The following is a 52,623-nucleotide window of genomic DNA, read 5'->3' as shown; positions in this document are numbered from 1 at the left end:
GACGAACCGCGGCGGCTGGAACGTGCCATCGCCATTGCTCAACGCCACATACACCCCGGCGTCACCGAACCCCACGATGTCCGCCCGACCGTCGCCGGTCACATCGGCCAGGAACCGCGGGTGTCTGTCGACCCGCCAACCGCCCGCCTCGAAACCGAAGTCAGCGATCACCGGCACCGGGGTGAACGCGAACGTACCGTCGCCGTTGCTACGCGCCACGTACACCCCGGCATCGCCGAACCCGACGACGTCCGCGCGACCGTCACCGGTGATGTCAGCGAGAAGTCGTGGGTGTTTCTCCACCCGCCAACCACCGGCCTCGAAGCCGAAGTCGGCGATCACCGGCACCGGGGTGAACGCGAAGCTGCCGTCGCCGTTGCTGCGCGCCAGGTAGACACCGGCGTCACCGAAGCCCACGATGTCCGCGCGGCCGCTACCGGTGACATCGGCCAGCAACCGCGGATGCTTCTCCACCCGCCAGCCCTGGTCGTATCCGAAGTCCGCCAACACGAAATGGGGATCCGCGAACGAGCCACCGGAGGTGCTCACCGCCGTCCACACCCCGGCATCGCCGAAACCCACGATATCCCCGCGCCGGTCAGCGGTGAGATCGGCGAGCAGGCGGGGATGCTTCTCGACCCGCCACCGTCCCGGGGTATCCCAGTCGGTGCGCTCCTTGACGTCGCGGATGTTTCGGGCGCGCAGGAGCACGGCCAGGTTGTTGGGCAGCGTTCCGGTCTGCGGGGAGCTGAAGTTGCCGAAGAAGCGGATGAAGACACAGTCCCCGGACTGTCCCGGGTCGTCGCCGGGCATGTTGAGCACGATCGGACGGAACCCGCGGATGCCAAAGCCGCTGCTCGCGTTCCAGATGGTGCTGCCGCGGCGTAGTGCGGGGCCGGGAATCATCTGCCGGTCCGCCGAGCTGCTGATGTCCGGCAGGTTGCCGGGAGCGGCCTCGTACAGGGCAAGCGTCTGTCCCAGACCGCCGCCCACGAAATCGCCGTTCGTGTCCCAGCGCGGCGTGAACACGAGCATCGACGTCGGCCGTAGCGGGTCCGCCCAGGAGCAGTCGTTGTCGCCTCCGCCGTAGTTCTGCGGGCGCCACGTCCGCCCACCGTCGGGCGAGGCGAAGCCGTCGTTGTCGCCGGTGTTCAGCGAGATGACCGGACCCGCTCCCGGCAGCGCCACTCCGGCCATGTTCACCACGGAGAGCGTGGTGATGCTGCCGGCGGCGTGGAAGTTCCTGCCGCCGTCGGTGCTGCGGGATATGCCACCGTCACTCGCCATCCAGACGGTGCCTGCGGTCGGCACGTAGACCCCGTCCTCGAACGTGGCCGCGAAGTCCGGGGAGAGAAAGATGCCGTGGAGGTCCACGTGCACATGGTGACCCTCGTCAAGTTCGTGCCAATCCGAGGCGGACGCCGGATCGAGCGGCCCCACGAACGCCTTCGGGCGTTGCGGCCCGTAGAACAGGGCGTTGCCGCGGCCCGGCTGCGTGGCGGCGACGAACACGTTTCCGCTGTCCTGCCCGCCCAGGTTCGGCAGCGGTACCGGTTGCCACTGAGATTCGTTCGTCTGCTCGAACTGTGAGTAGTCGCCGCGCCAAAGTTGGGGCGGAACCAGGTTGGCGTTGCCCGTGGCGAACACTTCGAGTGGCGATCGCGGTGAGACGACCATGACCCGGTCGTTCTGCGAATTGGCCAGGCCCACCGCTCCGCCGATCATGCCCGGGATCCCACCGCGATCCTCGGCCCACGTCATACCGGCGTCGAATGAGACGAATATCTTGCCGCTTGCCAGTGCATAGACGACCCGAGGCTGAGCACTCCCCGCCGGCGTGGTGGCGACCGCTACGTGATTGACCGGTTGGAAACCGCCTTGTGGCGTGGGCATGACGTCCACGAACGTTGCGCCGGCGTCCGTGCTGATGGCCAGCGAGCTACCGCCTGCCGCGTACACCAGGTTGGCTGTCCCCGGCGCCCACACCAGCTGGCCCGCCCCGGGCAGGCGCGCGGCGGACGCATCGCGGGGAAACGCGTGCACCGCAGCCCACGTCGCCCCGCGGTCACTGGAACGCCACACGCCGGCGTCCTGCGATTCGCGGTCACTCTGCATCACTGCGAGGACGGTCACCTCGAATCCGAAGTTCGGCAGGACGAAACGCGGCGCCTCGAACGGACCTCGGCTGGCGACGGCGACGTAGACGCCGGCGTCGCCGAACCCGATGATGTCGGCGCGACCGTCACCGGTGATGTCGGCGAGGAGTCGTGGGTGTTTCTCGACCCGCCAGCGGCCGGCCTGGAAGCCGAAGTCGGCGATCACGGGTTCCGGAGTGAACGAGAACGAGCCGTTGGCGTTGCTGCGCGCCACGTAGACCCCGGCGTCGCCGAAGCCCACGATGTCCGCGCGACCGTCACCGGTGATGTCGGCCAGGAACCGCGGATGCTTCTCCACCCGCCAACCGCCGGCCTCGAAACCGAAGTCGGCGATCACGGGTTCCGGAGTGAACGAGAACGAACCGTTGCCCCTGCTACGCGCCACATAGACCCCGGCGTCGCCGAAGCCCACGATGTCCGCCCGACCCTCACCGGTCACATCGGCCAGGAACCGCGGATGCTTCTCCACCCGCCAACCGCCGGCCTCGAAACCGAAGTCCGCGATCACGGGTTCCGGAGTGAACGAGAACGAACCATTGCCCCTGCTACGCGCCACATAGACCCCGGCGTCGCCGAACCCCACGATGTCCGCCCGACCCTCACCGGTCACATCGGCCAGGAACCGCGGATGCTTCTCCACCCGCCAACCGCCGGCCTCGAAGCCGAAGTCAGCGATCACGGGCACCGGGGTGAACGCGAACGTGCCGTCGCCGTTGCTGCGCGCCACGTACACCCCGGCGTCACCGAAACCCACGATGTCCGCCCGACCCTCACCGGTCACGTCAGCCAGGAACCGCGGATGCTTCTCCACCCGCCAACCCTGGTCGTATCCGAAGTCCGCGAGGACGAACCGCGGCGGCTGAAACGTGCCATCGCCATTGCTCAACGCCACATACACCCCGGCGTCACCGAACCCCACGATGTCCGCCCGACCGTCGCCGGTCACATCGGCCAGGAACCGCGGGTGTCTGTCGACCCGCCAACCACCCGCCTGCGCCCCGAAGTCCGGCAATACCAGTCGCGGCGGTTGGAACGTGCCGTCGGACCTGCTCAGCGCCGTCCATACGCCGGTATCGCCGAAACCTACGATGTCCGCGCGATGGTCGCCGGTGATGTCCGCCAGAAAGCGGGGGTTCCGCTCGACGAACCAGCGGGCAGAATCCGGTCCGACGGCGACCGACGGCACGCAGTAGCCGCCCATCGCGCCAGGCACGCCGAACTGACCCGCGCCAGGCTGTGGTCGCTCGATCTGCGACCACGACTCGCCGCCGTCCTCTGAGACCCAGAGGCCGCTGGAGAAGGACCCGGCGAAGACGAGCTGCCCGTCGTCCGAGCTGTCGACCGAGAGCATCCGCCCGGACGTGAACTGGAACGACGGCCCGAACGACATGTTGGACCGGGTGGGACTGACGTCCTCGATCGTCGCCACGAGCGCCTCCTTCGTGCTGGGTGACAACCTGGATACGGGCGCGTGCATCGTTGACTGCGCGTCGAGCGGATCCGGGACGGAAAGAACGAACCGCGGCGGCTGGTGGTCGGGCGGCGACTGCTTCAGCAAGCGGGCGGTTGACGGTTCACCGAGTTGAGCTGGAAACGGCCCGTCGACTACTCCGCGAGCAGATGCCGGCGCCACTCAAGCCGGGCGGACACGGCGAACGCGACGAACGGCACGAACAGCGCCCCGACGATCAGCCACTCGGCCGCCCCGCTGTGGTTGTCGGGATCGAAACCCAGCGCCTCCAGCCAGTCGTGCCAGAACAGCGTCAGTACGACCAGTGCGCCGGTGAGCGCCGCCAACGCCGACTCGATCCAGAATCGAGCCCGTACCTTTCCATCTGACGACTTCACTGTCCCTCCCCCCGGTCGCGATGACACACGCCTTCGCCGTCACGAACGGCGGAACCCCGACCTCGCTCGGTGGCACTGGCCGCTCGGGGCTACACACTCAGCGTGTTCCTGCGCCGCCAGCGGAGTCAACAACGTTGCGTTGATCCGACTCTGCGCCTCCTCCTGACCACCGAGGAGGCCAGGGACATCAGGCCGCCGTGCGCCTGCTGGCATACCTCCCTTCGGTGCCCGCCCGCCACGCTCCTGCCGCGGTCGGCGTCTCCGCAGGCCTGCCGCTACTTCGCGAAGATCTGCGACTCGTCCCGGAACGCCTTGAACTCCATGGCATTGCCGGCCGGATCGCGGAAGAACATCGTCCACTGCTCTCCCGGCTCGCCGGCGAACCGCAGGTACGGCTCGATCACGAACTCGGCACCGGCGGCGCGGATCCGGTCCGCCAAGGTGTGGAAGTCCTCGATCGACAGGATGAGCCCGAAGTGCGGCACCGGTACGTCGTGCCCGTCGACGGGGTTGCGGCCCGCGTCGGCCTGCCGCGCCGCCGGTACGACGTGGGTCACCACCTGGTGGCCGTAGAAGTTCCAGTCGACCCAGGCATCGGCCGATCGCCCCTCGTCGAGCCCCAGTACGCCGCCGTAGAAGGCGCGGGCCCGCGCCAGGTCGTCAACCGGAATCGCGAGGTGGAACCGGGGACGGGTCGTCATCATCTGCTCCTTCTCGTAACCGGCGGGCCCGTTCGGACCCGCCCCCTGCTCGGAGGGGCATCAGTCACCCTTCCCCTACACATGCGGTGAGGCTGCGCGATCGGTCCGCCAGCATGCACCACGTCAAATTCCCGCTTTCGCCGAGCGCCGCCCGGGAGACCGGGGAAGGTCAGCCACGTCCGCGTCCACCGCTGCGGCCGACAGTCGGTCGTCTGGCGGCTGCGGCGGGGAGATCCAGGTGACCATCACCACCGAGATGATCATTAGGAGGAACCACGACGCGAGCTTGGCCGGCGAAACTGGGTGCCATCCGCCCAGCTGGCTGGGGTAGAGCCAAACATGCGACCAGGTGGCGATGTTCTCCGCGAGCCAGATGAAGAGGGCGACGAGGAAGAAGGCCAGCAGGAGCGGCATGCGCCAACGGAGCCGGAATATGCGGAACTGCATGACACAGCGCCCGAACACGAGCGCAACGACGGCGATGAGCAGCCATCGGATGTCGAGGATGTAGTGGTTGGTGAAGAAGTTGGCATAGATTGCGACGGCCACGGCGGCCGTCGCCCAGCGCCGTGGGTAGCGCACGAAACGCAGGTCGAACAGCCGGTTCACCCGGACCATGTAGGAGCCGACCGCGGCATACATGAAGCCGCTGAAGAGGGGCACCGCACCGAGCCGCAACAGGCCATCGGGTGCGTAGGTCCACGAGCCGACGTGGGTCTTGAACAGCTCCATCGCCGTGCCGACGAGGTGGAACAAGACGACGACGCGCAGTTCGCGCAGGGTCTCCAGGCGTCCGGCCACCATCGCGATCTGGATGGCGACCGCGGCGAGAGTCAGAAAGTCGTTGCGAGCCAATGCCGCGTCTTTCGGGTACCAGAGATGCGCCGCGAAGATGACCACCAGCATCGCCCCACCGAATACGCATGCCCAAGCCTGTTTGAGCCCGAAGACGGCCAACTCGATCAGCCAGCCGACCGGTCCGTGGTGGGGCAGCCATGCCAGAAACGCGCGGAAGCGGGCATCGATCGCGCGTTCGGCCGTGGTCAGGGCACCCGGGCCGGAAGGAGTACGCATCGCTCCGACGCTATAGTGCCGGCCCAGGTGAAGCGGGCACCCCCGGGCGGCGTAGTACCGATTTGCAAACCTCTCGACCAGGAGCACCTGGGAACCGGCTGCCGGCATCTGGGCCCCATACCGGCGCGAGTGCGGCAGTCTCGCCGCCCCGCTGTCCCCTGCGGCGCAGGATTCGCGCTCGTCTGTGCCGGACGTGACGTCGCTGCACGGCCTAGGGTGGGCGCCATGGCAGCCCCTTCTCCCGCCGCCGGCGGCTCCGCGGCCGAGAATCCCCTCACCCTGCTCACGCTGGACGAACTCCGGCAGCGCACCAGCGTGAAGTGGCGCATGCACTCGTCCGACGTGCTCCCCCTCTGGGTCGCGGAGATGGACGTACCCCTCGCTCCTCCGGTGGCCGATGCGCTCCGCCGCGCGATCGACCTCGGTGACACCGGTTACGCGTACGGGAGGGCGTACGCCGAGGCGCTCGGTGACTTCGCCGCCCGACGCTGGGGCTGGCACAGCTTCCGGGTCGACCACGCCACGGTCGTACCCGACGTGATGATGGGCATCGTCGAGGTACTGCGGCTCGTGACCGACCCCGGAGACGCGGTGGTGGTCTGCTCCCCCGTGTACCCGCCCTTCTACGCCTTCGTCAGCCACGCCGGCCGGCAGGTGATCGAGGCCCCACTCGGACCCGATCTGCGGATGGACCCCGCCGCGCTCGACGAGGCCTTCCGCCGGGCCCGGGCCTGCGGCCGCCGGCCGGCGTTCCTGCTGTGCAACCCGCACAACCCGACCGGCGTCGTCCACCGCCGCGACGAGCTCGAGGCAGTCGCCGAACTGGCCCGCCGGCACGGCCTGCGGGTGATCTCCGACGAGATCCACGCCCCGCTGGTGCTCCCCGGCACGCACTTCACCCCGTACCTCACGGTGGTCGGCGCCGAGAATGGGTTCGCCCTGACCTCCGCCTCGAAGGCGTGGAACCTCGCCGGCCTCAAGGCGGCGCTCGCGGTCGCCGGGCCGCAGGCCGCCGCCGACCTCGACCGGATGCCGGAAGAGGTCGGCCACGGGCCCAGCCACCTGGGCGTCATCGCGCACACGGCCGCGTTCCGCGCCGGTGGGCAGTGGCTCGACCTCCTCCTCGACGGCCTCGACGCCAACCGCACGCTGCTGGAGACGCTGCTGACGAAGCACCTCCCGGCCGTCGCGTACCACCGCCCCGAGGGCACCTACCTCGCCTGGCTGGACTGCACGGCGCTGGGCATCCCCACCGAACAGCCGGACGGCGAACCCGGCGTGGCCAGCGAAATCGCCGGGCCCGCGCAGATGTTCCTCGACCGCGCGCGGGTCGCCCTGAGCTCCGGGCACGTCTTCGGCACCGGCGGGGCAGGCTTCGTACGGCTCAACTTCGCCACCTCGCCCGCGATCCTCACCGACGCCGTCACCCGCATGGGCCGGGCAGTCGACGAGCTTCACCCGTCGACGAGCTGACCCCTCGGTCCCAGGCACCGTGCCTCTCGACCCGGCGCTGGATCGACCAGCCGCTGGGCCGGGCATACGGAACGTCAGCTAATGGACCTCAAAGCAGGACCGGAGCAGGAGGTAAGAGGGGTGCGTCCCGCGCGTCTGAACAGGTCGCTTCCTCGAGTCGTGCACGCAGAGGACCTCGCCGGCTACACAGCTGTCCAACTGATGCACGTGATGAAGGCCTTCATGGCGATCCTGGCCCTGCCTCAGTCGGCCGCCGAACACGTCGACGCCCTCGTCGTACCGACCGGTCAGGGCGAGGAGTGGCGTCTCACCCATGCCATTCGCCGCTGGGAGACCAACCCGGATATCAGCTACTTACTAGTGGCAAATGGGAACCCGGCCGAGGAGACGTACCACCAGATCACGCTCCCCTATGTACGCAGGCTCGGCCTCCGCCGACTCGACGGGGTTCACCTACAGACCGAGCCGGCACCCAACACCGGCTTACAAGGCGCGTGGATCGCCAACCAGGTCGAGGCCCTCGGCATCACAAGTCTCGCCCTCGTCGTCTCCCCCTACCACCTGCCCCGCGTCTACCTCACGGTCCTCAAGGCGCTCAGCCGCAGCGGCATCCGCGTCCCCCTCATCCCGGACCCTGTGCCGGTCTCTCCCGACACCCCCGCCCCCGAGACGCAGGCGACTGCCTACGACCTGCTCCCCGGGGAAGCGGAACGCATCCTCACGTACATGGCCAAGGACTGGGTCGCCACTCTCGAGGAGCTGCAGCGGTACCTCCAATGGCTGTGGAGCGACCACAAGCAGCTCCTCACCGGGGCTCGAGCCTGAAACCGAGGCTCGTTCAGCGCCTCGCGGCTCGGCTCGCGCGTGGCTGATCGAGCCGCCACGCACGTCGCCCTCGTGCAGGTCGGCGACGAGCGGCAGTCCGCATTCCTCGGCCGGGCGCGGGGCGCGCTGCTGCCTGCCCTGCTTGAGCTTGGCTGACCGGCGCATGCAGACTGGTGGCATGACGCGAGGCATTGCCCTGGTCCGACGACCCAGCGGCCGGCTGGCCGAGGGGCTGGTCACCCACATCGAGCGCAGCGATGTGGACCTCGCGCTGGCTCGGCGTCAGCACGAGGCGTACCGGGCCGCGCTCACCGAAGCCGGCTGGCAGGTGCGCGAGGTGGCCCCCGCCGATCACTGCCCCGACTCGGTGTTCGTCGAGGACACCGTCGTGGTCTGCGAGGGCCTGGCGGTGATCACCCGGCCGGGCGCGCCGCAGCGCCGCCCGGAGATCCCCGGCACGGAGAAGGTGGTACGCGAGGCCGGGCTGGAGGTCGTGCGCATTGAGGCTCCCGGGACGCTGGACGGCGGCGACGTGCTGCAGGTCGACGGCACCGTGTACGTGGGCCGAGGGGGCCGCACCAACGGTGAGGGCGTGACCCAGCTGCGTAACCACCTGGCGACCCGCGGGCGCCCGGTGATCCCGGTCGCGTTGCGTGAGGTGCTGCATCTCAAGTCGGCCGTGACCGCGCTGCCCGACGGCACCCTCCTCGCGCTGCCGGAACTGCTCGACACGACCGCGCTCAGGCAACCGGTGCGCACGGTCGACGAGGAGGCCGGCTGCCACGTCGTACCGCTCGGGGACGACCTCGTGCTGCTGGCCGCGTCGGCGCCGCGCACCGCGGCGCTCGTGGCGGACCTGGGCTTCACGCCGGTCGTCGTCGACATCAGTGAGTACGAGAAGCTCGAGGGCTGCGTCACCTGTCTGAGCGTGCTGATCCCCCGGGCCTGACCCACCCCCAGCCGGACTCGGTCGGCCGCAGAAGCGGATGACCCGACGGGCCTCGGGACACCAGCGAGCGAATGGGTGCTGAGGCGGCTCAATTCCAGCTGACCGACGAACGAGCCCCGCTGTTTGGTCGCAGGTGAAGCCGGCAACGAGTGCCCCCAACAGGGGCGGGGAAGCCAAAAAGTTTTGTTGGGTTCCTACAAATCGCGCCGCGAAGGGTCGGTGGTTACGACATAGCGTTCACAGCCGGCAGGCGGGAGGGTGATCACTGCCGGAGGCCGAGGTCTCGCGGCGCGTACATCGTGGGTCTGCCGGAGGGGTCGGTCAAGTGTTCAGCCGTATTGCCATCGTCAACCGTGGTGAGGCCGCGATGCGCCTAATCCACGCGGTCCGCGAGCTGGCTGCGGAGACCGGGTCCCGGATTGAGACCGTCGCCCTGTTCACCGACGTCGACCGCACCGCCACGTTCGTGCGTGAGGCGGACATCGCCTACGACCTCGGTCCCGCCTCCGCGCGCCCGTACCTCGACCTGACGGCGCTGGAGCGCGCGCTGGTGGAGACCGGCGCCGACGCCGCGTGGGTCGGTTGGGGCTTCGTCGCGGAGGACCCGGCGTTCGCGGAGTTGTGCGAGAAGGTCGGGGTCACGTTCATCGGGCCGAGCGCGAAGGCCATGCGGCAGCTCGGTGACAAGATCGGCGCGAAGCTGATCGCCGAGGAGGTCGGGGTGCCGGTCGCGCCGTGGAGCCGCGGTGCGGTCGAGACCCTGGACGCCGCCGTGACGGCAGCGGCCGAGGTCGGCTACCCGTTGATGCTGAAGGCGACCGCGGGCGGCGGCGGGCGCGGCATCCGCGTGATCACCAGCGAGGCCGAGCTCGTCGACGCGTACGAGCGCACCAGCCAGGAGGCGGCGCGGGCGTTCGGCAGCGGCGTCGTGTTCCTGGAGCGCCTGGTCACCGGCGCCCGGCACGTCGAGGTTCAGGTGATCGCCGACGGCCAGGGCACCGCGTGGGCGCTCGGTGTCCGCGACTGTTCGGTGCAGCGGCGCAATCAGAAGGTCATCGAGGAGTCGGCGTCGCCGGTGCTCAGCCCGGCGCAGGTCGCCGAGCTCAAGGCATCGGCCGAACGGCTTGCCGTCGCGGTCGGTTATCGCGGCGCGGCGACCGTTGAGTTCCTCTACCACCCTGGCGACCGGCTGTTCGCGTTCCTCGAGGTCAACACCCGCCTGCAGGTCGAGCACCCGATCACCGAGTCGACCACCGGGTTCGACCTGGTCAAGGCGCAGCTGCACGTGGCCTCGGGCGGGCGGCTCGAAGGCGAGCCGCCGGTGGAGCGCGGGCACGCCATCGAGGCCCGGCTGAACGCCGAGGACCCCGACCGCGACTTCGCGCCCTCCCCGGGCCGTATCGCGCGGCTGGACCTGCCCGCCGGGCCGGGCATCCGGGTGGACACCGGCGTCAGCGAGGGTGACACCATCCCCGCCGACTTCGACTCGATGATCGCGAAGATCATCGCCTACGGTCGGGACCGCGACGAGGCGCTCGGCAGGTTGCGCCGGGCGATGGCGAACACCACGGTGATCATCGAGGGCGGCGCGACGAACAAGAGCTTCGTGCTCGATCTGCTCGACCAGCCAGAGGTGATCGACGCCAGCGCGGACACCGGCTGGATCGACCGGGTCCGCGGCGAGGGCAGGCTCGTCGCGCACCGGCACTCCGCCGTCGCGCTGGCGGCCGCCGCCATCGAGGGGTACGAGGAGGAGGAACGCGTCGAGCGGCAGCGGCTGCTGTCGACGGCGTTCGGCGGCCGGCCGCAGGTACAGCACAAGAGCGGCCGACCGCTGGACCTCAAGCTGCGTGGCGTGGGCTACCGCCTGCGCGTGGCGCGGGTCGGCGCGCACCGGTTCCGCGTCGGCATCGAGGCGGGCGGGGGTGTCCACACCGCTGACGTCGAGCTCGACCGGTTCGACCGGCACACCGGGCAGATCGTCGTCGACGGGGTCCGGTACCGCCTGCTGACCGGGACGCACGGGCCGATCCACCTGGTCGAGGTGGACGGCGTGACGCACCGGGTCAGCCGCGACGAGGGCGGTGTCCTCCGCTCTCCCATGCCCGCCCTGGTCGTCGCCACGCCGCTGCAGCTCGGCGCCGAGGTCGAGGCGGGCGCGCCGGTGCTGGTGCTGGAAGCCATGAAGATGGAGACGGTGCTGCGGGCGCCGTTCAAGGCGCGGCTGAAGGAATGCGCCGTCTCGGTTGGCAGCCAGGTGGAGGCCGGCGCGCCGCTGCTGCGGCTGGAGCCGCTCGCCGACGGGGCCGACGAGGCGGCGGACGACCCGTCCGCCGGGTCCGTCGAGCTGGACCTGCCCGCGGCACCCGGGGAGATCCCGGCGCGGAAACGCGCCCGGCGCGGCCAGGAGGACCTGCGCGGCCTGCTGCTCGGTTTCGACGTCGACCCGCACGACGACCGTCGGGTGCTCGACGGCTACCTCGCCGCACGGCGAGCGGCCACCGAGGACGGCCACCGGCCGCTGGCCGAGGAGCTCGAACTCGTCAACGTGTTCGCCGACCTCGCCGAGCTGAGCCGCAACCGGCCCACGGGCGAGGACGGCGGCGGCGACATCCACGTGCACAGCGCCCGCGAGTACTTCCACACCTACCTGCAGAGCCTCGACGTCGAGCGGGCCGGACTGCCGAGTTCGTTCCAGGCCAAGCTCGCCAAGGCGCTCGGGCACTACGGTGTCACCGACCTGGAGCGCTCCCCCGAGCTCGAGGCCGCCGTGTTCCGGATCTTCCTCGCCCAGCAACGCGCGGCCGCGGATGCCACGGTCGTCGCGACGCTGCTGCGCTCGTGGCTGCGGGAGCCGCCGCCGGACGAGGCGCTGCGCGAACCCGCCGGCCTCGCGCTGGAGCGGCTGGTGGCCGCGACGCAGGTCCGCTTCCCCGTGGTAGCCGACCTCGCCCGTGGCGTGGTGTTCGCCTGGTTCGCCCAGCCGCTGCTGCGCCGCAACCGCGCCCGCGTCTACGCCGAGGTCCGCGAGCACCTGCGCCACCTGGACGCGCACCCCTCCGCGCCGGACCGCGCCGCGCGCATCGCGGAGATGGTACGCAGCACCGAGCCGCTGGTTCGGCTGCTCGGCCAGCGGCTCGTCCGCGACCACCTCGACAACGCGGTCATGCTGGAGGTGCTGACCCGGCGGTACTACGGCAACAAGGCGCTCACCAGCGTCCGCACCCGCGAGGCCGCCGGCTGCACGTTCGTGGTCGCCGGGCGCGCGGACTCGAGCGTGGTCTCCGCCGCGGTGAGCTTCGACGCGCTGGGTGGCGCACTGCGCGGGCTCGCCGAGCTGGCCGGCGGCGAAAAGGCCATCGACGCCGACATCTACCTTGCCTGGGAGAACCAGCCGGAGGACTTCGACGCGATGGCGGCCGCGCTGCTCGAGGTCATCAACGCGCACCGGCTGCCGCACCAGGTCCGCAGAGTCACCACCACCGTCGCGGGTCGCGGCGGAGCGGTGATGCACCACCACTTCACCTTCCGCCCGTCGGAGGCGGGAATGACCGAGGAACGGTTGATCCGCGGTCTGCACCCGTACATCGCGCAGCGGATGCAGCTGGAGCGGCTGCACAAGTTCGACCTGACCCGGCTGCCGTCCGCGGACGAGGAGGTCTACCTCTTCCAGTGCGTGGCGCGGGAGAACCGGTCCGACGAGCGCCTGGTCGCGTTCGCACAGGTGCGCGACCTGGCCGGGCTGCGCGAGCACGACGGCCGGCTGGTCGCCCTGCCGACGACCGAGGACACCGTCGCCGCCTGCCTCGACTCGATCCGCCGCGCGCAGTCGCGCCGACCGTCGAAGACGCGCTTCAACACCAACCGGATCGTGATCTACGTCTGGCCGCCGAGCGGCCTCACCCGCGAGGAGATGGAGATGATCGCCGGGCGCGTGCGCCCGACGACCGCGGGCGCCGGCCTGGAGGAGATCCTGTTCATCGCGCGCCAGCGCGATCGCACGACCGGCGAGCTGACCAAGATCGCAGTACGGATCTCGTTCGACGCCACCGGCGGCGCCGAGCTGACCATCGGCGAGCCGCCGGTCGACCCGGTCGAGCCGCTCGACGACTACCGACTGAAAGTGCTGCGCGCGAGCAGCCGCAACACCGTGTACCCGTACGAGCTGACCGGCCTGCTCGGCGAGTTCGTCGAGCACGACCTCGACGACGACCACGCGCTGGTGCCGGTCGACCGGCCGAAGGGGCGCAACTCCGCGGCGATCGTCGCCGGCGTGGTCACCACGCCGACCCCGCGGCACCCGCAGGGCGTCACCCGGGTCGTGCTGCTCGGGGACCCCACGAAGTCGTTGGGTGCCCTGTCGGAGCCGGAGTGCCGCCGCGTGATCGCCGCGCTGGACCTGGCGCAGCGGATGCGGGTGCCGCTGGAGTGGTACGCGCTGTCCGCCGGCGCCCGGATCTCCATGACGTCGGGCACGGAGAACATGGACTGGGTGGCCGCGGCGCTCAAGCGGATCGTGGAGTTCACCCAGGACGGCGGTGAGATCAACATCGTGGTCGCGGGCATCAACGTCGGCGCGCAGCCGTACTGGAACGCCGAGGCGACGATGCTCATGCACACCAAGGGCATCCTGGTGATGACGCCGGACTCGGCGATGGTGCTCACCGGCAAGCAGTCGCTCGACTTCTCCGGTGGCGTGTCCGCCGAGGACAACTTCGGCATCGGCGGCTACGACCGGGTGATGGGCCCGAACGGGCAGGCGCAGTACTGGGCGCCGAACCTGACCGCCGCGCGGGACGTGCTGATGGCGCACTACGATCACACGTACGTCGCGCCCGGCGAGGATGCACCGCGGCGGGCGACCACCACCGACCCGGTCGACCGGGACATCTCCGCCTTCCCGCACGCGGTGGCCGGCAGCGACTTCACCACCGTCGGTGAGATCTTCTCCGCCGCGGCCAACCCGGACCGCAAGAAGCCGTTCGACATCCGGACCGTGATGCGGGCGCTCTCCGACCAGGACCACCCGGTGCTGGAACGCTGGGCCGGCATGGCCGACGCGGAGACCGCGGTGGTGCAGGACGTACACCTCGGCGGCATCCCGGTGTGCCTGCTCGGCATCGAGTCGCGGGCGGTGCCGCGGCGTGGCTTCCCGCCCACCGACGGCCCGGACACCTACACCGCGGGCACCCTGTTCCCGCGGTCGTCGAAGAAGGCCGCGCGGGCGATCAACGCGGCCAGCGGCAACCGGCCACTGGTGGTGCTGGCGAACCTGTCGGGCTTCGACGGCTCGCCCGAGTCGATGCGAAAGCTGCAGCTGGAGTACGGCGCCGAGATCGGCCGCGCGATCGTGAACTTCCGCGGGCCCATCGTGTTCTGCGTGATCTCGCGCTACCACGGCGGTGCGTTCGTGGTGTTCTCGAAGGCGCTCAACCCGAACATGACCGTGCTGGCGCTGGAAGGCTCGTTCGCCTCGGTGCTCGGCGGCGCTCCCGCCGCCGCGGTGGTGTTCTCCGGCGACGTCAACGCCCGCACCGCTGCCGACCCGCGGGTGCGGGAGCTGGAGGCCCGCGTGGCGGCCGCCTCCGGTGCCGACCGTGCCGCGCTGACCGCAGAACTCGACGAGCTCCGCTCGTCGGTCCGCGCGGAGAAGCTCGGCGAGGTGGCTACGGAGTTCGACCGGGTGCACAACATCCAGCGCGCTGTCGAGGTCGGCTCGGTTGATGCTGTCATCCGGGCAGCCGAACTCCGTCCGCGGATCATCGAGGCCATCGAGTCACACCGGGAGCCCGGACGGAAGTGAGTGCCGCGAGGCTGTGCACCTGAACCGCAGCAACACCCGGATCCCGAAGGCGGAGCTGACCGGCGTCTACGGCGCGCTGGTCAAGCGGATGTCCCGCAAGATGCTCGGCGACGTGGCCGAGCCGGTCAGGAGCCGTACAGCTCGCCCTCCCGGGCGCGGCGACGGATCCGGTACGTGGCGAACAGCTGCCCGGCCACCGTGACGGCCCCGAAGCCGGCCAGCCACGGGGTCTCGTCCGGGGCGAATGCCCGGCTGTCCTTGACGAGTCCACCCCACCGGGTGACGGTCAGCGTGTCACCGACCTCGAACGACCCCGACCGCGCCCACAGCTTGACCGGCCGGCCTGTGTCGTCGGGCCGTACGGTCACGGTGAAGGGCCGGCTGTCGCGGACCGCCACCACTTCCGCGCCGGTGGTCGTCCCGTACGCGTCAAGGCAGATCGCCCGCCCGTAGGTGAACAGGGCGAAGAGCAGAACGGCCCCGCCGACGACCAAACCGGGTATCAGGGCGGCATACCGGCCGGGCGGCTTGACCATGATCGGCTCGTGGCGAGGCCCCGACGGAGGCATGGCTCAAGGATGGCAGAGCTCGGCTCTTCTCAGTCGGACGTGCCACCTGCCTGAACGGATTCCTCGCCGGCTCGCATCGCACTCCGTACCTCCTCATTCGCTGGCGTCGGGTCGCAGCCGGTAGCCCGGAGCAGGTCACTCGCAGCGGTGCGTAGCTGGGTTACCACCGCATCTCCGAATTCGCCGACTCCCAGCGCTCGGGCTCGGCCGGTCTTCTGCACGGCCTCACGTATCTTCTGGTGGGTTCTTTCGGTGGCTCGCCCGGCACGGTGCTCACGGCGCAACAGCTCGACCGCATCGGCGAGGTGGCCGACGCCGACGGACAGATCGGCGGGAATCCGCTCGCTGTACTGCAGCGCCATCGCTGATCGGCGGGCCAGCCCTCGGCTGTGTTCGATGACCCGTTCCAGGTACACGGTCGCGCGGGCGAAGCGTTCCACGTCCTGGCGGCGTCGCCATCGGGCCGGAGCCAGGCTGACGACCTCCTCGGCGCCGCTGAGCGCCTGGTGCATCCGGTCGAGTTCGGGTCCTATGCCGCGTAGCGTGTCCAGCGCTCGCACCGCCCGTTGCTGATCGCGGGTCGCCAGCGCGGCGGAGACCTCCCTCAGCTGACCGGCGAGGCATTGGTAGATCGGGGCCGCGTCGCGGTCGAGGATCCGCATCGGGTTGATCGGTAGCAGCAACGCGACCACCACGAGGCCGACGACGGCGCCGACCGTCGCCTCGCCGATGCGCGGCACTTCAAGGTCCTTCTGGGCCGGAGCCAGGGTCGCGAGCAGCACCGCCGTACCGCCGGCCTGTCCGACGGCTGCCCCGCTGCGGCCGAACAGCACGAGCGTGGCCAGGATCGCACATCCGACGATGAAGCCGGTCTGCCAGAAGCCGGTGCCCAACAACTTCAGCAGGACGTCGGTGGTGGCGATACCCAGTCCGACCCCGAGGAGCAGTTCGGCGGTGCGGCGGGCACGTTGGCCGAGCGCGGCGACGATCGTGCCGACTGCGGCGGAGGGCGCGAAGACCGGCGAGGGGTTGCCCAGCACATCGTGGCCGATCGACCAGGCCAGTGCCGCGGCGAGCCCAGCCTGGACGGAGATCACGAGAGCGACCTCAAGCTGATGCAGGCGCAGTCGACCCGCCTGGCCACCTCGACGTCGGATCCTGGCCGCAGTGTCCTTCACGTTCTCGGTCACCCGATCACGCGGCGACCGGTTGACGCCGGGCCGGCGGTCGTCAGCACTCACTGAGCACTCGTACCACGCCCACGGCCCGGAATCCGGTCAACCGTAAAGGCCACCCCGGACCGGAACCCGCAGCTTCCGGGGGGTGTGCCGAGGGTGACCTGGGCCTCGCGTAGCGCGCTACACGTTCATGCCTTACGAGGGGCTGACCAGTCCTGTCTGGTAAGCGATGACGACCAGTTGCGCGCGGTCGCGCGCACCCAGTTTCGCCATCGCATGGCTGACATGGGTGCGCGCGGTGGCCGGGCTGAGAAACAGCTCGGTACCGATCTCGTTGTTGCTCAGGCCCTGTCCGACCAGGCCCAGCACTTCCCGCTCGCGCTGGGTCAGCACCGCGAGCCGATCCTCCGCGGCCTGGGTAGCCGCTCGTTGCGCGGTGAACTGGCCGATGAGGCGTCGGGTGATCCGCGGCGCGAGCAGCGCCTCTCCGGCGGCGACCACCCGGATGGCGTGTAGGAGCTCAGCCGGTCCGGCGTCCTTGAGCAGGAAGCCGCTGGCGCCGGCCTGTAGTGCGTCGAAGACGTACTCGTCGGTGTCGTAGGTGGTGAGGATGAGGACTCGGACCTGCTCCAACCCGTGCGTCTCGGCGATCTCGGTGGTGGCTCGAATCCCGTCCAGCTTTGGCATGCGGATGTCCATGAGGACGACGTCGGGGCGGGTGGCGCGGGCCCGCTCGACGGCCTCGGCGCCGTTGGTGGCTTCTCCCACCACCGTGATGTCGTCCTCGAGGTCCAGCAGGACCTTGAACCCGGATCGCACGAGACCCTCGTCGTCGGCGAGCAGCACCTTGATCGGAGCGTCGGTCAACGGTGACGCGGCCGCGTTCATAGAGGCGACCCGGTCGGCGCAAGGGGCAGCCGGGCCCTGACTTCGAACCCGCCGCCCGGAGTCGGCTTGGCGTCGAGTTCCCCGCCCAGCAGTTGACAACGCTCGCGCATTCCGAGGATCCCGCGACCGGGCCTGGCCGACCCGCCGGTGCTGATCTGATGTTGAGCCGGTAGGTGCGGGTCCGCGGCACCTGGGGCGGCACGGCGGCCCTCGTCGATCACGCGGATCTCCAAGGCGTCGTTCCCTGGGTTCAGCGCTATCGTCACCCGGGTCGGGCCGACGTGGCGGATCACGTTGGTGATCGATTCCTGCAGGATTCGGTAGGCAGCACTCCCCACCGCACTCGGCAGCGCCGTCGCGGGCGCGGTCTCCTCGAGTTTGATGTCAAGTCCGGCTTCGCGTGCCTTCGCGGCGAGTTCGTCGATCTGGCCGAGCCCGGGGTACGGCACGCGCCCGTTGTCGTCGTCACGGAGTACCCCGAGGATGGCCCGCATCTCTCGCAGCGCCCGAGAACTGGTCTGCTCGATGGCCTGCAGCGCCTCGCGTGCCACGTCCGGTCTCTTGTCGAGCACGTGGGCGGTCACACCGGACTGGACGTTGATGATTGCTATGGCGTGAGCAACGGTGTCGTGGACCTCTCGCGCGATCCGGAGCCGTTCGGCGTCGACCCGCGCCCGCGCTTCCTCCTCGCGAGTCCGTTCAGCCAGCTCCGCGCGCTCCTGAGCCTCGGCTGCGATGACCCGTCGGGACCGGACGGACTCGCCGAGGGCCGCGCTCATGACCGACGCACCGATCCGGAAGAACACCCAGCCGATGGCGGCGCGAGGCTCGATGTCGGCCGCGGCGACCAGCCACCCGACGGCGAGCACCGTGGTACCCACGCCAGCTACCACCAGCGACCGGCGCCCGTCACCATAAGCGGCGAGGGTGTACAGGGCGACGAAGAGCCCGAGCCAGCCGGGCCCGTCCGGGAAGTCGAGACCGTAATACACCAGGCTGGCGAGTGCGGCGGTGACGAACACCGGAACCGGCCACCGGCGGCGGACGGCCAGGACCAGGCCACTCACCGCCAGCAGCGCGTATCCGAGGTTTCCGAAGTCGGCGAGCGGGCGCGGCGCCCCCTCGATGGCAACCTTGGCGACCGTGCCCTGCACCTGCATCACGGTGACGAACAGCGCGAGCGCCACGTCTTGCGCCACCACCCGCAAGGGGAACGACACGGCACGTGGTTGCATGCCGTGATCCTACTGTTCTCCCCCACAGACAACGCTCGGCAGAACTGCGCGACCTGCTACGCCGACGGGTGTAGTGAGATACGAGGTCGTCTACGCCCAATTGCGTAGAGCCCGCCATCCGCTGTCAGAGGCGACGGCAGCCTCCCCGGCGCGACGATCGCCGCCATGAGCGATCACCCTCACCCACTTCGAGGAGCGCGCCATGCGTAGATTCTTCGCCGGCCTGGCGGCCCTGCAGATGCTGGCCGTCGTCACGCAGTTCTTCCTGGCTGCCAGCGGTGCTTTCGACACGGCACCTAACGATGAGTCCTTCCAGCCGCACCGCGCGCTGGGCGGCGGAATTGTCCTGATCGCGGTTCTGCTGACCGTCGTCGCCGCGATTGCCCGGATGCCCGGGCGGCTCATCGGGATGAGCGGCCTGGTCGCCGGGCTCGCGGTTGTCCAGTTCGTGATCAAGGGGATCGCCACGGCGCTCGACGGCACCGCCGGCGGGCTCGTCTTCGGCCTGCACGCGGTCAACGGTCTCGCCATCGTGGCAGTGACCGGGACGATCATCCGCCAGGCCAGGCAGCTGTCCAGGCCGGCCATGCAGCTGTCCAAGCCAGCCACGCCCGCGCGACAGGCGCCATGACCACCGGGCTGTGGATCATTCTGGACCACGTCGTCGCGCTGCTGACCATCGCCGCGTGGTTCGCGGCCGGCGTCACACTGGCGCTGCGGCGCACCCGGCCGGCGCTCGCCGTCCTCGTCGCGGCGGTGCTCGTGACGCTTGTCCGGGTGGCCACCGTGGCGATGCTGGCCGGCCGGGGCTGGTGGTTCGTACAGGAGAAGGTGCTCCTGGGGCTGCCGATGCTGGGGGCCGCCGGGGCCGTCGCCGTGCTGGTCGCCGGCCCGCAATTGCTCGCGGCGAGGCGGGGACGAGGCGACGTAACGGCAGGCGGCGTGGTCTCGGTGCTCACCGCGGCTTACGCAGCGCTGGCCGGTCTTGTGGTGACCTTCCTGGTCGGATACCCGCTCACCTTGAGCACGGCCTTGATCACCACCTCGCTGGTGTGCGCCGGCGCGTTGCTGACCGGGCGAGTGGTCGCGCCTGCCGTCGAGGACATCGCTGCTGATGCGGCCGTGGGGCAGGCGCCGGAGGGTCGACGCGCGATCTCGCGCCGACGGTTCATCGGCTGGACCGGTGGCGCGGTCGTGGTGACCGCGGCCGGTGCCGGCACGGGGCTGTCGTTCCTCCCCGCCGAGTCGGTGACCAGGGGAGGCGGCCCCGGACGCTCGTCCCGAGCGGCCGTGTCGGTGGCCGACCTGCGGGGCTCCGGCTCACCGGCAGCGGGTGGCACCGTACGGCGGCACGTGCTCACCGCGAAGAAGGCCACCGTACGGCTCCCTTCCGGACGAGAGATCGACGCGTGGACCTACAACGGCGAGGTCCCGGGCCCGGCGATCACCGCGACCCAGGGTGACCTGATCGAAGTGCGGCTGCGCAACGCCGACATCGAGGACGGCGTGACCCTGCACTGGCACGGCTACGACGTACCGTGCGGCGAGGACGGCGCGCCGGGGGTGACCCAGCTGGCCGTGGCACCCGGTGACGACTTCGTCTACCGATTCCGCGCCGACCAGGTCGGCACCTACTGGTACCACACCCATCACGCGTCCCACGTCGGCGTGCACAAGGGGCTGTACGGGACCCTCGTCGTACAACCGCGCGGCGGACAGCGAGCCGACGAGCAGTCCGCGGCGGAGCAGGTGGACCTGACCCTGCCCGTGCACACCTTCGACGGCACCGTGGTGATCGCCGACAGCGACGGCCGAACCGAACATCCCGCGTCACCCGGTACACCCGTTCGGCTGCGATTGATCAACACTGACTCGGATCCGCACCGGATCGTCCTGGCCGGAACCCCGTTTCGGGTGGCGGCCGTCGACGGCCGAGATCTCAACCAGCCCGGCGAGGTCAGCGACGTCGCACTGCACCTGCCCGCAGGCGGGCGATACGACCTGGTGTTCGTCATGCCGGACACGTCCGTGGCACTCGTTCTCGACGGCGATCGGGACGGCGGACTTCGCCTCCGCCCGCTTGGCGATGTCCCCGGTGAGGCGCGCATCGAGGACACGTCCGACCTGCCGGAGCTCAACCTGCTGCGGTACGGAGCTCCGGCCGCCGCGCCATTCGACACCCGCACCGCCGATCGGCACTTCACCATGGTCCTCGACCGCGGAGTGGCCATGGTGGACGGCCAACCGGCGTACGCGCAGACCGTCAACGGCCGGGGCCATCCCGCCATCCCCGACCAGCTCGTCGCCGAGGGCGACATCGTCCGGTTCACCGTCGTCAACCGAAGTCTGGAAACGCACCCTTGGCACCTGCACGGCCATCCCGTGCTGATCCTGTCGAGGGACGGGACGCCGTCGACCGGCAGTCCGCTGTGGATGGACACATTCGACGTCCGGCCGGGCGAGATATGGGAAGTCGCGTTCCGCGCTACGAATCCCGGGATCTGGATGAACCACTGCCACAACCTGCCCCACGCGCATCAGGGCATGATGCTGCGACTCCGCTACGACGGCGTCACGACGCCATTCGGCGGCTCGCACGGCGGAAGCCCAGGCCACGGCCACTGATTCAGCCCGTTTTCCGGTGCCGGAATGAACAGCGCTGACATGAGAAGAAGTAGACGACTGAGGAGAAATTAATGACAACCGAGACTGCCCGTACGGATGGAGCTCTGGCGGGACTCGCCCGGTTCTGTTACCGGCGCCGTCGCCTGGTCCTTTTGACCTGGATCATCGGCGTCATCGCCGTGGCGTTCGTCGGCTTCAGTTACGGCGCCGCCTCCGACAACGATTACTCCGGTGGAGACTCCGATTCCGCGAAGGCGCAGGCTCTGATTGAGAAGCACTTCCCGGAGCAGCAAGGGGACACGCTCACTCTCGCGATCAAGGCAGAGAGAGGGATCGACGACCCCACCGCCCGGCAAAAAATCGAGAAGGTCATCGCCGAGCTGGACGCCTCACCCATCACCGGACCGGTTACCTCGCCGTATCAGGACGAGGACTTGGTGACGGAGGATCGTCGGACCGCCCGTACGACCATCCCGCTGACCGACAAGGACGTGAAGAAGGCCGAGGTCAAGCCCCTGGTGGACGCGGTCAAGGACGCCTCCGGTGACGGCGTGACGCTGGGGCTGGGCGGCGACAAGGCGGAAAAGGCCGAGACACCGCCGCAGGGTTCGGGCGAGAGCGTGGGCGTTCTGGCGGCTGCGGTGATCCTGTTCATCGCCTTCGGGTCACTGGTGGCGATGGGCCTGCCGATCGTGACCGGGCTGATGGCGGTCCTCGGCGGCATCGCCCTGATGAAGCTCGTGGGGCACGTGGTCCCCTCGCCGGACTTCACCGTGCTCGTCGCCGCGCTGATCGGGCTCGGTGTCGGCATCGACTACGCACTGTTCATCCTGACCCGCTACAAGGACGGCCTGCAGGACGGCGACGAGCCCGAGAGCGCCACGGTCCAGGCCATCACCACCGCCGGTCACGCGGTGCTGTTCGCCGGCACGACCGTCGTGATCGCGCTGCTGGGCCTGGTCGCCATGGGCCAGAAGATGATGACCGGCGTGGCCATCGGCGCGTCGGTGACCGTGCTGGTGACGATGATCGCCGCGGTGACCCTGCTACCGGCGTTCCTGGGCTTCACCGGCCACAAGATCAACTCGCTGCGCCTGCCCCGTCGCACGTCCCGCCGGCGCCGGGCCGACGGTGTCCCGTCCCGGGAGCGCCGTACCCCCGCCGAGCGCTGGGCTGGCGTGGTGCAGCGCAAGCCGCTGGCCGCCGCGATCCTGGCCGGCGCGATCCTGCTGGCGCTGGCCGCCCCCGCGCTGTCGATGCGGCTGAGCCTGCCCGACGCCAGTGTCCAGCCCCACGACAGGAGCAGCTACACGTCGTACGAGATCCTCTCCGAGGGTTTCGGTCCCGGCTACGGCGCACCCCTGATCTTCGCCGCCCAGGTCGACTCCACGAACGCCGATCTGCGTCCCGTCGTCGAAGCGGTCCGCAAGACCGAGGGCATCGCCTACGCTACGCAGCCTCGGATCAGCACGGACGGGCAGGCCGCCATCTTCATGGCCTTCCCCAGGACCGGATACCAGGAGGAGGCGACTGCGGACCTGGTGCACGAGCTCCGCGACGACGTGCTGCCCAAGGCATCCGGCGGCGAAGAAATCTACGTCGGCGGCCCGAACGCCGGCGCGATCGACTTCGCGGAGGACACCAGCTCGCGCCTGCCCCTGATGATCACGGTCGTCATCGCGCTGTCCCTGGTGCTGCTGATCGCACTGGTCCGGTCGGTCACGATCGCGCTGCAGGCCGCCGTGATGAACCTGCTGTCGATCGGAGCTGCCTACGGCGTGCTGGTCGCGATCGTGCAGTGGGGATGGTTCGGCCCGGCTCTCGGTTTCCCCACCGACATGCCGGTCACGACCTGGGTGCCGATGATGATGTTCCCGCTCCTGTTCGGCCTGTCGATGGACTACGAGGTCTTCCTGATCTCGCGGATCAGGGAGGAGTACGAGCGCACCGGCGACACCCGCCGGGCCGTCACTCGCGGGCTGGCGCGGACCGCCAAGGTCATCACGGCCGCGGCCGCCATCATGATCGCCATCTTCACGACCGCCCTGCTCGGCCCCGACGTCTCGGTCAAGCAGATCGGTCTGGGCATGGCCGTCGCCGTGCTCGTCGACGCCACCATCATCCGGATGGTCCTCGTCCCCGCGGTGATGGAACTGTGCGGCAAGGCCAACTGGTGGATGCCCGGACGCCGGGCACGGAAGGCGACCTCGGCTGCACAGGCCGCGGTGGGGGAAGGGGCCAGAGTCTGACCCTTCCTCGAGGGCGCCGTTGCTGCTGGCCGAACGGGCGGTCGAGGTCGATCACCGCACGGTCTCCCGGTGGGTGCAGCCGCGGCGCCCTCCTCATTGCCGGACGGCGCGCATCCACGTCGGGATCGGCCACCATGGCGAACCCTCACCGTCGAAGCAGCCGACGCCACCGTGCGCATGCGCGACCAGGCCGTCCCCGATCCAGCTCCTGAACCGCTGAGCGACCTACCAGTCGTCACGATCAGCCCGAACGGCGATGTCATATCCGGCACGGAATATCGGTCGCTCCGCCGGGACGCTCGAGGCTAGCCTCATCGCCATGTTCGGCACCGTCGGCTCTGTGCGGCCCGCAGGTTTCCACCTGCCGGGCGCCGCCGGCGTGTGCGCATGGCTGGCTGATACCCGAGGCTGACCCTCCTCCCGCTCTGGCAGAACCACGGAGGAGGGTGGCCCGGTGCTCCGGCGCTGCCCTCGCAGGCGCGCCGCGACGTGCGGTTCTGGCGCGGTTTCCGCGGATTGGCACCCGCCCGCGTTCGTCGTCCGCCAGCTCGTTCCCAGTGTGGAGTTTCATCATGGCCAAGAGCCAGTTCGTGCGCGCGAAGCCGCACCTCAACATCGGCACGATGGGTCACGTCGACCACGGCAAGACGACCCTGACGGCCGCCATCACCAAGGTCCTCGCCGACCGCGACCCCGCCGTCAACCGGTTCGTGTCCTTCGACGGCATCGACCGGGCGCCGGAGGAGGTGGCGCGCGGCATCACCATCAACATCGCCCATGTCGAGTACGAGACCGCGACCCGGCACTACGCTCACGTGGACATGCCCGGCCACGCCGACTTCGTGAAGAACATGATCACTGGGGCGGCGCAGGTCGACGGCGCCATCCTGGTCGTCTCCGCGCTTGACGGGGCGATGCCGCAAACCCGCGAGCACGTGCTGCTCGCTCGGCGGGTCGGAGTGCCCTACCTGGTGGTGGCGATGAACAAGGCCGACGCGGTCGAGGACCCGGAACTGCTTGACCTGGTCGAGCTCGAAATCCGGGAGCTGGTGTCCGAGTACGGGTTCCCCGGCGACGAGGTGCCTGTCGTACGGGTGTCGGCGCTGCGGGCCCTCGATGGCGACCCGCGTTGGGTGGCGTCCGTCGTGGAGCTGCTCGACGCTGTCGACCGGTACGTCCCGGTGCCGCCCCGCGAGCTCGGCGAGCCGTTCCTGATGCCGATCGAGAACGTGCTGACGATCTCCGGGCGCGGGACCGTGGTGACCGGCGCGATCGAGCGGGGCACCCTGCGGGTCGGCGACCCGGTGGAGGTGGTCGGCCTCGGCCCGACGCTGTCGACCGTGGCGACGGGGCTGGAGACCTTCGGCAAGTCGCTGGCGACCGCCGAGGCCGGGGACAACGCCGCCGTACTGCTGCGCGGGGTCAAGCGCGACCAGGTGCAGCGGGGTCAGGTGGTGGCGCTGCCGGGCAGCGTCACGCCGCACCAGCGGTTCCGGGCCAGGCTCTACGCGCTGACCACCGCCGAAGGTGGGCGCCATACGCCGTTCTTCGCCAACTACCGGCCGCAGTTCTACTTCCGCACGACGGACGTGGTCGGGTCGGTGGACCTCGGGGACGTGACGATGGTCCTGCCGGGCGACACCGTCGACCTGTCGGTGGAGCTCGGCAAGCCGATCGCGATGGACGTCGGGCTCGGCTTCGCGGTCCGGGAAGGTGGCCGTACGGTGGCCGCCGGCACGGTGACCGAGCTGCTCGACTGAGGTGCGTGGAAGGGCCCCTTGCCAACAAGGGGCCCTTCCCGTACGGCCTGCCCGAAGAGCAGTGGCCGACCCGGTTCCCGCTAATCGGCCGCCGCCAACGTGGCCGTTCGTGCCCGCTAGTGACCGCCCGGGGTTCGTCGCCGGGCTGCTTTTCGTCAAACGCGGCAACTACACGCCGTTCGTCCCGCCGGCCGAGCCGGCGTCGGGCGGCTCCGGAGCAGATGCGACCCTGCTGGAGGCCGTCTTCGGGCAGGCACCCGCCAACTTCGGAATCAGCGGCATCTTCGCCGCGGGTGCGCTGGTGTTCTTCGCGTTTATCGGCTTCGACATCGTGGCCACCGCAGCGGAGGAGACCCGGGTGCCGCAGCGCGACGTGCCGCGCGGGATCCTCGGTTCGCTGGCGATCTGCACCACGCTCTACGTCGCCGTCTCGCTGGTGGTGGTGGGCATGCAGAACTACGCCGAGCTGGACGAAGGCACCACTGGCTGCGGCGTTCCAGGCCGTCGGCCAGCCGTTCATCGCCAACCTGATCACGGTCGGCGCGCTGGCCGGGCTGACCACGGTGGTCATGATCCTGATGCTCGGGCAGAGCCGGGTCGCGTTCGCCATGAGCCGTGACGGGTTGCTGCCGCGCTGGTTGAGCCGAGTGCATCCGCGGTTCGGCACCCCGCACCGGATCACCATCATCGTGGGCCTGGTGGTGGCCGTGCTCGCCGGGTTCATCCCGCTGGAGGAACTTGCCGAGTTGGTCAACATCGGCACCCTGTTCGCGTTCGGCCTCGTCGCGGTCTCCGTGATTCTGTTGCGCCGCACCCGGCCAGATCTGCCACGCGGCTTCCGCGTCCCCTGGGGGCCGGTGATACCGGCTCTCGCGGTGGTCGCCTGCGTCGTACTGATGCTGTTCCTCACCGTCGAGACCTGGGTGCGGTTCGTCGTGTGGATGGCGCTCGGGCTCGTCGTCTACTTCCTCTACGGCCGCCGCCGCAGCCGCCTCGCCGAGGACGAGCAAGAACGCCCGCCGGTGCCCGGCCAGCCGGACCTGAACAGCGGGTTCGGCTCCTCCTCGCCAGCACGGCCGGTCACTCGTGAATGCGGACCTTGCTCAGCCGGCTGACCATCGCCGGGTCGCGGTGGTCGAAGAACTGCGAGTTGCCGGTGTCCAGGGTCGCGATGCGGGCCATCTCCTCCCCGCTCAGCTCGAAGTCGAAGACCTCGATGTTCTCGGCCATTCGCTCGGCGCCGACGGACTTGGGGATGACCACGACGCCGCGCTGGATGAGCCAGCGCAGCACGACCTGCGCGACGGACTTGCCGTGCGCGGCGCCGATCTCGGTCAGCAGCGGGTCGGTGAACAGGTTGTTGCGGCCCTCGGCGAACGGACCCCAGGACTCGAGATTGACGCCGTGCTGGCGCATCAGCTCCTGGTCAGCGGTGCGCTGGAAGAAGGGGTGGGTCTCGATCTGGTTGACGGCCGGGGTTATCTCGTTGTGCTCGATGAGGTCGACCAGCCGGTCGGGGTAGAAGTTGGACACCCCGATCGCCCTGACGCAGCCATCGCAGTTGAGGCGTTGCATCGCGCGCCACGACCCGTAAACGTCGCCGATCGGCTGATGGATGAGGTACAGGTCGAGGTAGTCCAGGCCCAGGCGCTGCAGCGAGGCGTCGAAGGCGCGTTTGGTGCTTTCCTCGCCGGTGTCCTGGATCCACAGCTTGGTGGTGACGAACAGTTCTTCGCGCGGGATGCCGCTGCTGCTGATGGCGCGCCCGACCGCCGCCTCGTTGCCGTAGGCGGCCGCGGTGTCCAGCAGGCGGTAGCCGGCGGCGAGGGCCTCGGTGACCGCCTTCTCGGTCTCCTCGGCCGGGATCTGGTACACGCCGAAGCCGAGGATCGGCATCTGGACGCCGTTGTTCAGGGTCACCTTGGGTACGTCGGTAGGCATGGTGCGACCTTTCGTTGTTGGTACCGCGCTGCCTCGTGGATGCGGCGGGACGGCTCTGCAGCGGTCAGCGGTGGCGCGCGGAGGGCTGCAGCGACGGGCTGATCCAGCCGTTGTCGGCGGGGTTGAGGGTGACGCCGGGCGGAACGATCTCGTCGATGCGGTCCAGCACGTCGTCGGTGAGGACGACGTCGGCGGCGGCGAGTTGGGCGTCGAGGTGCTCCATGGTGCGGGAGCCGATGATCGCCCCGGTGATCGCGGGATGGCGCAGGACGAACGTGATGGCCATCTCGATCAGGCTCAGGCCGGCCTCGTCGGCGAGCTGGGCGAGTTGGTCGGCGGCGTCGAGCTTGCGCTGGTTCTCCGGCAGAGACATGTCGAAGCGGTTGGCGAGCCGCTGCCGGGCCACGGACATCGGGCGGGATTGGTCGGCGTCCTTGCGGTAGCGGCCGGACAGCCAACCGCCGGCGAGCGGGCTGTAGGAGATGACGCCCATGCCGTACCGCTGACAGACGGGCAGCACTTCGTTTTCGATGTTCCGAGTGAGGATCGAGTAGGTCGGCTGTTCGGTGACGAACCGTTCCCGGCCGCGGTCGCGGGCGATGTACTGCGCGTCGACGATCGCCGGGGGCGGGAAGGTGGGGTGGCCGATGTAGCGGACCTTGCCGGAGCGGACCAGGTCGGTGAGCGCGCCGAGAGTCCCGGCGCCGCTGGCCCTCGCCTTGCGGTACCAGGGGTTGTCCGGGCCCTAGGCCGACCGCACGTACAGGTCGTCGCCGACGCGGACCACCCACATCGTCACGTACGGCCGCAGCGTGCCGTCGTTGCGCACCGACGCCAGCTGTGGTTCCTCGGCCTCGCCGACGCGGTCGAGGTCCTCATTGGTCCAGGTCGTCATGGCGCACCCTTTCTCTCGTGTCCCCGGGCGGTCAGCCTCGTTCCCGCCGGGGTCAGGGACGGATGAGCACCTTCAACGCCTGCCGGTCGGCCATCGCCCGGTACCCGTCGGGTACCTCGTCGAGGCCGACGGTGCGGTCGAACACCCGCCCGGGCTCGATCAGGCTGTCGAGGACGTCGGGCAGCAGTTCCTCGATGTACGCGCGGGCGGGGGCCACCCCGCCGGTCATGGTGATGTTGCGCATGACGGTGTCGAAGCCCATCGGCACCTGGGTGTACTGGGCGGCGCCGACCCGGCCGATGGCGCCGCCGTCGCGCACGATGCCGATCGACATGTCGATCGCCTGCTGGGTGCCGACGCATTCCAGCACGGTGTGGGTGCCGTCGCCGCCGGTCAGCTCCCGCACGCGCTCGATGCCTTCCTCGCCGCGTTCGGCGACGACGTCGGTGGCGCCGAACTCCCGGCCGAGGTCTGTGCGGTCCTTGTGGCGGCCCATCAGGATGATCCGCTCGGCGCCAAGCCGCTTGGCGGCCAGCACCGCGCACAGCCCGACGGCACCATCGCCGACCACGGTGACCGTGGTCCGGGGGTTGACGCCGGCGGTGACGGCGGCGTGGTGGCCGGTGCAGAACACATCGGACAGCGTCAGCAGCGACGGCAGCAGCGCCGAGTCCTCCGCCACGGGCAGCTTGACCAGGGTGCCCTGGGCCTGAGGAACGCGGACCGCCTCGCCCTGGCCGCCGTCGACGCCGTGCAGGCCCCACTGGCCGCCGTGCCGACAGGAGGTCTGCAGTCCCTGGCGACAGAAGTCGCAGGTGTTGTCCGCCCAGACGAACGGGGCCACCACCAGGTCACCGGCCTTGAAGCCGGACACGTCGGCGCCGAGTTCCTCGACGACGCCGAGGAACTCGTGCCCCATGCGCCGGCCCTGCCCGCCGGTCGGCATCGACCCGTACGGCCACAGATCGCTGCCGCAGATGCACGAGCGCACCACCCGCACGATCGCGTCCGTCGGGTTCTGCAGCACCGGGTCGGGGACGTTCTCCACCCGTACATCACCAGCGCCGTACATCACGGTGGCTCGCATCAGCCTTCTTCTCCCTTTGGTCGTTCATGTCACCGCGCCCGCCTCGCAGCGAATGAGGGCGTGCGCATCCCGGCCGCGCAGAGGCGCAGCCCGGGAGCAGGTCATGCAGTGCAGTTCGGGTATGTGCGGGTCGGGGTCGTTCGACCGGCCCGCGGTCAGCGTTGTCCGTACTCGTCGTCGGTGACCAGGTCCAGGATTTCCATACAGTCGTGTCCATCCCTTGAGTCGCTGTGATGGCAACTTCCCTCGCGGCGTCCGTTCATTCGGCCGGGCGGACCAGTGGACGCTCCTGCGGCCGCGCCGTCCAGCTGGCGAGCAGGCCGAGTGCCTGCTGGTCGGGCGAGTCGGGCTCGGGGGTGTAGACGTTGATGCGCAACCCCGGATCGCCGGCGAGTTCCAGTGCCTCGTACGGCAGGTTCAACTCACCAACCACGGGATGCCGGAGCCTTTTGATTCCGGTGCGATGGAACTTCACGTCGTGCCGGGCCCAGCGGACCGAGAACTCCTTGCTGCGGGTCGTCAGCTCGCCGATCAGATCGATGAGGACCCGGTCCTGCGGTGAGCGACCGGCCTCCGAGCGCAGGAAGGCCACGGCATCGTTGGCACCTTTGTCCCAGTCGATCCAGAATTCGGTAGCCTTCGGGTCGAGGAACATGAATCGAGCGGTGTTGACCGGTCCGCGTGTGGCGAACAGCGGTGAGTCGAACATGGGCGCGTAGAGCGCGCGGCCGAGCTGGTTGGCGCCGAGGATGTCGAAGCGGCCGTTGCGGACGTACGCCGGAACGCCGGCCATGGCGTCGAGCACGCGGAGGATGCTCGGCCGGACCGCCGCGGTGGTCCTCGGGCGGCGGCGCTGCGGCCCGGATGCGTGAGCGAGGTCGTAGAGGTGGGCGCGTTCGGCCTCGTCGAGCTGCAGGGCGCCCGCGAGGGCCTCGAGCACCGACTCGGAGGCGCCGGCGAGGTTGCCGCGCTCCAGCCGCACGTAGTAGTCCACGGACAGGCCGCTGAGCAGGGCGACCTCCTCGCGGCGCAGGCCCGGGACCCGCCGGTTTCCCCCGTAGACGGGCAGGCCGGCAGCTTCCGGGGTGAGCCGGTTGCGACGGCTCACCAGGAAGTCGCGGACCTGGGTGCGGATGTCGGTCGGACCAGCCATGACCTCGACGGTACGTGCGCTCCGTCGGGGGTGGGAGGTACTGGCATTACCTGCAACGACAGGCACTCCCCCGCCGCCTCGAACCGCGGTTGCCTGGACGGTGCAGGCCCTACCCGGCCGCCAAGCATCCGCCCCGAGGAGAGTCGTGAGCACACCCCGCCCCGCCAGCAGACCGGTGGCATCCACGCCGGCGCGCCCGACGGCCATCCTGACCATCATCTGCGTCAGCTACTTCATGGTCATCCTCGACAACTCGATCATCTTCACCGGACTCCCGAGCATCCAGACCACCTTCGGCTTCTCCCCCACCGGCCTGACCTGGGTGCAGGACGCCTACACCCTGGTCTTCGGCGGCCTGCTGCTGCTCGGCGCGCGCGCCGGCGACCTCGTGGGCCGGCGTCGAATGTTCACGCTGAGCCTGGTGCTGTTCTCACTGGCCTCCCTCCTGGTGGGCGCCGCGCCCACCGACTGGTGGCTGGTGACCGCCCGTGCTCTGCAGGGCATCGGCGCCGCGATCCTCGCACCGTCATCCCTCGCGCTGCTGACCGCCAGCTTTCCGGCCGGTGCCGCGCGCAACCGGGCCGTGGCCGCGTACAGCGCCGTGGCCGGCATCGGCGCCAGTCTCGGCCTGGTGGTCGGCGGCGTACTGGCCGACTGGGTGTCGTGGCGGGCGGGCTTCTACCTGAACGTGCCGATCGGCATCGCCATGCTGGTCGCCGCCCGCCGCTACATCGCCGAGACGGAGACCCGCCGCGGCCGGTTCGACCTGGTCGGAGCCGTTTGCGCCACCGTCGGCGTCGGAGCCCTGGTCTTCGGCATCATCGAGGCCGCCGAGGCCGGCTGGACCGCGCCGACGACCGGCGCCGCCTTCCTGCTCGGGATCCTGCTGCTGGCCGCGCTGGGGGCCAACGAGGCCCGTGCCGAGCAGCCGATCATGCCGCTACGGCTCTTCACCGACCGGCACCGCAACGGCGCCTACCTGGTTCGGATGCTGTACCTGGGCGCAATGATCGGGTTCTTCTTCTTCACCGCCCAGCTGCTGCAGGGCGCGTGGGGCTTCACCCCCTTCCAGGCGGGCCTGGCCTTCCTGCCGATGTCCGGGGTCAACTTCGTCGTCGCCCTGCTGGTCACCCGGCTGGTCGCCCGCTTCGGGTCCACTCCGGTCCTCGCCACGGGCGTGGCGCTCACCCTGGTCGGGATGGCATGGCTCAGCCGCGTCGGCGCGGACGGCAGCTACCTCACCGCCGTCGCACTGCCCATGGTCCTCATCGGCATCGGCCAACGTCTGGCGTTCGCTCCGATGACCACCGCCGGTCTCGCCGGCGCCGAGCAGCGCGACGCCGGGGCCGCCTCCGGTGTGGTCAACACCGCCCACCAGCTGGGCAGCGCGCTCGGCCTCGGCATCCTCACCGCTGTCGGCACGGTCGCCGGACCCTCGGGAGCGTCCGCCACGGACGCGCTGGTCGAACGCGTCAGCGCCGCCCTGACCGGCGGCAGCGTGATGCTCGCAGCCGCTCTGGTCCTGGTCGGAGTCCTCATCGCCCGCCCGTCGCGCCCGAACCCGCCGGCGTCCGTGGCCGACGCCGAGCCCGAGGCCCGGTCGGCCGCAGCGCGAGACGCCGTCACGGTGCCGGCCCGATGAACCGCGGCGTAGGCGCGCACGCCCACCACCGCGGACGCGGTGTCGTGCGAACCGACCATCACCACGTCCGGCTCGTCGGGCAGCCCCCGGATGGGCTCATTGGCGAAGCGGTGCGCTTCGTTGAGCTCCACCCGGCCGGCAGACCATGACCAGCGCAGGATGAGCTTGCTGACCGTTGCGTGGTGATTGACGAGTCAGCGGCCGGGGTCCGCGTGGTCGCGCCATGAGTGCTGCGGCTCGTAGCCCAGCACCCGTCGTGCCTTGTCGATGCTGAGCAAGGTCTCGTGCTCGCCGAGCTCCTTGCGGACCTCGACACCCGGATACACCTCGGCCATGAGACTGGCACTGGACCTGCTCATCACGGTGTCCGCGTTGGCGATGATGAAGACGTCAGCGCCGGGCCGGTCGTGAGCAAGCGCCCGCTCCACCGCCCGGGCCCCATCCCGGGCGTCGATGTAGCCCCACAGGTTCCACCGGCGCAGCTGCGGATCAGCGTCGAAGGACGGGAACTGCGCGTAGTCCTGGACGTCCATGACGTTGGAGAACCGCAGGCCCACCATGACCAGCTCGCCGTCCCATCGGCAGAAGTGCCGCGCCATCTCCTCCTCGAGCGCCTTGTTCAACGAGTAGGTCGACTCCGGGCGCGGCGGGTACTCCTCGTCGACCGGCGCGTACGGCGGCGGGGTGTCGAACGGCAGCCCGAGCACCGTTTCACTCGACGCCCACACCACCCGCTTGATCCCTGCCGCCCTCGCCGCCGCGAAGACGTTGTACGTCGCCGCCGAGTTGTTCGCGAAGGTGATGGCGTTGGGCTGCAGCCCGGGGGCCGGGACCGCCGCCAGGTGCACGACCGCGTCGACCCTCCCGGCATGCTCGTCGGCGCCACCGGTTAAAGCCTCCACCACCTGCCCGTAGTCGGTGAGGTCGACGAGGAGGAACTCGCCCTCGACATCACGCGGGTCCCGCCCACCGGCACGGTCGACAGCCAGCACGTCGACGCCCACATCGCGCAGGTGCCCGACCACGGCACGGCCGAGTTTGCCGGTGGCCCCGGTGACGACAACGCGCCGGGGGAAAGCGGACTCGAGAACAGGATTAGCCATGGTCACATCCTTTCCTGCAGTACACCGCGTCGCACGCGGAGGTACTCACCAGCTCGGCCAGTGTGCGCTGAACGCGCTGATCGGGCGTGGAACCCGATCAGCGCGCCGCGGACGACAGGGGTATCAGCTCAGGTGCCGGGTGAAGAACCGCAGCGAGCTGTCCAGTTCGAACATCGGGACCTCCGCGTGCTTGCCGGGGTTGGCGTGCAGCGTCTTCTCCGCGGACCCGAAGGCGTGAAGAGGTCGTCGGGACGGACGCCGGCCAGCGCTCCGTTGAACCGGCCGAAGGGAGTGCGGGCCGCTGCGTGGACGAATACCATGCTCGACTACCGCTTCTCTACCGCGGTGCGCGCAGTGAACGGCAGCACGAGCCGGGACTGGTGGGCGGCGTCGCGATAGATCTTGTGGGCGACGGGGCGACCCACCGGCAGGTGGAACGCGTCCGGCGGCAGCAGTGCGTTGTGCGCGTCGGCCAGCGGTTCGTCGTTGGACAGCTCCACCACCAGACGGTGGCCGGAATTGAACGTCGCCGCGAACGGGTAGAGCCGCAGGACGTACTCCTCGATCTTCCCGGGCTCCACCGGCACGGCGCGGGTGTGCGGGTGGTACGGGTTGCCCTCGGTCGTCCGGTCGTCCAACTCGCGGTGCGATGCCTTGAGGAAGCCTGTGGTGATCAGCTGGCGGCTTCCGTTCGGGGCGACGTCCCACAGCCGCATGATGAAATTCGTGTCATCCTGGTCGATCTCGGCGAACAGGTGCGCCGCACCGGTGCCGATGAGCTCCGTGGGCTCCTCGAACGGCTCGGTGCTCCAGCTGACAGCCTCCACCTTGTCGGTCACCGTCAGCGGTGCCTGGTAGAAGCCGTCCGGGGCGGCATGCTCCGCGCCCATCAGCTCGGGCTCCGGGGAGAGCTTGTGGCGCGGGCGCAGGTAGAGGGGCTTGTACTCGATCTCCTTCGGCGGCCACTGCTCTGCGGTGACCACCTCACGCGAGCCCTCGACGAAGACGCTCACGGCCGGCTCGTCCATGATGCCGTTGTCGATGCCCTTGAGCCAGTACTCGTACCAGCGGAACATCTTGTCGTGCTCCTCGACCCAGGGGCGCGACTGCATCGGCGGGTAGGAGCCGATGTCCAGCTTCTTGGGGCCCTTCAGCACGTTGAACAGCTCGATGTGGCCGTCCACGGTCCAGCCGCGTCCCTGGTCGATCTGCAGATAGACCGGGATGTCGATGTTCTCGGCCAGCGTGACGGGGTTGCGCTCCTCGTACCACTCCCCGTCGAGGTTGTTCATCACGATGTCGAACCAGAACTCACGGTTCTTCGGGTACTTCAGCACGTGCACGAGGTTCGGCCACGCGGCCACGTCCGGGTCCTGGAGCCGCTCGTCGACGAGCTTCTTGAGCTCCTCCGGGGAGTAGACCTCCTGCATGCGGGACTTGACGTTGGTGTGCGCGATGCCGGAGTCGCCACCGCGTCCCTCGCGGGCAGCCCGCGGCATGAACCACATGATGCCGCCGTGGTAGGTCGTCTCGTAGAAGTCGAAATGGCCGCCGCTGACGAAGATCGCCTTCAGGTGTGGCGGCCGCTCGGCCGCAGCGAGCACCTGCATCGACCCGAAGTAGGAGATGCCGATCATGCCGACGTTTCGGTCACACCACGGCTGCTCGGCGACCCACTCGATGAGGTCGTACAGGTCCTGGCCCTGGGGAACACCACCGAAGTTGTAGTTGCCGATCATCACGCCGCCGGAATCACCGGTGCCACGCATGTCACCGATGACGTGGACGTAGTCCTCCCTGACGACGCGCGCGATGTCACCGGCCTCGATACAGCCGTCCCACATCGGGCTGGGCCGACGCTGCGGCGGCATGGTGAGGGCGAGGGCCTGCAGCTCCTTGCCGTAGGCGCTCATCGCGATCAGGGCCGGCCGCGGCTTGTCCTCCGTGCCGTGGTAGGCGTCCACGGCGAGGGTGACCCCGTCGCGCATCGGCACCTGCAGGTCCTTGCGGACGGCAATCGTCTGCTCGCCCGCCTGGATCGTCTGGAAGTCAGCCATGAGTGCGAAGTTCCTTGTCCGCTGTCACGAGTTCTGGTTGAAGTGCGTGCGGTAGCCGTGCATCGACGTGAAGAACGGCGACGGCTCGAGCGTGGGGTCGCCGGTGTAGCCGAGCCGCTCGGCGACAGGGGCGAACGGGGAGTACGGCGAGTCCGTCTCCCGCAGGCCGTCCTGAAGACAGCGGCAGGCCGCTTCGCTGACACCGGCCTCGATGTCCAGGCTCCCCTGGAACGCCTCCCGAGCCTGGTCGGCGTCGAGCTCGACGCCGTACGGCGTGCCGTCCGCGCGGCGGTACGGGTGCCCGAGGTACAGGTGCTGCGGACGGATCTCGTCGCGCAGGTACCGCAGGCTGGCGCGGTACGCGACCGGATCCACGTAGCCGGGGAAGCCGTTGGCGGCTCCGTGGACCTGGACGGCGTCGCCGACGAACGCGGAGCGCTGGCCGTCGATCACATAGGCGACCGATCCGGGCGTGTGGCCTGGGATCCAGTGGACGAAGACGGTGACGTCGCCACCCAGCGAGAGGCTCTCGCCGCCCTTGAGCAGCATGGTCGGCTCCATCTCGCCGGAGATGACCGCATTGGCCGCGGCCGTCACCTTCGCCTCGCCCTCGGGGTCGTTCAGGTACTGCGCCCGACCGCGGAGGTACTCATCCACGTGCGCCCGGCGCGAGCGCAGCATCGCCACGTCGGCCTCGTGGATGACCACCTGCGCGCGCCTGCCGGTGAGCTCCCACAGGGCGTAGGCGCCGCCGACGTGGTCGATGTGACCGTGGGTCAGCAGGATCCAGCGCACGTCCTCGATGCGGCGCCCGATGGCCTCGAGCGCGGGGACCATGCCCTCGGCGGGCGAGGAGGCGATCCCGGTGTCGACGATGGCCGGCTCGGGCGCGTCGATGAAGAAGCTGTACAGACCGAACCGGCCCCACGGCGAGACCAAGGGATGAACCTTCACGTGGGTCATGACTCGCCTCTCAGAAACGCGGCCGTCTCGTCGAAGACCCGGTGGTACGCCGCGATCCAGGAGAAGTGCTGCACGAATCCGTGGCCGGCGCCCGCGTAGCGACTCACCGTGGCGTCGACTCCGGCCTCCTTGAGGCGCTGGCCGTAGAGTTCGCCCTCATCACGCAGCGGGTCGTGCTCCGCGGTCACGATCAGCGCGGGCGGCAGCCCGGTGAGGTCGGCCCGCTTGATCGGCGAGACCAGCGGATCGGCGGGGTCGGCTCCGCTGCTGAGGTAGAAGGCGTTGAACGGCTTCAGCCCCGCCGTCTCCAGGCCGTAGCCGACGGCGTTCTCGCGCAGCGAGGCGTAGCGGTCGACGTCGAAGTCGAGATCGAGCGAGGGGTAGAAGAGGACCTGGTGCGTGATGCGATCGAATCCCTCGTCGTGGGCCAACGCGGCGACGGCCGCGACGAAGGTGCCGCCCGAGCTGTCGCCGGCGATCGCCAGGGTCGTGTCGTCCCATTCGAGCTGCTGGCCGTTTTCGGCGGCCCAGCGGACCACGCCGGAGCAGTCCTCGAGTCCGGCCGGAAAAGCGGCCTCGGGCGCCCGGCGGTAGCCGACGGAGACCACCTTGAGGCCGGTCTCCTTCGCTAGCGACCGTGCGACGTGGTCGTGGGTGTCCAGGCTGCCGAGGAAGAAGGCGCCGCCGTGGAAGTAGACCAGCAGGCCGTACGCCTCGGCATCGACCGGCGTGTAGATGCGCACGGGTACGTCGCCCGCCGGGGTCTGGGCGGTCGTGTCCTCGACGGAGTGGAGCGGCAGGCGCTCCTCCAGCGGGGGAACCATCGCCTCCTCGCCGGCGCGCATGGCCTCCGGGTCCAGCGGACCCGGGGGCGGCGCGGGGAGGCTGGCGACGACCTTGGCGATCTCGGGGTGCAGGGCCATGGCGTCAGGCCTGCGACCGGGCCGCGGGCTTCTGGCCGGGGAAGACGTCGTTGACCTCGTCCTCGGTCCAGCCCTGACGCGAGATGCGCTGCAGCTCGTCGGTGACGCGCTTGCGGGTCGCCTGGTAGAGGGCCAGCGCCTCCTTGACGGACTCCGCCTTCAGCAGGGCGTCGGCGAGGGCGCCGGCGTCCATGATCGCCGAGTTGGCGCCCTGGCCTTGGTGGTGCAGCATCGAGTGGGCCGCGTCGCCGAGCAGGGCGACGGAGTCCGAGTGCCACGTGTCGACCGGGTCGATGTCGTAGACGGCGCGGACGTTGAGGGTGTCCATGTCGAGGTCGCGCGCGATGTTCACGATTCGCTCGTCGAAGCCGTCCACCGTCGCCAGGAGGTCGTCCTTGGTGACCTTCGGCGCCCAGGTGCCGTCCGGGCACAGGGCGGTGACGTCGAACGACACCTGGTTGCGGTGGCGCAGCGGCAGCAGGTAGACCTTCGTGCCCCTGCCGAGGTACATCCGGAGGTTGTCGTCGACGACCAGCCCGTGGGCGCCGTGGGCGGAGATCACCGCGCGGTAGGCGCGCTCACCGGAGAACACCGGAGCCTTGTCGCTGAACAGCTGCTCACGGACCACGGAGCGGATGCCGTCGGCCCCGATCACGAGGTCGGCGGTCACCTTCTCGCCGCCTGCGAGGGTGAGCGTCGCGCGGTCGCCCTGGTCCTCGATGGTCTCCAGCTTGTGACCGAGGTGCACCATGCCCTCGGGTAGCACACCCAGGAGAGCGTCGATGAAGTCCCCGCGGTGGATCAGGTGGGTCTTGGTCACCTCGGCGAAGTCGTGGATGCCCGGCCACTCGTCCTTCATGATCGGCTCACCGGTGGCCGTGAGGATCTCGAAGTAGTCGCTCGCCGAGCTCACCTTCGCGATCGCGTCGAAGATCCCCCACTGGCGGAACCGGTCCATGGTGAAGGGGCGCAGACCGATGCCGGCGCCGACCTCGCGGATCTGGTTCGCCTGCTCGTACACGTTGACGTCGGCCCCGAGGAGGCTGAGGGCCTTGGCCGCGGCAGCGCCGCCGTACCCGCCGCCGACGATGGCGATGTTCAGGCTTTTCAAGTATGAGGTCTGCATGGTTCTTGTCCTTGTCAGTGCTGGATCGTCAGGAAGTCAGCGGGGTTTTCGACGAAGATGGTCTTGATCGCGGCCTCGTCGAGACCGGCAGCGCGGAGGTCCGGGATGAGGTCCTCGAAGATGTAGTTCACGGTGTGGCCCTCCACGCCCGGCCAGCCCAGCGGGCTGCAGTTGGCGTCGGCCGAGGCGAGCACCTTGCCCAGGTGTCCCTGGCCGATGAACCGGAGGAAGTGGTCCAGCCGCTCCTTGCGCGGACGAGCCCAGAACGGCGGGTCCGGGAGCTCGGTCTCGTAACCGAAGGTGTCGAACCCGACCCGGCCGCCCTGCTCCGCGATCCAGGTGTCGCGGGTCTTGTCGGCGTTGACGCCGTCGTCGACGTGCCCGAACAGGACGCGGTCGAGCGGGAGACCCTCCGCGTTGAAGATGGTGATCGCGTTCTCGGCGTCGATTGCGAGGTGGGTCAGGATGGGCACGCCGGTGGTCAGGGCGGCCCGTGCGGCAGCGCGGTAGATGCGCTTGTCCAGGTCCGTCATGCGGCCGCCGCGGCTCACGCCGACCTTGATGATGCCGGCGCGGCTGCCGGTGTTGCCGATGCCGACGGTGATTTCGTGGATGAAGTGCTCGGCCAGGTATTCCACGCTCGCCCGGGCGAAGAACGGCAGCGCGGTGTCGCCGCCGACAAAGCCGGTGCTGGCGACAATGTGCACGCCGGTCTTCGCGGACAGCGACTTGTAGTAGTCGGCGTCTCGGCCGTTGCAGATGCCTGTTGCGTCGACGAACGTGCCGCCGCCGTACTCGTGGAACTGGCGCAGCTTCGGGACGGTTTCCTCGTACCGCTGCTCGGGGCTCCTCCACCACCTCGTGTCCAGCTCGGAGCCCGGCATGCCGTACCCGATGTGCTCGTGGACGGCCACGAGACCCAGTTCCTCGGTCGGAATCGGCCCCAGGACGGTGTTCACTCTCGACACGACACCCACCTTTGGGAGAAGAAGCTTGATGTCTTGGGCTGTCGCGCGCTCAGCGCACCGACAGCAGGTCGCGCGGGTTGTCGACGAGGATCCGCTGGACGTCCTCGTCGCTGAGGCCCTGTGCCTTGAGGAGGGGGACGAACGTGGTCAGGACGTAGCTGTAGGGCAGGTCGTTGGCCGGGTGTCCCTTGGCGACGCCGGTCGCGTTGCTCGAAAGCAGGATCCGGTTGCCGTGGCCGGCCTCGACCAGCCCGGCGACCAGGGCGGCGCGCTCGGCGTCGGTGATGTGGGCGTCGTCCTCGGTGCCCGCGTGGTCGAGGCCGACGTAGGCGCCGCGGGTCGCGACCTGGAGCGGCGCTCCGGCGGCGACGGCGTCCTTGCGGTCGAGCCCGCCGACGACGACGCGGTCGGCCGGCAGCTTCTCGTCTAGGAGGACCTCGAGGTCGCGCACGGCGTCGCTGCCGTAGCGGATGGACACCGGGACGCCGGTGGTCAAGGCGGCGCGGGCCGCACCGCGGAACAGGCTCTCGTCGGTCGGGGTCATGCCCCCGAGGGTCGCGGCGGTGGCCACGAGGCCCGCGGCACCCCGCCGCTCGACACGGGGAACCACCATGCCCTCGGTGACCTCCTTGGCGAAGAGGTCGGCGAACTTCTCGGCCGGCCATGGCGTCGGAGGATTGGTCTGCGGCGTCAGGAAGTAGCCGCCGAGCATCTCCTCGGGGCCCTGGCCCGCCGACGCGACGATGTGCACGCCAGTCGTGCGCGAGAGGGCCTCGTACAGCCGCACATCGCGCCCGTGGAACATGCCGGTGCTGTCGACGATCGTCCCGCCGCCGTGCCTGCGGAAGTCCTTCAGCTTCTCGGCCAGGGTCTGGAAGATCTCGGCACGATCGATGGTGACGTCGAACCCGTACTCCGCTCCCGGAACGACCGACAGCAGAGCCTCGTGAACCGCGACGACCCCCAGCTGCTGCGCGGAAACGGGGCCAAGGACGGTGTTGACGGTGCTGCCGGTGGTGTCCTCGGCAGTCTGGGCGCCCATCACTGGCACTCCTCTCGGTCTCGGCAAGTGACTGCGGTCACGCCGCCGACGTGAACGGTGTCACGTCGGTTTACATCGTGTCAAGAGTTTAGTCAGGAGGTTAATTGGATTGCCTGCCCGTACGGGACAGGTCGAGGTCCCACCTCCGCGAAGCGGGGACCTCGACCCGGTTCGGCGACTCTCCGGTCACCCGGCGGCGACGAGCTCCTCGTCGATCAGAGGCTCTTCGACGTCGGCACGCTTCGACCCGAAGAGTCCGAACAGCGTCAGAGCCGCGGCAGCGGAGGCACAGAGGCCGGCGACCAGGAATGCGAGGCTGTAGGCACTGCCGAGCGACTCGAACGCGAGCACGTGGAGGCTCTCCGGCATCGGCACCGGCGGCATGTCCGGACCGGCGCCGGGCACGACCGGCATCGAGTTGATCGCCATGGCGCCACCGGAATGCGCGATGCCCCCGGCGATGTCGGTGTACGGCGGCTGGAGCCCGGACTCGCCGATCGCCCCGCCGACACCAGCGTTCAGGTCACTGTTCGCCCGGCTGATCGCGAACGCGGCGATGAGCACCGGACCGAGAGCGAAGCCGAAGTCGCGGAGCAGGTTGGTGGTGGCACTGGCCATGCCGGCGAGCCGCAGCGGAACGGTGTTGATCGCGACCGCCGTGATCGAGCCGACGGTGAGCGCGAAGCCGACACCGAGGACCAGCATCGGACCGATGAACTGCGTCCAGCTCATGTCGTGAATGTCGAACATCGAGCACCAGATGCCGCTGACGGCGATGAGGGCGAAGCCGACGGTGAGCACCCAACGGGGCGAGAAGTTCCGGATCAGGTGGGAGACAACCGGCACCAGCACGAAGGCCGGCCCCTGGATGAACAGGAACAGCACGCCGATCTTCAGAGCGCTCTGGTGCTGGATCGCGCCGAGCCAGATGCTCATCGAGAAGCAGGTCGCGAGGAAGGCGAACATGCCGACCACCGTGGCGATCGCGACGATCGCGTAGGAACGGTTGGCGAAGATGTTGAGGTGCAGCAGCGGGACGTCGGTCCGCAGCTCGATCACGACGAAGGCACCCAGGAGCACGAGGCCCGCGACGAAGGCGCCGATGATCTCGGGGCGGGCGAAGCCGGCTTCGGAGCCCTGCGTGGCAGCGAAGAGGATGGCGATCAGACCGAGGGCCAGCGTGACTTGGCCCGGTACGTCCAGCTTGCGCCCCTCCGGCGCCGAGGAGTCGGCAGCGAGCTGGGTGATGGCGATCGAGACGAGCGCCGCCGTGATCACCACGAGGTACGACGTTCGCCAGTTGCCCTCTGCAGCGAGCCACCCACCCATCAGCGGGGAGATCGCCGCACCGATCGAGAGGAAGCCGGCCCAGACGGCGATGGCCCTGGAACGGGCCTCCTGCGACGGGCTGACCGCGGCCAGCATGGCGAGCGAGATCGGGTAGAGGATCGCGGCTCCGAGACCCGCGACGACCTGCCCGACCCACAGGATCTGGACCGTCTCGGCGAGGTAGCTGACGAGCGAGCCGGCAACGGTCAGCAGAGCACCCACCTGCAGCAGCCGCTTGCGACCGAACAGGTCACCGATCACGCCGGTGGTCAGCTCGAAGACGACCATGGGGATGGCGAAGGCGGCCGTGATCCAGGCCAGTTCGGCACCGGTGGTCTGGAACTCCTGCTGGAAGGTGCCATTGAGCGCGCCGGGCAGCGAGTACGCCACCTGCGCGAGGAGTACGGCGAAGCAGCCGGCGACCACCGTGGCGGTGTAGCCCTGCTTGCGCGCAGCGGTCTGCGTCATAGCGGATTTCTTCCTTGTCGATAAGCGGGCGATCAGCTCCGGCCGCCCGGGATCGGCCACCCGAAGTGAGCGCGGTCACCAGTTAGATGTGCAAGGTGTCATGAGACTTGACACGCCGTCAAGAGTCTGAGCAAGACGTACTCAGAGCGGTCGGTAAGCGAAGAACACAGCCGCCCTGCTCTATGCTGGCGGGCATGGCGACGCTTCGTGAGGCACAGAAGGAGATGACGCGGAAGCTCCTGCTCGACGCCGGCCTGGACCTGTTCGTGTCCAAGGGCTATGCGGCGACGACGGTCGACGACATCGCCTCGGCGGCGGGAACGACGCGGGTGACCTTCTATGCGTACTTCCCCTCCAAGGTCGATCTGATGAAGGCCCTCGTCTCGGAGCGGCTCAACGCCGCGCTCGACCGGGTCCCCTCTGCCGAGCACGGGTCGACCGAGCGTGAGTTGGTCGCCGTGGTCGAGGACGGCTCGCCTGAGCGGATCCACGCATGGCTCGCGTCGGCCTCGGAACGATGGGATGTGATTCGCCCCTACACCACGGCCGCCTTCGAGGCCGCAGCCGTCGACCCCGAGATCCGCGCGCTCGTCGACGAGTGGCTGAACGAGGCCATCGGTGACATCAAGGACGGGCTCGACCGTGCCGACCGGTTTCCAGCCGGCACCCGCCACTTTCGCAGCGTCATCGCCATCACCGAGCTCGACTACGTCGCGCGCCACTGGACACCGGGGACCTGGGGCGTCGGGCAGGACGAGATGCTGGACGTCCTCACCGAGAGCTGGGTCGGCTCGATCGGGCGCCTGCGCTGATGCGCGTCAGGGCCTCGCTGCGTCGAACAGGAGCTGGCGCAGCCAAGAGATGAAGTAGTGGTCGCCCAGATGCGGGTTCCACACCATGTCGATGCCCAGCCCGGGGAGTTGGAACGGGAACTCCTCGATCCGTAGGTCGACGAGCGTCCGCATCTCAGCGGCTACCCGGTAGCGGAGGAGGGCGACCCCGCCGGCACGTCCGACCAGGTACGGGACGAGCAGGAAGTCGGAGATCAGCTGGCCGACGCGGTAGGTGACCTCCTTCTCGTCGAGCACCGAGTACGGGAAGACCCGCCGCTCGGTGTCGACAACGATGTGCGGCTGCGTGGTCAACAGGTCGAGCGCGCTTGCTTCCGGTGATGTGTCTGCCGAGGCCACCACCACGATGCGGTCGTCGTACAGGCGCTCCCGCGGGTACGGCGACGTGAACCCCTCGGAGAGCAGCACGACGTCGACACCGTGCTCGGTGAAGGTGGTCTCGGCCGGCACGGTGATGGTGCGCACGCGGAGGGTCGCGTTCGGGGCTCGTTCCGCGACGAGTCGAACCAGCCGCGCCCCGAGGACGAAGGCCGTGCTGGTGGTCATCGCGATGGTGATGACACGACGATCCCTCGCCGGATCGAAGCCCGGGAAATTGACCACGTTCGCAGCCTGCTGGAGCGTCGCCCGCAACGGTCCGATCAGCTCAAGCGCGCGCGGGGTCAGCGTGAGACTGCTCCCTTGCCGGACGAGCAGGTCGTCGCCGAAGAGACGCCGCATGCGACCCAACGCGTGGCTCATTGCCGGCTGCGTCAGACCGACGCGCTCAGCCGCCTTCGTCACCGAGCGCTCCTCCAGGAGCGCGAGGAGGGGCACCAGCAGGTTGAGGTTGACCGATGTCAGTCGATACAACCCGAAACCCGTGGTGCCCTCTCCGTCATCGCTCATCGCGGCGAAACCCTACCCGGCCATCTGGCTCACGCGACGCAGTCGTGGGATCGGTATCCGGTGGTTCAGCGCCACCGCCGCACCGGAGCCGTCGTCGTGCGACCAGCGCATCAGCGCCGGACCGCCGGGCCCTCCCTCGACGTACGTCGGCTCTCCGTCCAGCGGGAGATAGCCGACGGCCTTGAGACTGAGCCCGAACTGCTCGGTCCAGAAGTACGGCTGGAACTGAAGCGGTGGCGTGTCGTCCCCCCGAACGAGGGCAGCCGCAGCCACCTTCGCCTGCTCGACGGCGCTGCTCCACAGCGGGATGCGTCGCAGGCCGTAAGGCGTCGGGAACGCAGCCAAATCGCCGACGGCAGCGATCTCGGGCCGGACCAGTCCTCGGGAGTCGACCTGAACGACGCCCTGGTCGGCCAGGCCGGTGTCCGCGAGCCACTCCATGTTCGGGACGTCGCCGACGGCGGTCACCACCAGCTCGGCCTCGAGGACGACGCCGTCGTCGAGGACGACCTGTGCCTCGCCGCCCCGCCGATCGAGTCGCGCCGATCCGGTCTCGACGATGGTGAGCCCCCGCTCCAGCGCTGCCTTGCCGAAGACCTCGGCCAGGTATGGGCCCAGCTGCAGGATCAATGGCACGCCTTGGGAGACAAGGGTGACCTGACAACCCGCAGTCAGGCAGCCCGACGCGATCTCCATGCCGAGCGGGCCCCCGCCGACCACGACGACCGACGGTCGTCCAGCGAGGCGCTTGCGCAGGGCAAGCGCATCGTCGAGGCCGCGCAGGGTGAGCTCCTCGGGAAGGTCGGACAACCGTCGCGCACGGGATCCAGTGGCAAGGACGACGCGGTCGTACGGAAGGGCCGCGCCGTCGTCGAGCGTGACGAGTCGACGGTCGACGTCGAGTCCGGTCGCGCGTACGCCCAGGAGCTCGGTCGCCCCGTGGGTGGTCGGCGGAAGCTCGTGGGACGACATGTCGTCGCCGTCGAGCAGCAACGCCTTCGACAGAGCCGGACGGCTGTACGCCGCGTGAGTCTCGTCGCCGACGATGGTGAGCTTCCCGTCGAAGCCGACGTTACGCAGCGTGTCGGCAGCCGTGAGGCCCGCGATGCCGTTTCCGACGACGACGACCCGCTGGATCGGCGTACTCATACCAGGCGCAAGGCCGCGACCGGGCAGACCCGGACAGCAGCGTTGGCCAGCGCGGAGTCGGCGTCGCTGATCTCCTCACGGTCGAGCACCAGCTCGCCGTCGTCGTCGAGGTGCATCAGGTCGGGCGCGGCCTCCTCGCACAGCCCGTGTCCCTCGCAGCGCGGACGGTCCAGGACGATCCTCATGCCGGCGCCACCTCCAGGATGGGCAGCTCCTCGATGCTGCGGGTGATGTTGCTGGGGACCCGGACCTCCGGGCCGACGACCAGGCGACCGACCCGGCGGGCCAGCGCCTCGATGACGGCATGCGCCTCGAGCCGGGCCAGCCCCTGTCCGGCGCAGCCGTGCGGGCCGTACCCGAAGGACAGGTGGTCGATCGGGTTGCGTTCGACCAGGAACGCGTCGGGGTCCTCGTAGTGGCGTGGGTCCCGGTTGCCGGCGCCGAACAGGATCGCGACCTTCGCGCCCTGCGGGACCACGACACCGTCGACCTCCACGTCCCGGGTCGCGCGACGTCCCCAGGCATGGAGCGGCGCCCAGTAGCGGAGCACCTCGTTGAACGCGGCCGGCACCAGCGACGGGTTCTCCCGGACCAGCGCGAGCTGTTCGGGGTGGGCCGCGAACAGGGCCACGATGTTGCCGATCGAGGCGATCGTGGTGTCGACGCCGGCACCGAGGTACTGATGGATGATGTGGCCCGCCGTGTTGGGCGGGATGTCGCCGCGCGCCTCGGCCTCGAAGACCCCCCGGCCGACCGAGCCGGGCGCCAGGTCCTCGGCAGTGACGGTCGAGCACCAGGCGTACAGCTCGCCGGCGATCGGGAAGCTCTCCGCGGTGCGCTGGTTCATCGGTCCGATGACCTGCATCGCGGCCTGGCCCCAGCGCAGCATGCTGTCGCGGACCTGGCCGGTGAACCCGATGAGATCCGCGACGACCTCGAGCGGCAGGGCGCGAGCCAGCCCGTCGATGGCCTCGAACGAGCCCTTGTTGACCAGTTCCTCGACGAGGGCGTCGGCCTTGGCGTCGATGCTGTCCTTCAGGCCGCGGAGCGCACGCGGCGACAGGTTCGCGGTCAGGGTCGCCCGCAGCTGCGTGTGGACCGGCGGGTCCGAGGCGAGGGACGTGCCCGTGAGCGCCTCGTTGACCATCGGGTTGAACCCGATCGCCCCTTCCGAGGAGAAGCTCTCCCAGTCACCCAGGGCGTTACGGATGACGTCGTACCTCGTGAGCACATAGACGTCGTTCGCCGGGAGGTGGACGACGCCGCCAAGGCCGCGCAGTGCCGCGTACGAGGGGTACGGGTCGACGAGCACCGGGTCGTCGAACAGGTCGAGATCGGAGATCGGAACGGCTGAATCCGTCATGGGTTCACCTCGGGTCGGTGGTTCGGTGAACCCATTGAAGTGACCACGCCCACATCAGGCCAACAAATGTTCCTCATGCCGTGACATGCACGTGGTGCATGCGTCCGCTCAGTGGCCGCCTGCCTCGATGGCCCCGGCAGCCCCCTGGAGGGTGGCGACGAGCGCCGGAAGCTGATGGCGGTCGTAGCGGACCGCCGGCATCGAGACAGAGAGCCCGGCGAGCGCCGTTCCGTCTGCGTCCCGGACCGGGACACCGATCGCGACGATCCCCCGCTCCGACAGCCCGTTGTTGAGCGCGAAACCGGCCCGGCGGACACGGGTGAGCCGGCCCCGGAGGGTCGCCAGGTCCGGTCGGTCGTCAGGGCGCTGGACGTACCGCTCAGCGGCGTAGAGGTCGTCCACCTCGGCCGGCTGGAGCTCGGCGAGCAGCACGAGCCCGGCCGTGGTGCGGTGGGCCGGGAACACCATCCCTTCGCGCGAACCCACCCGGAGCGCCTGCCGGCACTCCACGCTCGCGATGAACCGCGTCGTGTCGCCCGTGCGGATCGCCAGGTTCGCCGACTCCCCCACCACGTCGACGAGCCGCTGGAGATGCGGCAGCGCAGCGGCCCGGAGCTGCGACGTGCGCGACTGTGAGTGCGTGGCGAGCTCGAGGACCGGGCCCGGATGGTAGACACGCTGGTCGTCCTGGACCGCGAAGTCGCGGTAGACGAGCGTCTGCAGCAACCGGTGGGCTGTCGACCGCGCCACGCCGAGCCGCTCGGCGACCTGGCTCACCGTGAGCCGGCCCTCCAACTGCAGCATGACCGCGATCCGGAGCGCATGGTCGGCACTGGTCACGACGTACGTCGGCGGGGTCTTCGGTTCCGCACTGCCCATGTCCTGCTCGTTCCGTCCTGCAGAATCTCAAGTTCCGTCGAGGCGACGAGCGTCATCGTAGGCGACATGAGCACGACTGACCCCCCCGTCCACCTGAAGGCGGTCTCGGCGCCGGGCCAGCCGGACGTGACGCCGGCGCTCGAGGAGCTGTACCGCGGCTTCGAGCAGGAGCTGCTGGTGCCGCTCTGGACCGAGATCGGCGACCTGATGCCGGCCCATCCGCGGTCGCGCGCCGTGCCGCACCTGTGGCGTTGGGAGAACCTGCTTCGCCTGGCTGAGAAGGCGGGCGACATCGTCCCGGTGGGCCGCGGGGGTGAACGTCGTGCGATCGCCCTGGCGAACCCGACGCTCGGCGGTCGGCCGTTCGCGACGCCGACGCTGTGGGCGGCGATCCAGTACCTGATGCCCGGCGAGGACGCACCCGAGCACCGGCACACCCAGCACGCCTTCCGGTTCGTCGTCGAGGGCTCCGGCGTGTGGACCGTGGTCGGCGGCAGCGGCGAGACGGCGGTCGGCGACGCGGTCCCGATGCGCCGCGGCGACTTCCTGCCGCAGGCCGGCTGGAACTGGCACGCCCACCACAACGTGACCTCCGAGCCGATGGCCTGGATCGACGGCCTCGACATCCCGTTCCAGTACGTCACCGAGTCGCAGTTCTTCCAGTTCGGCCGCGAGAAGATCAGCGAGGCTGAGCGGATCACGCCGGAGCGCTCGCGCTCCGAGCGGCTGTGGGGCCACCCGGGCCTGCGTCCGCTGTCGGTGGGCGAGGTCGCCCCCGGATCACCGCTGCTGGCCTACAAGTGGGAGCACACGGACGCCGCCCTCGACGACCAACTGCTGCTGGAGAAGGAGGGGTACGGCGGCACCGTCGAGCCCGGCCACGCGGCCGTCCGGTTCAGCAACCCCCACGACGGCACGGACGTGCTCCCGACGATCCGCGCGGAGTTCCACCGGATCGCCCGCGGCGCGGAGACCGCACCGGTCCGCGAGACCGGCTCGTCGGTCTACCAGGTCTTCGACGGCTCCGGCACGGTGACCGTCGGCGACAGGACCTGGTCAGTCACCCGGGGCGACCTGTTCGTGGTCCCGTCCTGGGAGCCGTTCTCCGCCCGGTCCGAGGCCGGCACCACTGACTCCGATTCCGGTGCCCTCGACCTCTTCCGTTTCTCGGACGCGCCCGTCTTCGAGGCGCTCCGACTCGACCGTCAGGAGACCCTCCGATGAAACTCGCCACCCTCCGCGTCAACGGCGGTACCCGTGCCGTCCGCCTCGACGGGGACGTCCTCGTCGACCTCGGCTACGAGGACCTCGGCGCCCTGTTCGCGCAGGACGACTGGGCCACGATCGCGGCCTCCGCGACCGGTGAGACCTGGCCGGCCGAGGGCGCAGACCTGGCTCCGGTGGTGCCCCACCCGTCGAAGGTGGTCTGCGTCGGCCACAACTACACCAACCACATCAAGGAGATGGGTCGCGAGCTGCCGGCGTACCCGACCCTCTTCACCAAGTTCGCCGACACCCTCATCGGGCCCAACGACCCCATCGCCAAGCCCGCCGAGACCGACGCCCTCGACTGGGAGGTCGAGCTCGTCATCGTCGTCGGCAAGCCCGTGCGGCGGGCCACCGAGGCGGAGGCCGAGGCCGCCATCGCCGGCTTCACCGTCATGAACGACATCTCTGTCCGCGACTGGCAGTTCCGGACCGTCGAGTGGACCCAGGGCAAGATCTGGGACTCCTCCACCCCTGTCGGCCCGTACGTGGTGACGCCCGACGAGGTCGGCGGGGTCCGCCCGGCGCTCGAGGTGAAGACGACCGTCGACGGCCAGGTCATGCAACAGGACGACACCGGCACGCTGCTCTTCGACCCGGTGCACCTGGTGCGGTACGTGTCCACGGTCATCCGACTCAACCCGGGCGACCTGATCGCGACCGGCACGCCCGCAGGTGTTGGCCACGCGCGCGACCCGAAGGTCTACCTCACCGGCGGCGAGACCGTCGTGACCGAGATCGCCGGTATCGGTGCCTGCACCAACCAGGTCGTCAAGGAGTCCTGATGCCGCACACGCACATCGACGCGCTGAAGTGGGTCGAGCACGGAACGGAGCTGCTCGCCACGCAGGTCGCCGCGCTGGACGAGCAGGCGATGACCGAGCCCAGCGCGCTGCCCGGCTGGACCCGCAAGCACCTCGCGGCGCACGTCGCCGCCAACGCCGACGCGCTCGGCAACCTCGTGCACTGGGCCAGGACCGGCGAGCGGACGCCGATGTACTCCTCGATGGACCAGCGAAACGCCGACATCGAGTCCGGCGCGAAGCACTCCGCGACCCAATTGGCGGCGTGGATGAACCGATCCGCGCGCAACCTCGCGGTCGCGATGGACGCCCTCACCACGGACCAGTGGCGCGCCGAGGTCGTCACCGCGCAAGGCCGCACAGTCTCCGCCACGGAGATCCCGTGGCTCCGGGCCCGCGAGGTCTGCGTGCACGCCGTCGATCTCGGCACGGGGCTGGCCTTCGCCGACCTCCCCGACGGATTCCTCACCGCGCTCGCGGTGGACATCCAGGCCAGGCGCGGTCTCGTCGGGGTTCCCGACGGACCGCTGCCCGAGGTGGTCGCCTACCTGGCCGGCCGCCCCCACTCCCTCACCGGGGTTCCGGACCTCGGCCCCTGGCTCTGAGGAGGCAAGGAACATGAGCACCCCTGACGTTGTCATCGTCGGTGGCGGAATCGGCGGGCTGAGCACCGCCTTCGCGCTGTCCCGCAGCGGACTGAAGGTGCGGGTCCTCGAGCAGGCGAAGGAATTCGGCGAGGTCGGCGCGGGTATCCAGCTCGCACCGAACTGCACGCGGATGCTCGATGACTACGGGCTGCTCGAAGAGGCCAAGGCCCGCGGCGTCGTACCCGACAGAATGGTGATGCGCGACGCGGTCGACGGGAGCGACCTGACCTCGCTCGACCTCCGTGACCTCGAGCGGAAGTACGGCTTCCCGTACCTGGTCATCCACCGCAGCGACCTGCACGGACTATTCCTCGATGCCTGTCGCGAGGCCGGCGTGGAACTGCTCACCGAGCAGCGGGTCACGGCGTACTCGCAGGAAGGGGACAAGGCCACCGCGACGACCGACGCCGGCACCGTCCATGAGGGGGCCGTGGTGATCGCGGCCGACGGCCTGCACTCCGTCGCCCGGAAGCTCGTCGTCGACGACCAGCCCGTCTCCTCGGCCTACGTCGCCTACCGCGGCACCGTGCCGATCGCGGAGGTGGGCCGCCCGGTCGACCTCTCCGAGGTCGTCGTGTACGTCGGCCCCCGCTGCCACTTCGTCCACTACGGACTGCGCGGTGGCGACCTCCTCAACCAGGTCGCCGTCTTCGAGTCCCCCAAGGCACTCGCCGGGCTCGAGGACTGGGGAACACCCGACGAGTTCGACACCGCCTTCGCCGGAACCTGCGACGCCGTTCAGCAGGGACTGCCCCACATGTGGCGCGACAAGTGGTGGCGGATGTACGACCGCGACCCGATCACCACCTGGGTCGACGGCCGGATCGCCCTCCTGGGCGACGCCGCCCACCCGCCGCTGCAATACATGGCGCAGGGCGCGATCATGGCGATCGAGGACGGCTGGGTACTCGCCGAGCACGTCAAGCGACTTCGGGGCGACGGCGGCGCCGTCGACTGGGCGGGCGCACTCGCGGCCTACGAGGCGGTCCGACCGGAGCACTGCCGACGCGTGCTGCTGACGGCTCGCGCGTGGGGCGAACTGTGGCACCTCGACGGCGTCGAGCGCGAGCAGCGCAACGTCCTGCTCCGCGCCCGCAAGGTCGACGACTGCTCCTTCACGGACTGGATCTACGGACCGACCGCGCTCTTCCCCGAGGACGAGCCGACGATGTTCCAGCCGATCCCGCTGGTATCGGCGGACGGGTTGGCCAGCGACCTGGCGGACTCCCTCCCACGGTGACCTCGCGCATGACCGCCGGGTCGCTGCGCGAGGCGCGCGAAGCCGGCGGGAGTTCGCTTCCGCCGGTCACCGTGTCCGAAACCTGCGTGCGCTGTTGGGAGCACGGCACCCGCCGCCCCCGAGGCACCCCGATGTGGTGTGATCTCAAGGCATGAAGGTCAGGGTCGTCGGTGCCGGTGTTGTGGGCTTGACAAGTGCACTCCGTCTGGCGCAAACCGGTCATGAGGTCGACGTAGTTGCCGAGAAGACGGGGAGTAGCACCACATCGTCGGTCGCCGCGGCGCTCTGGTATCCCTACCGGGCATACCCCGAGGCGGACGTGACCCGATGGTCGGCGATCACCTACCAGGTGCTGCTCGGCCTGACCTCCGATCCGGCCGCCGGCGTTCGGATGCGCCTCGGGCAGGAGTTGTTCCGCCAGCACACCTCCGACCCCTGGTGGCGGGAAGCGGTTCCCGAGCTGGGTCGGGTTGCCGTCGAGCGACTGCCGGCCGGCTACGTCGACGGTTACGAGCTGAGCGTTCCGGTGGTGGACATGGCGGTGCATCTGCCATGGCTGCTCGGTCAGTTGGAAACGGCGGGGGTCGCCGTCCGGACCCGGTACGTGGATGATCTGGCCGAGGCGTTCGAGGACGTCGACGCCGTGGTGAACTGCACCGGGCTGGGCTCCAGAGAGTTGATCCACGACGAGACCCTCACACCGGTGCGGGGACAGGTAATCGTCGTCGCACAGTTCGGCCTGACCGAATGGCTACTCGACCAGAACGATCCCGAACGACTGATCTACGTCGTACCCAGGACTGACACCGTGCTGCTCGGCGGCACCGCGGAGGAGGGCGACGAGGATCTGACCGTCAGGCCGCAAACGATCACGGACATCCTGAAACGGTGCACCGAGCTCGTACCCGCGCTCGACAAGGCCCGCATCCTCAGCCATCGCGTGGGCCTACGTCCCGGGCGCCCGACCGTGCGGCTGGAAGCCGAGTTCACCGACCGCGGCCCGGTAGTGCACTGCTACGGCCACGGTGGCGCCGGCGTCACACTGTCCTACGGCTGCGCCCAGGACATCGCCGAACTCGTGTCAGGACTGTCCTGACCCGACCGAGTCCGACGGCTTCAGCGCCGAGGAGCGTGCCGCGATGAAGGAGCGCGCCGCCGAGCTGCGCGCCGAGGGCAAGAAGGGCACCAAGAAGGCCGACGGGTTGCAGGCGGTCCTCGACAGGATCGCGCAGATGGCGCCGGAGGACCGTGCGCTCGCCGAGCGCGTGCATATCACCGTGACCGCTGCCGCCCCGCAGCTGTCGCCAAAGACCTGGTACGGGATGCCCGCCTACGCGAACGCGGACGGCAAGGTCGTCGTCTTCTTCCGGGCACCGACAGCGGCTACTTAGAGACTTCCTGCAGGATCGATGTCCGGCCAGACTCGGTCCAGGTGCTCGGCGAGACGCTCCCACATTGCGGCTGCCCACCGGTGTCATTGGTGTGGCTCTCTCATGGCCTGCGGTCT

The 52,623-nt window shown here is 69.6% G+C and carries 44 protein-coding genes and 2 pseudogenes; 19 read left to right on the top strand and 27 right to left on the bottom strand.

The annotated features are described in order from the left end of the window. Positions 1 to 3,546 (bottom strand): FG-GAP-like repeat-containing protein (locus DKL51_RS13750; protein WP_260428478.1); only part of this gene is annotated, 3,546 nt, incomplete at its 3' end. On the opposite strand from DKL51_RS13750, the gene DKL51_RS34910 reads away from it, so the two are divergent. After that, complete coding sequence (locus tag DKL51_RS34910; protein WP_185734794.1) at positions 3,518 to 3,742, top strand: hypothetical protein; 225 nt, start codon at positions 3,518 to 3,520, stop codon at positions 3,740 to 3,742. The two genes, DKL51_RS13750 and DKL51_RS34910, sit on opposite strands and share 29 nt — an antisense overlap. A gap of 19 nt (positions 3,743 to 3,761) precedes the next feature. Here the strand turns inward: DKL51_RS34910 and DKL51_RS13745 are convergent, their stop codons facing one another. The 3 genes from DKL51_RS13745 to DKL51_RS13735 all read right to left on the bottom strand — a co-directional run bounded on the left by DKL51_RS13745 (position 3,762) and on the right by DKL51_RS13735 (position 5,779). Next, a complete protein-coding gene (locus DKL51_RS13745) occupies positions 3,762 to 4,004 on the bottom strand; it encodes an ABC transporter permease (RefSeq protein WP_124812124.1) in 243 nt (80 codons plus the stop codon). A 275-nt stretch (positions 4,005 to 4,279) separates the two neighbouring features. After that, positions 4,280 to 4,705 carry a VOC family protein gene (locus tag DKL51_RS13740; RefSeq protein WP_124812123.1) on the bottom strand — a complete coding sequence of 142 codons (426 nt, stop codon included), beginning with the start codon at positions 4,703 to 4,705 and terminating at the stop codon, positions 4,280 to 4,282. Between the two features lie 123 nt (positions 4,706 to 4,828). Beyond that, on the bottom strand, positions 4,829 to 5,779 hold the full coding sequence (locus DKL51_RS13735) for a DUF817 domain-containing protein (RefSeq protein ID WP_124812122.1): 951 nt from the start codon (positions 5,777 to 5,779) through the stop codon (positions 4,829 to 4,831). A 225-nt stretch (positions 5,780 to 6,004) separates the two neighbouring features. Here DKL51_RS13735 and DKL51_RS13730 point away from each other — a divergent pair, with 225 nt between their 5' ends. The 4 genes from DKL51_RS13730 (at position 6,005) to DKL51_RS13715 (ending at position 14,829) form a co-directional block, all read left to right on the top strand. Continuing rightward, complete coding sequence (locus tag DKL51_RS13730; protein WP_124812121.1) at positions 6,005 to 7,252, top strand: MalY/PatB family protein; 1,248 nt, start codon at positions 6,005 to 6,007, stop codon at positions 7,250 to 7,252. A 159-nt stretch (positions 7,253 to 7,411) separates the two neighbouring features. Beyond that, positions 7,412 to 8,077 carry a hypothetical protein gene (locus tag DKL51_RS13725; RefSeq protein WP_438819660.1) on the top strand — a complete coding sequence of 222 codons (666 nt, stop codon included), beginning with the start codon at positions 7,412 to 7,414 and terminating at the stop codon, positions 8,075 to 8,077. 178 nt (positions 8,078 to 8,255) lie between these two features. After that, entirely contained in the window at positions 8,256 to 9,026 is a 771-nt protein-coding gene (gene ddaH / locus DKL51_RS13720) for a dimethylargininase (protein WP_124812120.1), read from the top strand. Between the two features lie 325 nt (positions 9,027 to 9,351). Then, positions 9,352 to 14,829, top strand: a complete 5,478-nt coding sequence (locus tag DKL51_RS13715; protein ID WP_124812119.1) for an ATP-binding protein — start codon at positions 9,352 to 9,354, stop codon at positions 14,827 to 14,829. A 125-nt stretch (positions 14,830 to 14,954) separates the two neighbouring features. Here the strand turns inward: DKL51_RS13715 and DKL51_RS13705 are convergent, their stop codons facing one another. The 4 genes from DKL51_RS13705 to DKL51_RS13690 all read right to left on the bottom strand — a co-directional run bounded on the left by DKL51_RS13705 (position 14,955) and on the right by DKL51_RS13690 (position 18,651). Continuing rightward, a complete protein-coding gene (locus tag DKL51_RS13705) occupies positions 14,955 to 15,398 on the bottom strand; it encodes a hypothetical protein (RefSeq protein ID WP_123809613.1) in 444 nt (147 codons plus the stop codon). A gap of 29 nt (positions 15,399 to 15,427) precedes the next feature. Then, on the bottom strand, positions 15,428 to 16,495 hold the full coding sequence (locus DKL51_RS13700; protein WP_260428474.1) for an FUSC family protein: 1,068 nt from the start codon (positions 16,493 to 16,495) through the stop codon (positions 15,428 to 15,430). Positions 16,496 to 16,771: 276 nt separating this feature from the next. Beyond that, positions 16,772 to 17,464 carry a response regulator transcription factor gene (locus DKL51_RS13695; RefSeq protein WP_124812118.1) on the bottom strand — a complete coding sequence of 231 codons (693 nt, stop codon included), beginning with the start codon at positions 17,462 to 17,464 and terminating at the stop codon, positions 16,772 to 16,774. Next, on the bottom strand, positions 17,461 to 18,651 hold the full coding sequence (locus tag DKL51_RS13690) for a sensor histidine kinase (protein WP_243420539.1): 1,191 nt from the start codon (positions 18,649 to 18,651) through the stop codon (positions 17,461 to 17,463). Before DKL51_RS13690 ends, DKL51_RS13695 begins: the two co-directional genes overlap by 4 nt. A 250-nt stretch (positions 18,652 to 18,901) precedes the next feature. On the opposite strand from DKL51_RS13690, the gene DKL51_RS13685 reads away from it, so the two are divergent. The 6 genes from DKL51_RS13685 to DKL51_RS35735 all read left to right on the top strand — a co-directional run bounded on the left by DKL51_RS13685 (position 18,902) and on the right by DKL51_RS35735 (position 26,448). Next, a complete protein-coding gene (locus DKL51_RS13685; RefSeq protein WP_124812117.1) occupies positions 18,902 to 19,330 on the top strand; it encodes a DUF6220 domain-containing protein in 429 nt (142 codons plus the stop codon). Next, the gene (locus tag DKL51_RS13680; protein ID WP_124812116.1) at positions 19,327 to 21,324 is read left to right on the top strand and encodes a multicopper oxidase family protein; all 1,998 of its coding nucleotides are present in this window, start codon (positions 19,327 to 19,329) and stop codon (positions 21,322 to 21,324) included. Before DKL51_RS13685 ends, DKL51_RS13680 begins: the two co-directional genes overlap by 4 nt. Before the next feature lie 152 nt (positions 21,325 to 21,476). Continuing rightward, complete coding sequence (locus DKL51_RS13675) at positions 21,477 to 23,573, top strand: MMPL family transporter (protein WP_221623181.1); 2,097 nt, start codon at positions 21,477 to 21,479, stop codon at positions 23,571 to 23,573. Between the two features lie 572 nt (positions 23,574 to 24,145). Next, positions 24,146 to 25,333 (top strand): elongation factor Tu, encoded by a 1,188-nt coding sequence (gene tuf / locus DKL51_RS13670; RefSeq protein ID WP_109947439.1) that lies wholly within the window; start codon positions 24,146 to 24,148, stop codon positions 25,331 to 25,333. Positions 25,334 to 25,442: 109 nt separating this feature from the next. Beyond that, positions 25,443 to 25,952 carry an APC family permease gene (locus tag DKL51_RS35740; RefSeq protein ID WP_260428476.1) on the top strand — a complete coding sequence of 170 codons (510 nt, stop codon included), beginning with the start codon at positions 25,443 to 25,445 and terminating at the stop codon, positions 25,950 to 25,952. Further along, complete coding sequence (locus DKL51_RS35735; protein WP_260428475.1) at positions 25,852 to 26,448, top strand: amino acid permease; 597 nt, start codon at positions 25,852 to 25,854, stop codon at positions 26,446 to 26,448. The genes DKL51_RS35740 and DKL51_RS35735 overlap by 101 nt, the downstream gene beginning before the upstream one ends. Here the strand turns inward: DKL51_RS35735 and DKL51_RS13660 are convergent. The 5 genes and pseudogenes from DKL51_RS13660 to DKL51_RS13640 all read right to left on the bottom strand — a co-directional run bounded on the left by DKL51_RS13660 (position 26,414) and on the right by DKL51_RS13640 (position 30,409). Next, complete coding sequence (locus DKL51_RS13660) at positions 26,414 to 27,274, bottom strand: aldo/keto reductase (RefSeq protein WP_109947440.1); 861 nt, start codon at positions 27,272 to 27,274, stop codon at positions 26,414 to 26,416. The genes DKL51_RS35735 and DKL51_RS13660 overlap by 35 nt on opposite strands. Positions 27,275 to 27,338: 64 nt before the next feature. Continuing rightward, positions 27,339 to 27,959 (bottom strand): annotated as a pseudogene (locus DKL51_RS13655) (aldo/keto reductase); the annotation flags it as partial. 60 nt (positions 27,960 to 28,019) lie between these two features. Beyond that, on the bottom strand, positions 28,020 to 28,169 hold the full coding sequence (locus DKL51_RS13650) for a DUF2255 family protein (protein ID WP_109947442.1): 150 nt from the start codon (positions 28,167 to 28,169) through the stop codon (positions 28,020 to 28,022). A gap of 52 nt (positions 28,170 to 28,221) precedes the next feature. Then, entirely contained in the window at positions 28,222 to 29,256 is a 1,035-nt protein-coding gene (locus tag DKL51_RS13645; protein WP_109947443.1) for a zinc-dependent alcohol dehydrogenase family protein, read from the bottom strand. Positions 29,257 to 29,515: 259 nt separating this feature from the next. Further along, positions 29,516 to 30,409, bottom strand: a complete 894-nt coding sequence (locus tag DKL51_RS13640; protein WP_109947444.1) for a helix-turn-helix transcriptional regulator — start codon at positions 30,407 to 30,409, stop codon at positions 29,516 to 29,518. Positions 30,410 to 30,554: 145 nt separating this feature from the next. Here DKL51_RS13640 and DKL51_RS13635 point away from each other — a divergent pair, with 145 nt between their 5' ends. Beyond that, positions 30,555 to 32,051: an MFS transporter gene (locus tag DKL51_RS13635; RefSeq protein WP_221623179.1), complete on the top strand. Its 1,497-nt coding sequence runs from the start codon at positions 30,555 to 30,557 to the stop codon at positions 32,049 to 32,051. Positions 32,052 to 32,245: 194 nt separating this feature from the next. Here the strand turns inward: DKL51_RS13635 and DKL51_RS13630 are convergent, their stop codons facing one another. The 9 genes and pseudogenes from DKL51_RS13630 to DKL51_RS13585 form a co-directional block, all read right to left on the bottom strand. After that, positions 32,246 to 33,154, bottom strand: a complete 909-nt coding sequence (locus tag DKL51_RS13630; protein ID WP_109947445.1) for an NAD-dependent epimerase/dehydratase family protein — start codon at positions 33,152 to 33,154, stop codon at positions 32,246 to 32,248. Positions 33,155 to 33,277: 123 nt separating this feature from the next. Further along, positions 33,278 to 33,388: pseudogene (locus DKL51_RS36325) on the bottom strand (alpha/beta hydrolase); the annotation flags it as partial. Positions 33,389 to 33,480: 92 nt separating this feature from the next. Then, a complete protein-coding gene (locus DKL51_RS13615; RefSeq protein WP_109947446.1) occupies positions 33,481 to 35,211 on the bottom strand; it encodes a CocE/NonD family hydrolase in 1,731 nt (576 codons plus the stop codon). A 24-nt stretch (positions 35,212 to 35,235) separates the two neighbouring features. Next, positions 35,236 to 36,174, bottom strand: coding sequence for an MBL fold metallo-hydrolase (locus DKL51_RS13610; RefSeq protein WP_109965083.1), 939 nt, complete (start codon positions 36,172 to 36,174; stop codon positions 35,236 to 35,238). After that, positions 36,171 to 37,097, bottom strand: coding sequence for an alpha/beta hydrolase (locus tag DKL51_RS13605; protein ID WP_109947448.1), 927 nt, complete (start codon positions 37,095 to 37,097; stop codon positions 36,171 to 36,173). The genes DKL51_RS13610 and DKL51_RS13605 overlap by 4 nt, the downstream gene beginning before the upstream one ends. Positions 37,098 to 37,101: 4 nt before the next feature. Beyond that, positions 37,102 to 38,223, bottom strand: coding sequence for an FAD-dependent monooxygenase (locus DKL51_RS13600; RefSeq protein ID WP_109947449.1), 1,122 nt, complete (start codon positions 38,221 to 38,223; stop codon positions 37,102 to 37,104). A 14-nt stretch (positions 38,224 to 38,237) separates the two neighbouring features. Then, positions 38,238 to 39,191, bottom strand: a complete 954-nt coding sequence (locus DKL51_RS13595; protein WP_109947450.1) for a phosphotriesterase family protein — start codon at positions 39,189 to 39,191, stop codon at positions 38,238 to 38,240. A 49-nt stretch (positions 39,192 to 39,240) separates the two neighbouring features. Continuing rightward, on the bottom strand, positions 39,241 to 40,233 hold the full coding sequence (locus DKL51_RS13590; RefSeq protein ID WP_109965082.1) for a phosphotriesterase family protein: 993 nt from the start codon (positions 40,231 to 40,233) through the stop codon (positions 39,241 to 39,243). A gap of 186 nt (positions 40,234 to 40,419) precedes the next feature. After that, a complete protein-coding gene (locus DKL51_RS13585; protein WP_109947451.1) occupies positions 40,420 to 42,030 on the bottom strand; it encodes an MFS transporter in 1,611 nt (536 codons plus the stop codon). Between the two features lie 194 nt (positions 42,031 to 42,224). On the opposite strand from DKL51_RS13585, the gene DKL51_RS13580 reads away from it, so the two are divergent. Next, a complete protein-coding gene (locus DKL51_RS13580) occupies positions 42,225 to 42,842 on the top strand; it encodes a TetR/AcrR family transcriptional regulator (RefSeq protein WP_109947466.1) in 618 nt (205 codons plus the stop codon). A gap of 6 nt (positions 42,843 to 42,848) precedes the next feature. On the opposite strand, the gene DKL51_RS13575 is transcribed toward DKL51_RS13580, so the two are convergent. The 5 genes from DKL51_RS13575 to DKL51_RS13555 all read right to left on the bottom strand — a co-directional run bounded on the left by DKL51_RS13575 (position 42,849) and on the right by DKL51_RS13555 (position 47,160). Further along, positions 42,849 to 43,769, bottom strand: a complete 921-nt coding sequence (locus tag DKL51_RS13575; RefSeq protein WP_109947452.1) for a LysR family transcriptional regulator — start codon at positions 43,767 to 43,769, stop codon at positions 42,849 to 42,851. Between the two features lie 12 nt (positions 43,770 to 43,781). After that, positions 43,782 to 44,918, bottom strand: a complete 1,137-nt coding sequence (locus DKL51_RS13570; protein WP_109947453.1) for an NAD(P)/FAD-dependent oxidoreductase — start codon at positions 44,916 to 44,918, stop codon at positions 43,782 to 43,784. Further along, entirely contained in the window at positions 44,915 to 45,103 is a 189-nt protein-coding gene (locus DKL51_RS13565; RefSeq protein WP_109947454.1) for a ferredoxin, read from the bottom strand. Before DKL51_RS13565 ends, DKL51_RS13570 begins: the two co-directional genes overlap by 4 nt. After that, on the bottom strand, positions 45,100 to 46,281 hold the full coding sequence (locus DKL51_RS13560) for a cytochrome P450 (RefSeq protein ID WP_109947455.1): 1,182 nt from the start codon (positions 46,279 to 46,281) through the stop codon (positions 45,100 to 45,102). The genes DKL51_RS13565 and DKL51_RS13560 overlap by 4 nt, the downstream gene beginning before the upstream one ends. 108 nt (positions 46,282 to 46,389) lie before the next feature. Beyond that, positions 46,390 to 47,160 carry an IclR family transcriptional regulator gene (locus DKL51_RS13555; RefSeq protein ID WP_109965081.1) on the bottom strand — a complete coding sequence of 257 codons (771 nt, stop codon included), beginning with the start codon at positions 47,158 to 47,160 and terminating at the stop codon, positions 46,390 to 46,392. Positions 47,161 to 47,226: 66 nt separating this feature from the next. On the opposite strand from DKL51_RS13555, the gene DKL51_RS13550 reads away from it, so the two are divergent. From DKL51_RS13550 to DKL51_RS13525, 6 genes are all read left to right on the top strand, one after another. After that, a complete protein-coding gene (locus tag DKL51_RS13550) occupies positions 47,227 to 48,384 on the top strand; it encodes a cupin domain-containing protein (protein WP_109947457.1) in 1,158 nt (385 codons plus the stop codon). Next, a complete protein-coding gene (locus DKL51_RS13545) occupies positions 48,381 to 49,211 on the top strand; it encodes a fumarylacetoacetate hydrolase family protein (protein ID WP_109947458.1) in 831 nt (276 codons plus the stop codon). The genes DKL51_RS13550 and DKL51_RS13545 overlap by 4 nt, the downstream gene beginning before the upstream one ends. Beyond that, entirely contained in the window at positions 49,211 to 49,834 is a 624-nt protein-coding gene (locus tag DKL51_RS13540; protein ID WP_109947459.1) for a maleylpyruvate isomerase family mycothiol-dependent enzyme, read from the top strand. Before DKL51_RS13545 ends, DKL51_RS13540 begins: the two co-directional genes overlap by 1 nt. A 13-nt stretch (positions 49,835 to 49,847) precedes the next feature. Next, positions 49,848 to 51,116 carry an FAD-dependent oxidoreductase gene (locus tag DKL51_RS13535; RefSeq protein WP_109947460.1) on the top strand — a complete coding sequence of 423 codons (1,269 nt, stop codon included), beginning with the start codon at positions 49,848 to 49,850 and terminating at the stop codon, positions 51,114 to 51,116. Positions 51,117 to 51,267: 151 nt separating this feature from the next. Beyond that, positions 51,268 to 52,212: an FAD-dependent oxidoreductase gene (locus tag DKL51_RS13530; protein ID WP_109947461.1), complete on the top strand. Its 945-nt coding sequence runs from the start codon at positions 51,268 to 51,270 to the stop codon at positions 52,210 to 52,212. A gap of 43 nt (positions 52,213 to 52,255) precedes the next feature. Next, positions 52,256 to 52,507, top strand: coding sequence for a DUF1801 domain-containing protein (locus tag DKL51_RS13525; protein ID WP_243420676.1), 252 nt, complete (start codon positions 52,256 to 52,258; stop codon positions 52,505 to 52,507). The last annotated feature ends 116 nt before the right edge of the window (positions 52,508 to 52,623 follow it).

This window comes from Micromonospora globispora, from assembly GCF_003857015.1.
GTDB classification, from domain to species: domain Bacteria; phylum Actinomycetota; class Actinomycetes; order Mycobacteriales; family Micromonosporaceae; genus Micromonospora; species Micromonospora globispora.
This window is presented reverse-complemented; position numbering and strand designations above follow the sequence as displayed.

Excerpts from the sequence above, each read along its gene's own strand:
- DKL51_RS13740 (WP_124812123.1), bottom strand. The coding sequence starts at position 4,705 with ATGACGACCCGTCCCCGGTTCCACCTCGCGATTCCGGTTGACGACCTG.
- DKL51_RS13735 (WP_124812122.1), bottom strand. The coding sequence starts at position 5,779 with ATGCGTACTCCTTCCGGCCCGGGTGCCCTGACCACGGCCGAACGCGCG.
- DKL51_RS13730 (WP_124812121.1), top strand. The coding sequence starts at position 6,005 with ATGGCAGCCCCTTCTCCCGCCGCCGGCGGCTCCGCGGCCGAGAATCCC.
- ddaH (WP_124812120.1), top strand. The coding sequence starts at position 8,256 with ATGACGCGAGGCATTGCCCTGGTCCGACGACCCAGCGGCCGGCTGGCC.
- DKL51_RS13705 (WP_123809613.1), bottom strand. The coding sequence starts at position 15,398 with ATGCCTCCGTCGGGGCCTCGCCACGAGCCGATCATGGTCAAGCCGCCC.
- DKL51_RS13695 (WP_124812118.1), bottom strand. The coding sequence starts at position 17,464 with ATGAACGCGGCCGCGTCACCGTTGACCGACGCTCCGATCAAGGTGCTG.
- DKL51_RS13685 (WP_124812117.1), top strand. The coding sequence starts at position 18,902 with ATGCGTAGATTCTTCGCCGGCCTGGCGGCCCTGCAGATGCTGGCCGTC.
- DKL51_RS13680 (WP_124812116.1), top strand. The coding sequence starts at position 19,327 with ATGACCACCGGGCTGTGGATCATTCTGGACCACGTCGTCGCGCTGCTG.
- tuf (WP_109947439.1), top strand. The coding sequence starts at position 24,146 with ATGGCCAAGAGCCAGTTCGTGCGCGCGAAGCCGCACCTCAACATCGGC.
- DKL51_RS13660 (WP_109947440.1), bottom strand. The coding sequence starts at position 27,274 with ATGCCTACCGACGTACCCAAGGTGACCCTGAACAACGGCGTCCAGATG.
- DKL51_RS13650 (WP_109947442.1), bottom strand. The coding sequence starts at position 28,169 with ATGACGACCTGGACCAATGAGGACCTCGACCGCGTCGGCGAGGCCGAG.
- DKL51_RS13645 (WP_109947443.1), bottom strand. The coding sequence starts at position 29,256 with ATGCGAGCCACCGTGATGTACGGCGCTGGTGATGTACGGGTGGAGAAC.
- DKL51_RS13640 (WP_109947444.1), bottom strand. The coding sequence starts at position 30,409 with ATGGCTGGTCCGACCGACATCCGCACCCAGGTCCGCGACTTCCTGGTG.
- DKL51_RS13630 (WP_109947445.1), bottom strand. The coding sequence starts at position 33,154 with ATGGCTAATCCTGTTCTCGAGTCCGCTTTCCCCCGGCGCGTTGTCGTC.
- DKL51_RS13615 (WP_109947446.1), bottom strand. The coding sequence starts at position 35,211 with ATGGCTGACTTCCAGACGATCCAGGCGGGCGAGCAGACGATTGCCGTC.
- DKL51_RS13610 (WP_109965083.1), bottom strand. The coding sequence starts at position 36,174 with ATGACCCACGTGAAGGTTCATCCCTTGGTCTCGCCGTGGGGCCGGTTC.
- DKL51_RS13605 (WP_109947448.1), bottom strand. The coding sequence starts at position 37,097 with ATGGCCCTGCACCCCGAGATCGCCAAGGTCGTCGCCAGCCTCCCCGCG.
- DKL51_RS13600 (WP_109947449.1), bottom strand. The coding sequence starts at position 38,223 with ATGCAGACCTCATACTTGAAAAGCCTGAACATCGCCATCGTCGGCGGC.
- DKL51_RS13590 (WP_109965082.1), bottom strand. The coding sequence starts at position 40,233 with ATGGGCGCCCAGACTGCCGAGGACACCACCGGCAGCACCGTCAACACC.
- DKL51_RS13585 (WP_109947451.1), bottom strand. The coding sequence starts at position 42,030 with ATGACGCAGACCGCTGCGCGCAAGCAGGGCTACACCGCCACGGTGGTC.
- DKL51_RS13580 (WP_109947466.1), top strand. The coding sequence starts at position 42,225 with ATGGCGACGCTTCGTGAGGCACAGAAGGAGATGACGCGGAAGCTCCTG.
- DKL51_RS13575 (WP_109947452.1), bottom strand. The coding sequence starts at position 43,769 with ATGAGCGATGACGGAGAGGGCACCACGGGTTTCGGGTTGTATCGACTG.
- DKL51_RS13570 (WP_109947453.1), bottom strand. The coding sequence starts at position 44,918 with ATGAGTACGCCGATCCAGCGGGTCGTCGTCGTCGGAAACGGCATCGCG.
- DKL51_RS13565 (WP_109947454.1), bottom strand. The coding sequence starts at position 45,103 with ATGAGGATCGTCCTGGACCGTCCGCGCTGCGAGGGACACGGGCTGTGC.
- DKL51_RS13560 (WP_109947455.1), bottom strand. The coding sequence starts at position 46,281 with ATGACGGATTCAGCCGTTCCGATCTCCGATCTCGACCTGTTCGACGAC.
- DKL51_RS13555 (WP_109965081.1), bottom strand. The coding sequence starts at position 47,160 with ATGGGCAGTGCGGAACCGAAGACCCCGCCGACGTACGTCGTGACCAGT.
- DKL51_RS13550 (WP_109947457.1), top strand. The coding sequence starts at position 47,227 with ATGAGCACGACTGACCCCCCCGTCCACCTGAAGGCGGTCTCGGCGCCG.
- DKL51_RS13545 (WP_109947458.1), top strand. The coding sequence starts at position 48,381 with ATGAAACTCGCCACCCTCCGCGTCAACGGCGGTACCCGTGCCGTCCGC.
- DKL51_RS13540 (WP_109947459.1), top strand. The coding sequence starts at position 49,211 with ATGCCGCACACGCACATCGACGCGCTGAAGTGGGTCGAGCACGGAACG.
- DKL51_RS13535 (WP_109947460.1), top strand. The coding sequence starts at position 49,848 with ATGAGCACCCCTGACGTTGTCATCGTCGGTGGCGGAATCGGCGGGCTG.
- DKL51_RS13530 (WP_109947461.1), top strand. The coding sequence starts at position 51,268 with ATGAAGGTCAGGGTCGTCGGTGCCGGTGTTGTGGGCTTGACAAGTGCA.
- DKL51_RS13525 (WP_243420676.1), top strand. The coding sequence starts at position 52,256 with ATGAAGGAGCGCGCCGCCGAGCTGCGCGCCGAGGGCAAGAAGGGCACC.